Origin of the sequence: Microcoleus sp. PH2017_24_DOB_U_A, from assembly GCF_020738205.1 — a bacterium.
Classification (GTDB): domain Bacteria; phylum Cyanobacteriota; class Cyanobacteriia; order Cyanobacteriales; family Microcoleaceae; genus Microcoleus.
Genome location: NZ_JAEQCT010000015.1, coordinates 1 through 56,529 on the forward strand (window position 1 = coordinate 1; position 56,529 = coordinate 56,529).

59 protein-coding genes (1 of these 59 only partly in view) are annotated in these 56,529 nt (G+C 44.0%); 31 read left to right on the forward strand and 28 right to left on the reverse strand.

Annotated elements, in window-relative coordinates:
• The first annotated feature begins 134 nt into the window (after positions 1-134).
• Positions 135-1,568: a transposase gene (locus JGK07_RS00215; protein WP_293176098.1), complete on the forward strand. Its 1,434-nt coding sequence runs from the start codon at positions 135-137 to the stop codon at positions 1,566-1,568.
• Between the two features lie 13 nt (positions 1,569-1,581).
• Here JGK07_RS00215 and JGK07_RS00220 read toward each other — a convergent pair whose 3' ends face one another.
• Positions 1,582-3,501, reverse strand: coding sequence for a transglycosylase domain-containing protein (locus JGK07_RS00220; RefSeq protein ID WP_293176100.1), 1,920 nt, complete (start codon positions 3,499-3,501; stop codon positions 1,582-1,584).
• Between the two features lie 319 nt (positions 3,502-3,820).
• Here JGK07_RS00220 and tyrS point away from each other — a divergent pair, with 319 nt between their 5' ends.
• From tyrS to JGK07_RS00235, 3 genes are all read left to right on the forward strand, one after another.
• Positions 3,821-5,053 carry a tyrosine--tRNA ligase gene (gene tyrS / locus JGK07_RS00225; protein ID WP_293205664.1) on the forward strand — a complete coding sequence of 411 codons (1,233 nt, stop codon included), beginning with the start codon at positions 3,821-3,823 and terminating at the stop codon, positions 5,051-5,053.
• A gap of 243 nt (positions 5,054-5,296) precedes the next feature.
• Positions 5,297-6,004, forward strand: a complete 708-nt coding sequence (gene pyrF / locus JGK07_RS00230) for an orotidine-5'-phosphate decarboxylase (protein ID WP_293205666.1) — start codon at positions 5,297-5,299, stop codon at positions 6,002-6,004.
• Positions 6,005-6,013: 9 nt separating this feature from the next.
• Positions 6,014-6,595, forward strand: a complete 582-nt coding sequence (locus JGK07_RS00235) for a hypothetical protein (RefSeq protein ID WP_293205592.1) — start codon at positions 6,014-6,016, stop codon at positions 6,593-6,595.
• 23 nt (positions 6,596-6,618) lie between these two features.
• Here the strand turns inward: JGK07_RS00235 and JGK07_RS00240 are convergent, their stop codons facing one another.
• Positions 6,619-8,430: a bifunctional serine/threonine-protein kinase/formylglycine-generating enzyme family protein gene (locus JGK07_RS00240; protein WP_293191182.1), complete on the reverse strand. Its 1,812-nt coding sequence runs from the start codon at positions 8,428-8,430 to the stop codon at positions 6,619-6,621.
• A gap of 209 nt (positions 8,431-8,639) precedes the next feature.
• Entirely contained in the window at positions 8,640-9,326 is a 687-nt protein-coding gene (locus JGK07_RS00245; protein WP_293176108.1) for a uracil-DNA glycosylase, read from the reverse strand.
• 227 nt (positions 9,327-9,553) lie between these two features.
• On the opposite strand from JGK07_RS00245, the gene JGK07_RS00250 reads away from it, so the two are divergent.
• A complete protein-coding gene (locus JGK07_RS00250; protein ID WP_293191181.1) occupies positions 9,554-10,225 on the forward strand; it encodes a phosphoribosyltransferase in 672 nt (223 codons plus the stop codon).
• A gap of 42 nt (positions 10,226-10,267) precedes the next feature.
• Positions 10,268-10,558 (forward strand): hypothetical protein, encoded by a 291-nt coding sequence (locus JGK07_RS00255; protein ID WP_293176112.1) that lies wholly within the window; start codon positions 10,268-10,270, stop codon positions 10,556-10,558.
• Positions 10,559-10,728: 170 nt separating this feature from the next.
• Here JGK07_RS00255 and JGK07_RS00260 read toward each other — a convergent pair whose 3' ends face one another.
• From JGK07_RS00260 to JGK07_RS00275, 4 genes are all read right to left on the reverse strand, one after another.
• Entirely contained in the window at positions 10,729-11,100 is a 372-nt protein-coding gene (locus JGK07_RS00260; RefSeq protein WP_293197098.1) for a VOC family protein, read from the reverse strand.
• A gap of 62 nt (positions 11,101-11,162) precedes the next feature.
• Positions 11,163-11,996, reverse strand: a complete 834-nt coding sequence (locus JGK07_RS00265; RefSeq protein ID WP_293176116.1) for a DUF3037 domain-containing protein — start codon at positions 11,994-11,996, stop codon at positions 11,163-11,165.
• A gap of 27 nt (positions 11,997-12,023) precedes the next feature.
• Entirely contained in the window at positions 12,024-12,806 is a 783-nt protein-coding gene (locus tag JGK07_RS00270; RefSeq protein WP_293197097.1) for a HipA family kinase, read from the reverse strand.
• Positions 12,807-12,957: 151 nt separating this feature from the next.
• Complete coding sequence (locus JGK07_RS00275; RefSeq protein WP_293197096.1) at positions 12,958-13,578, reverse strand: histidine phosphatase family protein; 621 nt, start codon at positions 13,576-13,578, stop codon at positions 12,958-12,960.
• Between the two features lie 55 nt (positions 13,579-13,633).
• Between JGK07_RS00275 and JGK07_RS00280 the strand changes: the two genes are divergently transcribed.
• On the forward strand, positions 13,634-14,086 hold the full coding sequence (locus JGK07_RS00280) for a hypothetical protein (protein WP_293176122.1): 453 nt from the start codon (positions 13,634-13,636) through the stop codon (positions 14,084-14,086).
• A gap of 108 nt (positions 14,087-14,194) precedes the next feature.
• On the opposite strand, the gene JGK07_RS00285 is transcribed toward JGK07_RS00280, so the two are convergent.
• Positions 14,195-14,539: a hypothetical protein gene (locus JGK07_RS00285; RefSeq protein ID WP_293197095.1), complete on the reverse strand. Its 345-nt coding sequence runs from the start codon at positions 14,537-14,539 to the stop codon at positions 14,195-14,197.
• A gap of 81 nt (positions 14,540-14,620) precedes the next feature.
• Complete coding sequence (locus JGK07_RS00290; protein WP_293176126.1) at positions 14,621-14,767, reverse strand: hypothetical protein; 147 nt, start codon at positions 14,765-14,767, stop codon at positions 14,621-14,623.
• An 89-nt stretch (positions 14,768-14,856) separates the two neighbouring features.
• Between JGK07_RS00290 and JGK07_RS00295 the strand changes: the two genes are divergently transcribed.
• The 4 genes from JGK07_RS00295 to JGK07_RS00310 all read left to right on the forward strand — a co-directional run bounded on the left by JGK07_RS00295 (position 14,857) and on the right by JGK07_RS00310 (position 19,032).
• Positions 14,857-15,693 (forward strand): PHP domain-containing protein, encoded by an 837-nt coding sequence (locus JGK07_RS00295; protein ID WP_293176128.1) that lies wholly within the window; start codon positions 14,857-14,859, stop codon positions 15,691-15,693.
• Positions 15,694-15,971: 278 nt separating this feature from the next.
• Positions 15,972-16,181: a CsbD family protein gene (locus JGK07_RS00300; RefSeq protein ID WP_293197093.1), complete on the forward strand. Its 210-nt coding sequence runs from the start codon at positions 15,972-15,974 to the stop codon at positions 16,179-16,181.
• Between the two features lie 136 nt (positions 16,182-16,317).
• The gene (locus tag JGK07_RS00305; protein ID WP_293176132.1) at positions 16,318-17,910 is read left to right on the forward strand and encodes an AAA family ATPase; all 1,593 of its coding nucleotides are present in this window, start codon (positions 16,318-16,320) and stop codon (positions 17,908-17,910) included.
• Positions 17,911-19,032: a hypothetical protein gene (locus JGK07_RS00310; protein WP_293191179.1), complete on the forward strand. Its 1,122-nt coding sequence runs from the start codon at positions 17,911-17,913 to the stop codon at positions 19,030-19,032.
• Between the two features lie 51 nt (positions 19,033-19,083).
• Here JGK07_RS00310 and xseB read toward each other — a convergent pair whose 3' ends face one another.
• On the reverse strand, positions 19,084-19,311 hold the full coding sequence (xseB, locus tag JGK07_RS00315) for an exodeoxyribonuclease VII small subunit (protein ID WP_293176136.1): 228 nt from the start codon (positions 19,309-19,311) through the stop codon (positions 19,084-19,086).
• Between the two features lie 5 nt (positions 19,312-19,316).
• Positions 19,317-20,477 carry an exodeoxyribonuclease VII large subunit gene (gene xseA / locus JGK07_RS00320; protein ID WP_293223789.1) on the reverse strand — a complete coding sequence of 387 codons (1,161 nt, stop codon included), beginning with the start codon at positions 20,475-20,477 and terminating at the stop codon, positions 19,317-19,319.
• 127 nt (positions 20,478-20,604) lie between these two features.
• Here xseA and JGK07_RS00325 point away from each other — a divergent pair, with 127 nt between their 5' ends.
• Positions 20,605-21,363, forward strand: coding sequence for a hypothetical protein (locus tag JGK07_RS00325; RefSeq protein ID WP_293281219.1), 759 nt, complete (start codon positions 20,605-20,607; stop codon positions 21,361-21,363).
• Between the two features lie 150 nt (positions 21,364-21,513).
• Here JGK07_RS00325 and gmk read toward each other — a convergent pair whose 3' ends face one another.
• From gmk to JGK07_RS00345, 4 genes are all read right to left on the reverse strand, one after another.
• On the reverse strand, positions 21,514-22,077 hold the full coding sequence (gene gmk / locus JGK07_RS00330; protein WP_293191176.1) for a guanylate kinase: 564 nt from the start codon (positions 22,075-22,077) through the stop codon (positions 21,514-21,516).
• Between the two features lie 78 nt (positions 22,078-22,155).
• Positions 22,156-22,422 carry an extracellular matrix/biofilm regulator RemA gene (gene remA / locus JGK07_RS00335; RefSeq protein ID WP_172193250.1) on the reverse strand — a complete coding sequence of 89 codons (267 nt, stop codon included), beginning with the start codon at positions 22,420-22,422 and terminating at the stop codon, positions 22,156-22,158.
• Positions 22,423-23,330: 908 nt separating this feature from the next.
• Positions 23,331-25,433, reverse strand: a complete 2,103-nt coding sequence (locus JGK07_RS00340) for a M3 family metallopeptidase (RefSeq protein ID WP_293176147.1) — start codon at positions 25,431-25,433, stop codon at positions 23,331-23,333.
• A 535-nt stretch (positions 25,434-25,968) separates the two neighbouring features.
• Positions 25,969-26,790, reverse strand: coding sequence for a hypothetical protein (locus JGK07_RS00345; RefSeq protein WP_293191172.1), 822 nt, complete (start codon positions 26,788-26,790; stop codon positions 25,969-25,971).
• Between the two features lie 127 nt (positions 26,791-26,917).
• On the opposite strand from JGK07_RS00345, the gene JGK07_RS00350 reads away from it, so the two are divergent.
• Positions 26,918-27,136 carry a hypothetical protein gene (locus tag JGK07_RS00350; protein WP_293205606.1) on the forward strand — a complete coding sequence of 73 codons (219 nt, stop codon included), beginning with the start codon at positions 26,918-26,920 and terminating at the stop codon, positions 27,134-27,136.
• Between the two features lie 88 nt (positions 27,137-27,224).
• On the forward strand, positions 27,225-27,359 hold the full coding sequence (locus JGK07_RS00355; protein ID WP_293176153.1) for a hypothetical protein: 135 nt from the start codon (positions 27,225-27,227) through the stop codon (positions 27,357-27,359).
• A gap of 164 nt (positions 27,360-27,523) precedes the next feature.
• Here the strand turns inward: JGK07_RS00355 and JGK07_RS00360 are convergent, their stop codons facing one another.
• The 3 genes from JGK07_RS00360 to JGK07_RS00370 form a co-directional block, all read right to left on the reverse strand.
• A complete protein-coding gene (locus tag JGK07_RS00360) occupies positions 27,524-27,967 on the reverse strand; it encodes a hypothetical protein (RefSeq protein ID WP_293176155.1) in 444 nt (147 codons plus the stop codon).
• Entirely contained in the window at positions 27,948-28,424 is a 477-nt protein-coding gene (locus JGK07_RS00365) for a type II toxin-antitoxin system antitoxin SocA domain-containing protein (RefSeq protein WP_293176157.1), read from the reverse strand. Before JGK07_RS00365 ends, JGK07_RS00360 begins: the two co-directional genes overlap by 20 nt.
• 147 nt (positions 28,425-28,571) lie before the next feature.
• A complete protein-coding gene (locus JGK07_RS00370) occupies positions 28,572-29,918 on the reverse strand; it encodes an NB-ARC domain-containing protein (RefSeq protein WP_293241327.1) in 1,347 nt (448 codons plus the stop codon).
• A 208-nt stretch (positions 29,919-30,126) separates the two neighbouring features.
• On the opposite strand from JGK07_RS00370, the gene JGK07_RS00375 reads away from it, so the two are divergent.
• The 7 genes from JGK07_RS00375 to JGK07_RS00405 all read left to right on the forward strand — a co-directional run bounded on the left by JGK07_RS00375 (position 30,127) and on the right by JGK07_RS00405 (position 35,688).
• Positions 30,127-30,303 carry a hypothetical protein gene (locus JGK07_RS00375; RefSeq protein ID WP_293176161.1) on the forward strand — a complete coding sequence of 59 codons (177 nt, stop codon included), beginning with the start codon at positions 30,127-30,129 and terminating at the stop codon, positions 30,301-30,303.
• Positions 30,304-30,393: 90 nt separating this feature from the next.
• Positions 30,394-31,566, forward strand: coding sequence for a radical SAM protein (locus tag JGK07_RS00380; RefSeq protein WP_293176332.1), 1,173 nt, complete (start codon positions 30,394-30,396; stop codon positions 31,564-31,566).
• A gap of 12 nt (positions 31,567-31,578) precedes the next feature.
• Positions 31,579-32,829, forward strand: coding sequence for an HEXXH motif-containing putative peptide modification protein (locus JGK07_RS00385; protein WP_293176163.1), 1,251 nt, complete (start codon positions 31,579-31,581; stop codon positions 32,827-32,829).
• Entirely contained in the window at positions 32,823-33,788 is a 966-nt protein-coding gene (locus JGK07_RS00390; RefSeq protein ID WP_293176165.1) for a glycosyltransferase family 9 protein, read from the forward strand. The genes JGK07_RS00385 and JGK07_RS00390 overlap by 7 nt, the downstream gene beginning before the upstream one ends.
• 16 nt (positions 33,789-33,804) lie before the next feature.
• Positions 33,805-34,611 carry a hypothetical protein gene (locus JGK07_RS00395; RefSeq protein WP_293176167.1) on the forward strand — a complete coding sequence of 269 codons (807 nt, stop codon included), beginning with the start codon at positions 33,805-33,807 and terminating at the stop codon, positions 34,609-34,611.
• 48 nt (positions 34,612-34,659) lie between these two features.
• Positions 34,660-35,178, forward strand: coding sequence for a phosphoglycerate mutase family protein (locus JGK07_RS00400; RefSeq protein ID WP_293176169.1), 519 nt, complete (start codon positions 34,660-34,662; stop codon positions 35,176-35,178).
• Positions 35,179-35,277: 99 nt separating this feature from the next.
• Entirely contained in the window at positions 35,278-35,688 is a 411-nt protein-coding gene (locus tag JGK07_RS00405) for a hypothetical protein (RefSeq protein WP_293176171.1), read from the forward strand.
• Positions 35,689-35,864: 176 nt separating this feature from the next.
• Here the strand turns inward: JGK07_RS00405 and JGK07_RS00410 are convergent, their stop codons facing one another.
• The 5 genes from JGK07_RS00410 to JGK07_RS00430 all read right to left on the reverse strand — a co-directional run bounded on the left by JGK07_RS00410 (position 35,865) and on the right by JGK07_RS00430 (position 41,638).
• A complete protein-coding gene (locus JGK07_RS00410; protein ID WP_293149554.1) occupies positions 35,865-36,158 on the reverse strand; it encodes a TIGR03792 family protein in 294 nt (97 codons plus the stop codon).
• A 187-nt stretch (positions 36,159-36,345) separates the two neighbouring features.
• Entirely contained in the window at positions 36,346-38,538 is a 2,193-nt protein-coding gene (locus tag JGK07_RS00415) for a PAS domain S-box protein (protein WP_293197077.1), read from the reverse strand.
• 288 nt (positions 38,539-38,826) lie between these two features.
• Entirely contained in the window at positions 38,827-40,035 is a 1,209-nt protein-coding gene (locus JGK07_RS00420) for an AAA family ATPase (protein ID WP_293241325.1), read from the reverse strand.
• A 71-nt stretch (positions 40,036-40,106) separates the two neighbouring features.
• Positions 40,107-40,652 (reverse strand): RNA 2'-phosphotransferase, encoded by a 546-nt coding sequence (locus JGK07_RS00425; protein ID WP_293241323.1) that lies wholly within the window; start codon positions 40,650-40,652, stop codon positions 40,107-40,109.
• 302 nt (positions 40,653-40,954) lie between these two features.
• Complete coding sequence (locus JGK07_RS00430) at positions 40,955-41,638, reverse strand: trans-aconitate 2-methyltransferase (RefSeq protein WP_293223779.1); 684 nt, start codon at positions 41,636-41,638, stop codon at positions 40,955-40,957.
• A gap of 518 nt (positions 41,639-42,156) precedes the next feature.
• Here JGK07_RS00430 and JGK07_RS00435 point away from each other — a divergent pair.
• The 3 genes from JGK07_RS00435 to JGK07_RS00445 are packed head-to-tail and all read left to right on the forward strand — an operon-like array spanning position 42,157 to position 47,381.
• Complete coding sequence (locus JGK07_RS00435) at positions 42,157-44,988, forward strand: diguanylate cyclase (protein ID WP_293241321.1); 2,832 nt, start codon at positions 42,157-42,159, stop codon at positions 44,986-44,988.
• A 25-nt stretch (positions 44,989-45,013) separates the two neighbouring features.
• Positions 45,014-45,595: a Uma2 family endonuclease gene (locus tag JGK07_RS00440; protein ID WP_293241319.1), complete on the forward strand. Its 582-nt coding sequence runs from the start codon at positions 45,014-45,016 to the stop codon at positions 45,593-45,595.
• Positions 45,596-45,650: 55 nt separating this feature from the next.
• Positions 45,651-47,381, forward strand: a complete 1,731-nt coding sequence (locus JGK07_RS00445; RefSeq protein ID WP_293241317.1) for a leucine-rich repeat domain-containing protein — start codon at positions 45,651-45,653, stop codon at positions 47,379-47,381.
• A 92-nt stretch (positions 47,382-47,473) separates the two neighbouring features.
• On the opposite strand, the gene JGK07_RS00450 is transcribed toward JGK07_RS00445, so the two are convergent.
• A complete protein-coding gene (locus JGK07_RS00450) occupies positions 47,474-47,680 on the reverse strand; it encodes a hypothetical protein (protein WP_293176187.1) in 207 nt (68 codons plus the stop codon).
• 300 nt (positions 47,681-47,980) lie between these two features.
• Here JGK07_RS00450 and JGK07_RS00455 point away from each other — a divergent pair, with 300 nt between their 5' ends.
• The 4 genes from JGK07_RS00455 to purU all read left to right on the forward strand — a co-directional run bounded on the left by JGK07_RS00455 (position 47,981) and on the right by purU (position 50,838).
• The gene (locus tag JGK07_RS00455) at positions 47,981-48,274 is read left to right on the forward strand and encodes a hypothetical protein (protein WP_293176189.1); all 294 of its coding nucleotides are present in this window, start codon (positions 47,981-47,983) and stop codon (positions 48,272-48,274) included.
• Positions 48,261-49,085 (forward strand): DUF6745 domain-containing protein, encoded by an 825-nt coding sequence (locus JGK07_RS00460; protein ID WP_366034381.1) that lies wholly within the window; start codon positions 48,261-48,263, stop codon positions 49,083-49,085. The genes JGK07_RS00455 and JGK07_RS00460 overlap by 14 nt, the downstream gene beginning before the upstream one ends.
• On the forward strand, positions 49,033-49,398 hold the full coding sequence (locus JGK07_RS33085) for a DUF6745 domain-containing protein (protein WP_325315088.1): 366 nt from the start codon (positions 49,033-49,035) through the stop codon (positions 49,396-49,398). Before JGK07_RS00460 ends, JGK07_RS33085 begins: the two co-directional genes overlap by 53 nt.
• A gap of 585 nt (positions 49,399-49,983) precedes the next feature.
• Positions 49,984-50,838 carry a formyltetrahydrofolate deformylase gene (gene purU, locus JGK07_RS00465; RefSeq protein WP_293176191.1) on the forward strand — a complete coding sequence of 285 codons (855 nt, stop codon included), beginning with the start codon at positions 49,984-49,986 and terminating at the stop codon, positions 50,836-50,838.
• Between the two features lie 313 nt (positions 50,839-51,151).
• Here purU and JGK07_RS00470 read toward each other — a convergent pair whose 3' ends face one another.
• Positions 51,152-52,063: a hypothetical protein gene (locus tag JGK07_RS00470; protein WP_293176193.1), complete on the reverse strand. Its 912-nt coding sequence runs from the start codon at positions 52,061-52,063 to the stop codon at positions 51,152-51,154.
• 304 nt (positions 52,064-52,367) lie between these two features.
• On the opposite strand from JGK07_RS00470, the gene JGK07_RS00475 reads away from it, so the two are divergent.
• The 3 genes from JGK07_RS00475 to JGK07_RS00485 all read left to right on the forward strand — a co-directional run bounded on the left by JGK07_RS00475 (position 52,368) and on the right by JGK07_RS00485 (position 54,377).
• Positions 52,368-53,303 (forward strand): class I SAM-dependent methyltransferase, encoded by a 936-nt coding sequence (locus JGK07_RS00475; RefSeq protein ID WP_293241315.1) that lies wholly within the window; start codon positions 52,368-52,370, stop codon positions 53,301-53,303.
• 196 nt (positions 53,304-53,499) lie between these two features.
• Complete coding sequence (locus JGK07_RS00480) at positions 53,500-53,823, forward strand: hypothetical protein (protein ID WP_293176197.1); 324 nt, start codon at positions 53,500-53,502, stop codon at positions 53,821-53,823.
• 167 nt (positions 53,824-53,990) lie between these two features.
• On the forward strand, positions 53,991-54,377 hold the full coding sequence (locus JGK07_RS00485; protein WP_293176199.1) for a tautomerase family protein: 387 nt from the start codon (positions 53,991-53,993) through the stop codon (positions 54,375-54,377).
• A 95-nt stretch (positions 54,378-54,472) separates the two neighbouring features.
• Here JGK07_RS00485 and JGK07_RS00490 read toward each other — a convergent pair whose 3' ends face one another.
• The 3 genes from JGK07_RS00490 to JGK07_RS00500 form a co-directional block, all read right to left on the reverse strand.
• Positions 54,473-54,979, reverse strand: coding sequence for a MogA/MoaB family molybdenum cofactor biosynthesis protein (locus JGK07_RS00490; protein ID WP_293149586.1), 507 nt, complete (start codon positions 54,977-54,979; stop codon positions 54,473-54,475).
• An 83-nt stretch (positions 54,980-55,062) separates the two neighbouring features.
• Positions 55,063-55,398, reverse strand: a complete 336-nt coding sequence (gene psb28 / locus JGK07_RS00495; protein ID WP_293149588.1) for a photosystem II reaction center protein Psb28 — start codon at positions 55,396-55,398, stop codon at positions 55,063-55,065.
• A gap of 265 nt (positions 55,399-55,663) precedes the next feature.
• On the reverse strand, positions 55,664-56,529 hold the 3' portion of the coding sequence (locus JGK07_RS00500) for a DUF1565 domain-containing protein (protein ID WP_293241313.1). Its footprint extends 637 nt past the window's final position; the window shows 866 of its 1,503 coding nt (coding positions 638-1,503); its start codon lies beyond the right edge, outside the window; it ends in the stop codon at positions 55,664-55,666.

Consider the following 56,529-nt stretch of genomic DNA (forward strand, 5'->3'; position numbering starts at 1 on the left):
AATCCTGTCTCTGGTAAGGTTCGGGCTTTCTTCTCGAACCGCTCGAAACGAGCCGGACTTTCCAAAAGCCCCCGCTTTTAAGCGTGGGGTTCCTTACTCTATACTGTGGGAAGGTCGAAAAAAAGGAAGTTTTCATGCAACTGACGTACAAATACCGCCTCAAACCTACGAAAGCCCAACTAGCAACAATTTCGACTCATCTAGAGCTTTGTCGCCGGCAGTACAACTACCGATTGAGTGAAAGATTCAGATGGTGGGAGTCCACAAGAACGCCTGTCAATGCCTGCCCTTTAATTGCTTCCATAGTGCCTGTTGAGGAAATTTACCAAAATATTCCTCTGACTAGAGTGCAAACTAGAGATGGCAGAAAGAAAGATGAATCAGGCAATCCTTTGACCAGGAAAGGTGATGTTTTCTCGAATATTGAAGGCGGATACGTGCAGTGGCAAACCATCCAGTTAGCCGATCTAAAAAATACTAAAAAGCTATTTCCTGATTACAAAACTTTGAATTCTCAAGTTTTGCAGGATGTGATTAACCGAGTGGAAACTTCCTTTTCAAATTTCACCACACCCGACAAAAATGGCAATCGTAGAGGCAAGCCCCGATTTAAAGGATTTCACTACTACAAATCTTTTACTTATCCTCAATTAGATAATTTAGATATCGCCAAGGATGAGCAAAATAGGATTTGCATTAACCTTGCCAAAATAGGTCAAATACCGATGGCATTCCATCGTCCAATACCAACAGGATTAACGGTTAAGACGGGGACAGTTATTAGAGAAGCGGACGGGTGGTATATTTCCCTGACGCTAGAAGATAAGACGGTTCCCGTGCCGGTTGCAGAAATTCAACCGACTGATGAAAACACTCTTGGTATTGACTTGGGAATTACTAATTACGCTTACCTTTCTAATGGCGAAAGAATTGAAAATCCTAGATTCTTGAGGAAATCTGCCGAGAAATTAGCAAAACTTCAGGCGAAGCTAGCTAGTAGAGTCAAGGGTTCTAAACCTTGGCAAGTTATAAAAAGCAAGATTTCTAGACTGCATCAATTTGTAGCTAGAGCGAGACTTGATTTTCAATTCAAGACGGCACATGAATTGTTTCGTAAATGCGATGTTTTGGTGGCTGAAGATTTGAGTATCAAGAATTTGACAAGACGCGCTAAAACTAAAACCGAGATCGACAATGGTAATTTAGTTTATTTGCCAAACGGTCAATCTGCCAAAAGCGGCTTGAATAAATCAATGCTTGATGCTGCTCACGGTCAGTTTGCTAATGTTCTCAAGTATGTTGCCTGGAAATTGGGTAAAAATCTTTTGTTTGTCGAGCCGAAGGGAACTTCTCAGTATTGTTGGAATTGCCTCAATAAAGTACCAAAAGAGTTATCGGAAAGATGGCATTCTTGTCAGTGCGGTGAGTCTTTGGATCGAGATGAAAATTCAGCCAAACTTATCAAGAAAATTGGTCTGAGCGATCAAAGTGGCGGGGGAACTCCGTCACTCAAAAAAGCCTTTGCAAAAAAGGAAAAAGAAGCCTGCGGTCTAACTGTACTCAGTTGACCGTCAGGTTCGTTCACGGTCGTTCAAAAGATGAAGCAGGTTTGAAATCTTCTTCAGGAACGCCCTGCAAAGCTTGGCTCATAAAATCGCGCCAAACAGGGGCAACGATTGTACCGCCAGTAGCACCGTAGCTCATCGGTGTGTAATCGTCGTTGCCTATCCAAACAGCCACCGACAACTGCGGCACGTAACCCACAAACCAGATATCCCTTTCTGAGGAAGTTGTGCCAGTTTTCCCAGCAGCGGGCCTCCCAATTTGGGCAGCCTTGGCAGTACCGTTGTAAATTACTCCTTGCAGGGCGCTGTTGACGGATGCCGCAGCCCAGGCGTTGAGAACTAATTTTGGTTTGGGCGTGTTGTCAAGCAAGACGTTGCCGCTGCTGTCGGTGACTTGCACGATAAATGTGGTGTCGGAATGCCAGCCGTTGTTGGCGAAGGTAGCAAAAGCTCCGGCCATTTCTAAAGGAGTGAGGTCAACTGCACCCAAGGGTAAAGAAACTACGGGTTCCATGGGACTTCTGATGCCGAGCACCCGGCAAATTTCAATTACTTTATTCAATCCGACTTCTTGGCCGAGCTTGACAGCGGGAATGTTCAGTGATACTTCCAAAGCTCTGCGGATGCTGACGGCACCGGAGAAGCCGCCGCCGTAGTTTTGAGGGTAGTAGTATCCGTCGCCGTCGCGGTAGCCGACGGGGGAGTCGTAGACAACTGAATCGGGGCCGTATTTGCCTGTAGCAAAGGCAGCGTAGTAGATGAAGGGCTTAAAGGAAGATCCGGGCTGGCGGCGTGCTTGAATGGCGCGGTTGAATTCACTCTTTTGGTAATCGACGCCACCAACCATTGCTTTGACGAAGTGGGTGCGGGGATCGACGGCTGCTAGGGCAATTTGACCTTGGTCGCGATCGTAAAAAAGTCCTTGATAGTAAAGTCGATCGTGCCACGCTTTGACGGTTTCTTCGGCGATGCGCTGTAGTTTGAGGTCGATCGTAGTTTGAACGCGCATTCCACCCTTGAGGACGGCATCTCGCCCAAAACGCCGTGTCAACTCCTGGACTACGGCTTGTGTGACGTAAGGAACTTGAGAGCCACCAAAAGAAGTGATTTTGCCCAGCTTAATTTTTTGCGCTCGGGCGCTTGCTTCTTCAGCTATTGTAATCCATTTGAGTTCTCTCATCCGGGTTAAAACGATTTCCTGCCGTTCTTTTGCCAACTTGTAGTTGACAAAAGGACTGTATTCTTCGGGAGCGGAAATTAAGCCGGCCAGCATCGCTGATTCTGCAAGGCTCAAATTCTCGGCTGACTTGTTGAAATAGCTTCGAGAAGCTGTCTCTACGCCGTACAAGTTGTGACCTAAATAGATTTGATTTAGGTACAGTTGCATAATTTGGTCTTTGTTAAGAATTTGCTCCAAGCGGATAGACATTACCGCTTCAGCTATCTTGCGACTAAATTTTGATTGGGGAGATAGAAACAAGTTCTTGACTAGCTGCATCGTCATAGTCGAGCCGCCTTCAACGGTTCTACCTTTCTCTAGGTTGACTATGAGAGCTCGGGCTATCCCGCCGGGGTTGATACCTTTGTGGGTAAAGAAGTTGCTATCTTCGATCGCCAGAACAGCCCGTTTCAGGTTCGGGGAGATTTTTTCAAGGGGTACGACATCCCGGTTAGCTTCATCGTGGATGCTGGCTAGGGGGCGGCCGTTGATGTCATAAATGTGGGTAGTTTCGGTGGGAGAGTAGGTTTGCAAGATGCGAACATCTGGCAAATTGCGGAAGCTGATCGCTAGGCCAACCAGTCCGCCGGCGACTACGGAACTGGCAAGCATGGTCATGCTGAGTATGGTTCCGGCGGTCACTTTGCTGACTGACTGAACAAACTCGAATACAGGGGCTGGGTTTTCCGTATTTTTGCGGACTGCGTTGGTTGACACGTGGATTTCACTTCCTCACTCGATTTGGGGTTTAAGACTTTTAATTTTAGATGGCAAGGCTGGAGGCTGTCAGTTGATCGATTTTAGATTTTAGGTTTTAGATTTTAGATTTTAGATTTACTCCACTGATAAATTTAGGAGTTTGAACCTTAGTCTAAAATTGTGGGATGTCCGCGACTCTTGTCGGGGCTGGTATCCCTTTCTGGATGGGTTTGCTAATAAAAGCTGGTCAGCTTTGAGATTATAGTAGCTTGATAGTTGTGTGTTTATGTGTCAATCAGTGAGTGTAACTAATTCTGCTGCACTTTTGCAAAATATAATGATGGACGATCGCTCTTTTATGATTTCTCCTAACTTTTCTGGAATTTACCGCGGCATCAGCGAAATTTTTCCCGATCGACCTGATTCTAGCAACCCTGACGAAAATCTGGCCCAACTGCTGGAAAAAGTCGATCGACCGTTGCGAGTCAAACTGGGAATCGACGCCACAGGGGCGAACATTCACTTGGGACACAGTATTTGCTTCCGCAAGCTGCGAGCTTTTCAGGATGCAGGCCACACGGCGGTACTGGTCATCGGAGATTTTACCGCAAGAATTGGCGATCCGACTGGGAAGTCGGAGACGCGCGCTCAGTTGACAGCCGAACAAGTGGCGGAAAATGCCAAGACTTATTTAGACCAAGTGCGTCCGATTCTAGATTTTGACACGCCCGGACGTTTGGAAATTCGCTATAACTCCGAGTGGTTGTCAAAATTGGACATGGCGAAGATTTTGGAACTGCTAGGCACGATGACGGTGCAGCAGATGCTCGCTAAAGAGGGATTTGATAACAGGATGCAGCAGGAAAATGCGATTTATTTGCACGAGTTTCTATATCCAGTAATGCAGGGTTACGATTCAGTAGTGTTGGAAGCCGATGTGGAGTTGGGGGGAACTGACCAAAAGTTTAATATTGCGGTGGGAAGAGATTTGCAGCGGCATTTTGGGATGAAACCGCAGTTTGGTTTGCTGATGCCGATTTTGATCGGGACTGACGGCGTGCAAAAGATGTCGAAGTCTTTGAATAATTATGTCGGTTTGTCGGAAGATCCGCTGACGATGTATTCTAAGTTGGAGAAAATTGCCGATCGCTCGATCGCCCAGTATTTCGAGCTATTGACAGATTTGCCACTTGATGAATTGCCAGAAAATCCGCGCGAAAAACAGAAACTTTTGGCTGTGGATGTGGTAAGTCAGTATTTTGGGAAAGCAGCGGGCGATCGGGCACAACAAGATGCGATCGCGCTAATCAAAGGTGCGGCGGGACAAGCTGATGCTGTGGCGGAGTTTTCTTTAGCAAGCGTGGAGTTTCCGGCCAAGTTGTTTTATATTCTGAGTGCTAGCGGGCTTTGTAAGAGCAGCGGCGATGCACGGAAGTTGATGCAGGGCGGCGGAGTGAAGTTGGAGGGTGAGAAAGTTTCGGATGTTAATCTTACCTTTGAATCACCAGGTGATTTATGCGGTAAAGTTTTGCAAGTAGGCAAAAATAAGTTTGTCCGCTTAGTGGATTGAGTTGGGATTTGTTAACCGCCATTGGTGTCAACTTAAGTCTATAACCCTTGATAAATCTCGCTTTGCTCCGAGGCCAGATCCCCCTAAATCCCCCTTAAGAAGGGGGACTTTGAGAATACTCTTGTCCCCCCCTTCTTAAGGGGGGTTAGGGGGGATCTAGGCCCGAACCTCAAACAGCAGTCTGTGACTACGTTTGATGTTTTGACACCAATCTACTATGAAGTTCTTACTACGAACGGTACTATGATCGCAGATAAAATTATTGTTCCTTTGGATGTCCCCAGTCAAGAAAGTGCGATCGCCCTGATCGACAAACTGCCAGATGTATCATTTTGGAAAGTCGGTTTAGAGTTATTCGTTAGCTGCGGGCCGGCAATTATCGAGATTCTGAAAGAACGGGAAAAACGGATTTTTCTCGATTTGAAATTTCACGATATTCCGAATACTGTGGCGGGTGCTTGTCGTGCTGCTGCTAAATACAATGTAGATTTATTGACCATCCATTCTACTTGTGGTAAAGATGCTTTGAAAGCGGCACAGTCAGCTTTGGTAGAAGGGGCGGCGGCGGTTGAGAAACCGACTCCTAAATTGATTGCAATTACGCTGTTAACGAGTTTGAATTCGCGACAGTTGGCTTTCGAGTTAAAGATACCTTTAGAGTTGCCGGAATATGCTTTGCACATGGCATTGTTAGCTAAGGAAACAGGTTTAGCTGGTGCTGTTTGTTCTCCCCAAGAAGCGGAACAGTTAAGAATGAGTTGCGGGGATGATTTTTTGTTGGTTTGTCCGGGGGTTCGTCCAAAATGGGCTGATGGAGGCGATCAAAGGCGATCGATGACTCCGAAGGCTGCTTTAAAAGCTGGTGCTGATTATCTGGTGATTGGGCGGCCGATTACGGCTTCCGACGATCCGGTGGCGGCTTTTGCGCGGATTTGCGAAGAGATTGGATAAACAGAATCGATGAACACAGATCAACTTCCATCCGCGTTAATCTGTGTTTATCTGCTAATATCTGCGATCGCAAGTCCGACTTTGGCTGCTAATTTTGTCACAAATGCCGATCGCAGTATAAACGCAAGTCGGTACAGTTTGTTAGCGCGATCGCCCTGTCCGGCTGATTTGGAAGCTTTAGTCGATCGCCTGTTGCAGGATTTGCCGAGTTATGCTAACCGGGTAATTGTGCGATCGGGCTTTGCTCCTAACAATTCTAGGGCGATCGGTGACGTGCAGCGTCAAATAATTTTAGCAGGTCGCCCGGAGTTTGAACCGCTACCTTTAAATTTTGCAGAAGCACTTCCCGAAAATGCCAGTCAAGTTTTTATTACTACTTTGGAACTGCAATATCGCGGAGGAAAGCGAGTCGAGATTCAGCAATATCACTGGCTGTTTTTAGCTAAAACAGAGAAGGGCTGGGAATTAGTAAAAATTGTTTCTAGGTTTGGTACAGTGGCGGATGTTAGTCCGTTGTCGCCGGCAGAAAACGAAAAAAGCGCAATTGCTGAGGCGATTCGTTTGTGGTTGCGAGATTGTTATGCAAAATGAGAAAGTATCAAGGGTTGAGAAGTTCATACACCAACACATACAACTCGAAAACCACAGTCATGATAGTCAAATTCCGGCGTATTGAAAAAGCGAAAAGCAGAACGGCAATTCCTCGGATGGTAAAGCCACGACCCCCCGCGCAGCACCCTTGCTATTTTATTATTTTGAGATTTTACTAATAATTCAATAGAATTTTGATAGCGATTATCATTACATTTTTCATCCCAGGCGCTACCATCAGTTGGTGCTCCGTAATAGCTACCGTGCCAGGGGTCAACGCACCACTCCCAGACGTTCCCGTGCATATCATATAAACCAAAAGCATTGGGAGAAAAACTGCCTGCATCTGTAGTTTGTTCTCGATACTGACTTTTTGGTGAATTATTGTAAGAGTAATTACCGTTATAGTTAACAATATCTGTAGTAATTGTTTCACCAAAATAGAACGGTGCAGTCGTACCAGCACGACAAGCATATTCCCATTCTGCCTCAGTGGGCAAGCGATAATTGCGTCCAGTATGTTTAGATAACCTAGCACAAAATTCCACCGCCTCATACCAAGAGACATTTTCTACTGGTAGGTTATTGCCTTTGAATTTAGAGGGGTCTGGGTTGAGATGATATTGAATTTGTGGCAATTTAGCAACGGCTTTCCACTGTGCTTGTACGATCGCATATTTTCCGAAAAGGAAAGGTTGAATTGTGACAGGATGTTGAGGTTTTTCTTTATATTGGCTTTCTGCTTCAATGTCTGGCGCACCCATTGTGAAGGTTCCACTGGGAATTCCTATCATTTCTAACTGCACGCCATTTTCCAAGTCTTCAGTAAAGGATTTGAAGTAAGAGGCTTTTGGTTTAAATTTAGCTGATATTTTATTAGCTGCTGCTGAAGAATGAACGGGTTTTGCTGGCGGTAGTGGTGCTAATATTTGATTGGGTAATACTGAGATTGAATCAAGAGCTTGCAATACTTCTCCTGCTGATTGATAGCGCGCACCAACTGGAAATAGTATCATTTTATCTAAAATTTTTGCCAAGTCCTTGTTGAGATGAACTGTCTTGTTTTTCCAGTTCCATTGCATTTGCATCGGATCGAAAAGTTCATCAAACAAAATTCCATTTATCTCTTTCAGGAAACATCCGGTTAATAACCGAATGCAAGTTACACCAAGACTGTACAAGTCACTCGCTGGAAAAACATGACCTTGCATTTGTTCCGGTGCCGCATAACCAGGAGTGCCAGTTACAGTTCCCACTTTAGTCAAAACACTACCGCTCAATTCCTTGGCAACTCCAAAGTCAATCAATACTAAAGAACCGTGAGAATTTCTAATGATGTTTTCCGGCTTAATGTCTCGGTGAATTACCTTTTGGTTGTGAACAAAATCTAATATCGGTAGCAATTCATTCAGTAATTGTTTAATTTGTTTTTCGCTAAACTTTCCCTGCTGCTCTAATTCTTTTAATAAATCCTCACCGTCTATAAATTCTTGTACTAGATAGAAGCGTTTATTTTGTTCAAAAAATGCCAATAGATCGGGGATTTGAGGATGTTTGCCTAAATCTCGCAGTCTGACTGCTTCTTGTTTGAATAACTGCGTCGCTTTCTGGATGGCGGCATTCCCTTGTAGTTGCGGGAGAAATTGTTTGATTACACAAATTGTATCGAGTCGATGTTCGTCTACGGCTTTGAATGTACGGCCGAAAGCTCCTTCGGAAATGTATTTTACTGCACGGTATCTGTCTCCGAGTAGCAGTTTGTTTCCGCATTTTTGGCAGAATTGGGTGATGGGTGGGTTGGGATGGAGGCAGTCGGGATTAAGGCATTGACTCATAATTTTTTTTGGTTTAATATTTTTAGATTAACATAATTTACCTATTTTAATACCAGTTGCCAACAAGCTACTGTTTGACGATTAGACCCTCGATCCCCCCTAGCCCCCCTTAATAAGGGGGGGACAAGAGTGAACATCAAAGTCCCCCTTTTTAAGGGGGATTTAGGGGGATCGAGACTCTGGTAAAAGCGAGATTTATCATGCTCTCTTTAACTTACCGCTTTGAATTCATCCAATTTAGCTTTTACTGCCTGCATATCTTGCCACATAAACCATTTTGGTGTTTCCGGTTCGCGGGAGGGATTTCGCAACAAGTATGATGGGTGAAAAATTGGCATACACAAACGTCCTTCCCATTCAATCCATTGACCTCGAATTTTACTAATTGGTCGCTTGTCGCTTAACAAACCTTTTAGGGCTGTAGCACCAGTTAATAAAATGATTTTGGGGTCTAAGATGCGAATTTGTTCGAGCAAGTATGGTTTGCAAGCTTCGATTTCTTTTGCTGTGGGAGGGCGGTTGTTGGGAGGGCGACATTTGATGACGTTGGCTATGAATGCGTCGGTTTCTGTGCTCAATTCTACGGATTCTAAAATCTTATCTAACAGTTTGCCCGATCGCCCTACGAAGGGTAATCCGGTTTCATCTTCATTTTGTCCGGGCGCTTCTCCCACAATCAAAATCGAGGCTTGAGGATTGCCGCGCCCGATGACGGCGTGAGTGCGGGTATTTCCCAATTCGCAGCGGTGACAGCGGTTGCAGTGTTCGCCGATTTGTTCCATGTTTTGATAGGTGCCGGCGGGAATGGGAATTTTGGCATTTGCTGGTATTGAGTCGTTTTGGAAAGCAGCACTTTGATTGCTGTCAAAAAGGCTGAGTTGCAAGTCGCTGGACATATGTTTAAACAGTTGATAGTTGACAGTTGACAGTTGATAGTTGATAGTTGATAGTTGATAGTTGATAGTTGACAGTTGATAGTTGATAGTTGATAGTTGACAGCGAAAATCCGATCTAGGTTTTTGCTCTAATTGTGCACCGTCAATTGTCCGCTGTTAAAGATAGAGGGGATTTTGGGGAAGCTAGAGTTATAGTTTAGATCGGGTTTGCTCGTACAGGCAAAAATATGTTCTCTAACCCGTTTTTTGACGATCGCGCCGATGCAGGCGAAAAACTGGCCGAGGCAGTTGCAGGCGAGCTCGGCAAGTTGAATTTAACAACACAGGATACTATTAAACCGATTGTTTACGCCTTGCCGCGCGGGGGTTTGCCGGTTGCTGTACCGATTGCGCGCCGCTTGGGCTGTGCTTTGGATGTGGTTGTCGCCAAGAAAATTACTCGCCCAGATAATTTGGAATTGGCGATCGGGGCTGCAACTGCTGACGGCCAGGTTCTCTGGCAAAAGCAAAATCAGCAAAATTTACGCTTGCAAAAATCAGCACTCCAGCAGGCTGAAAATAGCGCTCAATCTCTGTTGGCAGATTTGGCTTCGGGACGGCCCAATGTCAGCGCAGCGGGGTCTTTGGCGATTTTAGTGGACGATGGGATTGCGACGGGGATGACGGTGGCTGTGGCGGCGCAGGCTTTGCAGTCGCAGCAACCGATGGCTTTGTGGATTTGCGCGCCCGTCGCCCCGCCAGAGTTGATGGGATTTTTGGCGCAAATCGCCGATAAGTTGATTATTTTGGAGACTCCTCATCCTTTTTACAGTGTCAGCCGTTTTTACGCCCAGTTTCCGCAGGTGGAGACGGCGGAGGCTTTGGTGTGTTTGCAGCGACAGATTGAATGGCGATCGTAGGTTAAGCTGGAAGGCTACATCCAAAAGCTCGATCGTTAAAACATGAGAAGTTGGGAATATTGGTTGAACACTGTGATTCTGTCTAGCCAGCAAAATCCGCCTCGGTTTGTTGAGTTGGTGATGTTGACTTTGGCGATGATTTTTCTCGGGCTGTGGAGTGTAACGTTGCAGTGGCAGTATTTAACGCTGTCTTTGAGTTATATCATTGGTTCCTCTTTCTCAATTTTGGTGCGGGAATATATCGGGCCGCGGCCTCAATTTCAGTGGACTCATTTCACTGCTTTGTTATTGTTAATTATCAGTTTTTATAGTTTTGCTGAATTGATTAGATAGTTGAGGGGTTGTGAAGGAACCACCGGCGGGCCAGACGCCTGTTCCACCACAGAATCACCACCACAGAATCACAGGCGAGACGCCTGTTCCACTACAGAATCACCACCACAGAATCACAGGCGAGACGCCTGTTCCACCACAGACTACAGGCGGGAGGATTATTTTAGATTCTAATGGGATTGATGCAAAATTAGGCGATTTCCGGCGGGATCGAAGGCATAGATTTCTAAACCGTGTGAGGCTTTGATAATTTCTCCGGCGGGGGGATATCCTAAGGCCCAGATTCGGGCGATCGCAGTTTCTATATCGCTGACTTCCAAACACAAACTCATGCCTGTTTTGGCTCGATTTGCAAATTCCGATTTGTGGGAATCTTTGGGTTTGAATATGCCGAGTCTCAGACCGGGGAGTTGAAATTCAGCATAATTATTGGGAATGTAAGGGTTTGGTTCTAGGTCGAGAAATTTGGTGTAAAATTTAACTAGAACTTCTTTGTCAAGGTCGGCTAAAGTTACTAGGGCGGCGCTGTATTGGAAACTCATATAAATGGGTAATGGGTAATTGGTAATTGGAGATTGGGGGAATTGGCAATGGGAAAATCGCTTTACCTATGCAATAGATTCCCCTTCTCAAGTCTTTCGATTACCCAACTTTCAACATCTTCTTCTTGAAGAACCTTTGCACCAAGTTCTGAGTACGTCGAGGTAGCTTGCTGATAATTTTGCTGAGATTCTTGATAGTTATCAGCGTCTTTTTTTGGCGGTAGTGCCATGATTGCAATAGGAAAATTAGGTTGACACTGTTTTACATCAGTAATCATCCAAAACAGAGATTTTTGCAGGTGTTCCGGTATCTTCACCTCAAATGATACACCGTGTGCTGCCAAGTAAGGTTGCCCATTAGCAACAACTGCATCAAACTTGTGAGAGTCTCGACTACCCTGCACGGAATAACTTGTTTTTAGGAGTTCTTTAGCATCATTTTTCACGTACTTTTGAAAAACATTTCTAAATTTAGAAGTGGTCAATCTTGCAGCATCTTGGCGGTCACGTCGATGCGGCTTTTGGGAATTCAAATCTACCAAAAAATTACTAGCAATATCTTCTAGTAAACTATCGACATCTGCTAAGGAGCCACGAGGTTCTGTCCACTGAATACTATTGAGCCAATCCTGGGCAATTTTATTTAAACGTTCCTGATAAGGAGCATTTGGGTTATCCCCAGGAAAAATCAATCCACAGTCAGCAGCTTGGGACATTCGCTGAGCAAACTCTTTCAAGAAAGTAACATCTTCCATGCCAAAATGCCGCACCCGCTCCCAGTTTGTGAGAAACTGAACGCGCACCTGTTCTTCGTTAAAAGCAACAACGCCAATATTAATCCGTTCGTTAGCAATTGGATTGGGAACGTATTGAACGATACTATACTTGCTTGCCATTGTTTCCGCCTTTTTGTCTGACAGTGGCTATAAGAGCGCCAGTAAATCCTGTCTTCTTTTAACAATATACTCTACCATGGTAACACGCTCGTCAATTGTAAATCCCCATTCCCTGGGCGGAGCAGCCACAGCTTGAATAATGCTTTCTTCGCTGACAGCATCGAGAAGCATAAGTCCCTGGCTAATCTCCTCTGGCTTTAGTTGACATTTAGAAACAAGGTGGGGGTTTATCTCAGCATTAGCAGCTTCGAGCAAGTCGCGCTGGTTCCACTTTGGGCCGCCTGGAAAGAAATGACCGTGGTCTACAGAGTAAACTAAATTGGGACGAAAATTTTGATAGATGAATTGACAGTCATTAGCATATACCCATCCGTACAGCAAAATCAGCAAAGCAAACCTTTCGCGGTTTTCGGGCTGGTTTGTGTGCTTGATTTCTTCTCTTTCGGCAGAACATTTAGGGATGTAAAGCGTAGCATGAGCCGTTCCAGGAGTAAGATAAGAAAATCTAGAATCTTCAGCAATTAGTTCCTCATAAATTTCAACAATACAAGGTTCTCCCACAGGTGCTCCGATTGCGATACCGAGTCTTGCTACCACCTGATCGTTGACGATTTGACGCCCTGCTTGTTGCCCCTTGATGACATATTCCCGCTTATCAATGCCCCGTGCTAAAACTGGACGTGCGGCAGAAGCCCACCCTGAATGAAAGGTAATGATAATTATCGGATCTTCAGCTCGATCGATTCCGGCTTCTAAACAATCTTTCCACCTTTTTCTTCTCTCTTGCTTAGTCTCTGCACTATCGCTCACAATAATTTTGCAGTCATAAATTTGCTGGAAAATTATACATTATCACTTTAGATAGCAAGACTCAACGATTTTTTTTCTCGTGCTGCGAAGGAGACAAAGGAAGAGGAAAGCAAGAGTTCGCGAAAAATTCGGCAAGGATTGCTACACATTCTTAAAATCCGCCAATTCGTCCGACTATTTGAATTTTCCCTTGTCCGTCGCTTTTAAGAATCACAGCTTCGCCGCTTGGGGGAAGAATATCTGTAATTGCTGTAATATTTACTTGATGAGTTACCAGAATAACCGCGCCTTTTGTGTTGCGGTTGTCAACAATTAATTTGCGGATTGTCGCTGTTTGTCGGGCTTCTTGGCTGCTGTCGCTAAAGAACGAGTTAAGTGTTCTTAATGGCTCGACTTTGCCTAAATTTATTAGTTTTGCTGTTTCCAGACACCGACACCACTGACTTGATAAAACTCTGGCAATTTTGATGTTGCGGTTGCGAAATTCGGCTCCAATTTGCTGGGCTTGGGTTCTTCCCTGGGCTGATAAGTTGCGCTGGGTGGAACAGTCGCCCAATTTAAAGTTAGCAGGATCTCCGGTTCCAGGGGCGATCGCGTGTCGCATTGCCACCACCAACCCTGTCTCGCCCCGCTGCAACAATTGCCATCCGGCTTGAGTCTCGGCGTTGGTTGCTGCGTCAGAAGTTGCAGTTGCATTGATTATGCCGATCGACAATACTAAAGCTAGCGAGCCCAAAAACCATTGACCGTTGAGGTGAATTCGCGCAGCCATTGTTCCAGAAGCTAGAAATTATCTTATCATATTGTAATACAACAAATATTTCTCTATGGAACTCACCAATTTTATTGCTCTGTCTGTGATTGTTGTGGCTGCCCTGGGGATTGGCATGGGAACAATGACTTGGGCTTACTCCGGTAAGGGCAGCATTTCGGTACTGTTTAAAGAACCTATTTTAAACTCGCCAGAATTTCCCGATACTGACAGCGGTAGGAAAGCTGCGGCTTATTTCCAAGCTGGAATTGAGGCTTATCAGTCGGGAAATTACCGCAAAGCTGAAGATAAATTTACTAGCGCCATACAAGAGGTTTCAACGGCAGAGGCTTACCACAATCGCGGTTTGATTTTTGCGAATTTGCGATCGGATGGTGAGGCTGTTGCAGATTTGATCCGTGCTAGCGAATTATACCAAGAGCAGGGTAATGGAAGTGCGATCGACAGCATCAAACAAAACCTGGAAGCGTTGAAGCAGCGCAAGTTAGAACGGGAGAAGCAAAAATAAATCAAAAAATAATAACGAAATTCCCGGCTTTTTTAAGAAGTCGGGAATCAGAGAGGGCAAGCTGAATTTACGTTTGCTGCCAATCAAATTTAAATATTAGTTATGATTTTAAAATAGTCTTGTATCTTCGATTCTGTCAATTTGAGCAATCAACATTTCTCGGCTACAAGCAACGTGTCGATAATTAGTAATTGGATCGTAAGCTTCCCATTCTTGAGTTACTTCGCGGTCTTGCCACATAAACCATTCGCGGTAAATTTCGCCTTCATCAATATCGGCGCATACAGCCAGCCAATCATCTCCTCCCAAACTGCTGTAATCTCCTCCCACTAAGTCGATCCAAGCAGCAGCGATACAATAGTCCATGTTACTGTGAGAATTCATCCCATGATTGTTGGAATTAATTTTTTGAGAGTGTACGGAAGTTTCGGGGAAGCAAAGAGTAGATTTCATATGTATTTCCTGAATGTCATGTTGTTACTTTAGAAAAAATCCCTGAGTCATGGTGTTCGCCAAATGCCACTATCCGTACCTTCACACTTTTTCGCTCGATCGCGGATGACGGGCGATCGCACTCAAACGTTTGTCCTGTATAACTTGAGAGTGTGTTTCTGCGTACAAGCAACAGACGCTAAATTCAGCCAATTCGCCAACTGGCACAAGGGCGAAGCTGGAACCCATAGTTAGGAATCACGGACTAAGGTTATACTTGCTGAGGGGGTTAGTTTCAGTACAGTTTGCAAAGTCGATCGATAATTAATCAGGTCAATATGCTAGAGCTTCACTGCCATACAACTTACTCCGACGGTACTCTCACCCCCAGCCAACTCGTAGCAGCCGCCGCTGCCTCAGGAGTTAGGGCTTTAGCCATCACGGATCACGATACGATGTCGGGTTGGGACGAAGCCTTCGCCGCCGCTAGCTTGTACAATCTAGAAATAGTACCAGGGCTAGAACTCAGTACGGTACATAACGGTCGATCGCTGCATATTTTAGGTTTTTATCCCGATGCAAATAAGCTGCGAGATCCTTTGAAAGCGCGCCTGGAAGGACGGTTTCGGCGATCGCAGGAAATGGTAGAAAAACTAGCAGCAATGGGATACGCGATCGAACTGCCAACAACATCCCCAGGAATGGCACCGGGAAGGCCTCACATTGCTAGCGCGCTGGTAAAAGCCGGTTACGCCAAATCATCCCGGGAAGCCTTCGATCGCTGGCTGGGAGATGACGGCCCGGCTTACGTGCATTACGAGAAATTCTCGATCGCAGAAGGCATCGATTTACTCAAGAGTTGCGGCGCAGTACCAGTCTGGGCTCACCCTTATTTGTTTCGCGGCGGCGCTGTTGAGGAAGTCTTGAAAGAATTAGTAGATGCTGGTTTAATGGGAGTTGAAGTATACCATCCCAGCCACAGTTCCAGCCAAATTCATAAGTTAAAACAATTGTGCCTCGATCGCGGTTTGCTGATGACAGGTGGCAGCGATTATCACGGCCCCGAAGTAGAAAGAAATGAAAGGAAAGGTGTTGAAACTACTCACTTGAATATGCTGCATATACCGTTAGAATTGCTCGAACCGATTAAAGTTGCAGCGGCGAGTTTAAAATAGTTTGTAACTTTTTGGGCGGGCTAGAAGCCCACCCCACAATAATTTGAGTATAACTGTAGGGTGCGTGCCTCAGTTTTTATCAGAGTAAATCTGAATAATCAAGTCATTCTGACGCACCCTACTACTGCGGTTTCTGTATCAATAAAATATTGGGCAAAAACTCTACTGAAAACCAATAAAAATCAAAATCAACATAAATTAATGTGAAGTTAGCGAGCAACTTCTGTTGAGCTAATGTTAGGGTGGTAGTAGCGTTCAACTACTCAATGGAGCTGATTATGAGTACAGAAGACAGAGCAAAGGCGATCGGCAAAAACGTAGAAGGCAAAGCTCAGGAAATTTTCGGTAACATCACGGGCAATAAGAAAGACCAGGCAGAAGGCAAAGCAAAACAAGCGGAATCCGCCGCCCGCCACGCAGCAGAAGATGTGAAAGATGCGGTAAAAAATCTGACGGATAAGGCCAAAAAGGCGATCGACAAATTGTAAGCTGTCGGGCATCTAGATTGTATTTTTGGGGCGGGCTTCCCGCCCGCCCCAAAAGATTTTAATCAAAATTAAATCTAAGATTTAGAGGCGTCTGGGCAGATAAAATATTAAAGCTATTCCTTATTAAGAGGTATGAATGGATTCTATTAGAGTGGAAAGATTACGCTGTCTGGCTGACACTGGCTATATTGAGTTAAAGCCTATAACTGTTCTTCTTGGGCAAAACAGTTCAGGTAAGAGTAGTTTTCTGCGTATTCTTCCTCTATTGAAACAAAGCCTAGAATCTAGAACAACTGGGCCAATACTTTGGTCAGGTCGCCTAGTTGACTTCGGTAATTTTGAGGATGCTCATCAAACAGGAGCAGAAGATAATATTGAATTTTCTTTTAACTTCAAGCTCGAATCAAGACAGTTTCCCTCTGCTAGAGATTTTTCTTACTTTCTTTTTTCGGGAGAAGCAAAGATTTTAAACACTTGTGATATAACGTTAACTCTCCAAGTCTCAGAAAATAAAAAGAAAGAAACAACAAGAACAAGTAGAATCTTTTTGCAGCTTGAAGATTCAAAAATCCAATTATCTTTTGGTGAGGATGATTCTCTAACGGACTTTTTCGTAAATTCATTTAACGTTTTAAATTTGGGTAATAAATATGTTACTAGAAAATTTGACAGGAGTCTGATTCTGCCAACTATTACTGAAAGTGAGCAAAAAAAAGAATATGAATTTGAAAAATCATCCTCACTATCTCCTGGTTTTGTGAGATATCGTTCTCGCTTCAGAGCTTTATTTCAAGCTTTGATAGACAAAACCAAAGAGACGGCTCATCATGCAACTAAGTTAGAGACTATTATTCAAATGGCACTCTCTTTTGGTCTCGGCAACTCAGAAAATATGTTAAAAGATATTCAAGAAAATAATATTGCTGGCAAATCTTGGAAGAATAAAACTAAGAATTGGACAGTTGAGACAAAAGATTTTAAAGATTTAAGGGATCTGATTATCGCAAATGCGATACCTTTTATTCTTGAAAAATGTGATGATACACTAGCGAACTTCTCAAAGAATATTAGCTATATTGGGCCAGTACGAGCTACAGCAGAGCGTTATTACCGAACTCAAGATTTAGCTGTTGATGAAGTGGATTACCAAGGTAATAATCTTGCAATGTTTTTACGCAATCTAACTGATTCAGAAATGAAAAACTTTTCTACCTGGACTTTAGATAATTTTGGATTTAAGCCATCAATTAAATCTAGCCTTGGTCACATTTCAGTAAAAATTCGTTCTAAAAATTCTGATAAATACCTGAATGTTGCTGATACTGGATTTGGTTTTTCTCAAATTCTTCCTGTTATTACTCAATTATGGTTACTAAGTTCATTTCGTCGAGTAAACCGAGGAACAATAACCTACGCTATTGAGCAACCTGAGTTACATCTTCATCCCCGTCTGCAAGGAACTTTAACAGATGCATTGGTTAAGTCAATCAAAGCAGCTAAGGAGAAGAAGATTCAGCTACGTTTAATGATTGAAACCCATAGTGAAGTATTGGTAAATCGCCTCGGACAATTAGTTTCCGAAGGTAAAATTTCTCCTGATGAAATCAACATTGTTTTATTTGAGCCATGCGATAAACCAGGAGAAGTAAGAATAAGAAACTCTCAATTCAATTCAGATGGGTATCTTTTAAACTGGCCGCTAGATTTTTTCGAGATGGAACTTGTATAAATGCTAATTTTGATTGATAGCTCTGTAGTAGATAAGGGAGATGAAAATACTTGGGACGATGAGACTGTTTTGGCTTTAGAAAATCTTGCATCTGCCCGTCGGGAAGGTAAGCATATAGTAATGGCTAAGAGAGAAACTTTTAAAAAAATTGCTCAATGCTCTCGTTTATCTCAATTTGCTAGAAAAATTTACCATAAGTTATACAACCAATCTACACAATTTCAATCCTATCTTTCGGCGGTAACAAGATATATTGAAATTGTTAATCCTTGTTATGAACCAGCAGTGATTTCTGATTCAGGTAAGCAAATTATTAAAGTTGGCCCACGTTTTTTTAATGATTCAGAGTCTGTACAGAAAACCATACTCTTGTGTGAAAATAGTGATGATGCTGTTTTATACGAAATTATAGCAAAAGTTTATCTTATATGGAAAAAGATGAATGTAAAAATAGTATGCGAACCTAGAGGTGGTGGTGGTAATACAATTTCTAGTGAGTATATTAATATTCAAAAATTTAAAAAACGCTTTTGCCTTTGTATTGTAGATAGCGATAAAATTGCTCCTGATGGAAATCTAGGCTCGACGGCATCTCGCCTCCAAGCTTTGAGCGATTCTACTTGTATAAATACGGAAAATTTTATTCTTGATTGCCGTGAAGTTGAAAACTTAATACCTAATTCAATTTTATCTGAACTGTGTTCCAAAAATCAGGAAAGACTCAAAGCATTAAAATTTTTTGAAGATATTAGTAGTAGTGCAGTCGATATTAGGTATTTTTTAGATATAAAAAAAGGAACTAGAATGAAGGAAGTTATTCAATCAAGTAACCCTAATATTAAGTCTTTTTGGGAAGTAAAGATTTCTATGAGTCCCCATATATTAAGTTGTATAGATAATTGGTGTCAAGTTAACTGGCAATGCAGTAGTAGTGGAGAATGTCAATGTAAAATCTCACTGGGATTTGGAGAAAGTACGCTCAGCAATACCGTTGAATATCTTAAACAAAAAAGTCCTCATGAGATTGCCAGAATAATTGATAAGTCCATGGTTTCTGATTGGGAAAAGATGGGACAGGTTGTGATGAACTGGTGCATTGCTGAAAGTCCTATTCGTGCTTGATACTTTGCTATTACTTGTTTATTTATAAAGGCGAAGCGCCTAAATCTGCGGTTAAAAATCCGGTTCCGCAGCTAAAAGTTCGATCGCCAAATCCATCTTATCCTTCCCCCGCGCCAGAAAACCTTCGCACTCCTGCAAACACTCCACAGCCACCGCAAACTGCTCAAAAACCTCCTCTAGAGGCAACTCTCCCGACTCCACTCGATCGATAATCGCTTCAATTCGATCGACCGTTTCCTCATAATTCCAGCCAGACTGACGCAACTGCGAGTTAACCATAATATTTATTCAGCATCCAAAACTTCCACAATCTTAACCTTCAGCACACCGCGACTCAACCTCACAGTCAACTCCTCGCCCAATTCCAAACCCTCGGTTTCGCGGACAATCGTACCGTCACCTTGGATTACCGCCGCATAACCCCTTTCCAAAACCGCCGCCGGATTTAGCGCCGCTAACTTTTCTTGCAATACCTCCAGTTTACCAGTTGCTTGCCGCAAAGTTCGCGATGTCGCAGGCAACCGTTTTAAGCGATTTTGTAGCTGTTGCAAATGCTGTTCTTCTTGCTGAAATCTTGCCCGCACAACACTTGCTAAATTAAGCATTCTCTGCCTGTGTTCCCAGTAAATATCTGCCAAAATTGGTACGGCTTGAGTAGCGGCCGCCGTCGGAGTATGCGCTCGTTTATCTGCTACTAAATCTGCCAGAGATTCGTCTCTTTCGTGTCCGATGCCTGTAATAATTGGAATTGTGCAATTCGCGATCGCCCTGACGACTCTTTCATCGTTAAAACAAGCCAAATCCTCCGCAGAACCGCCGCCCCGCCCTAAAATTATGACATCCGCCCTACCGTCCAATTCTACACGGGCGATCGCCCTAACAATCGCAGCAGCAGCCAAATCCCCCTGCACTCCTGTCGGCGACAGCAACACCTGCAAACCCTGATATCTCTGCGCTAACGTGCGCTGAATATCCCCCCAAGCAGCACCAGTATCCGATGTCACCACCGCCACAATCTGCGGGTGTGCGGGAATCGGGCGCTTTCTGGCGCGATCGAAGAAACCCTCAGCTTCCAAGCGCGATCGCAATTGCTGCAACCGCAAAGCCTCCAATCCTTCCCCACCCGGTAGCGATTTGGAAACAATCAACTTGTAATCCCCGCGAGGTTCGTAAACCTGAATGCTTCCGAAAACCAGCAATTGCTCGCCTTTTACGGGCATTCGTCGCAAGTTTTGCTGTTGATAAGTCCACACCACGCAGGTAATCGCAGCGCTTGTGTCGGGATCGCGTAGAGTGAAATAACAGCCGCTGGAATGCCGCGAAACGTTCGACACCTCGCCCGTTAGCCAAATCGATCGCAGGTTGCGATCGCCCTCCAGCAATTCTTTCAGGTATGATGTTAGTCCGCCCACCGATAACGTTGTGTCAGGGAAAATTGAATTCATTAAACAATTGTAGATTTGAGATTTGAGATTTGAGATTTAGGCTACTATATCTAAGGTATTTATTTGTAGGTCTATCCTCTGCGAGGGCTTCTCTACCGGCGAAGGTAAATTAACAGCAAACAAACTAATGATATCAGATGTCATGACTTCGATGAATGTGCTGCGCCAAGAGGCTGCGGCGATCGGCATTACTGATGCCGAAGCCAGAAAATATGGCGATCTCAGACATAAAAGAACTTGGTCTTTGGCGATCGAACATCACCTCTCGATGCAAGATTTTGCCGATCGCGAAGCCCTCGAAGAAGATCGCACAGCATCCGATTCTGACAGCGCACTCAGCCGCTCTCAGACTGAAGAGTCGAAAGACTACGGCATTCAGCTAACGGCGAACCTGGGTGAATCTGGAGTCAAAACAGATAACAAAACAGCATCTGGGGCTTCGTTGCAACAGCCAGGAATGGCGATCCTCTTCGAGGGCTTCGCTAACGGGCGATCGCCCAACAATTCCGATTACCGCACCAACCCAAACAGAGGTTTTAAACAAGTAGTTCAAAACCACATTAAAGCATTGACAATTTCCTCAGCATCCCGCACAATTCAGCTAAATTCACAACTCAACAATTGGGTTTGTCCCGAGTGCAGCCCCGAGGGCGAATCGGGTTGTCACCTGTGCGCCGGAGAAGGCAATGTCAGCGACATTGCAGCTATTGGCTGGACACTAGCTTATATGGAAATGTTGGGATGTTCTGCTCGCGAAATAGAACCGCTCAGGAAATTTTCGCCTGCGTCCGAAACTCTAGAATTGAATTTAAAATCTTGTGTTGCTATCAAGAAAAGTACCGAAGTTTTAGCGCGTACAGAAAAATGGGTAATTGGTAATTGGTAATTGGTAATTGGTAATTGGTAATTGGTAATTGGTAATTGGTAATTGGTAATTGGTAATTGGTAATTGGTAATTGGTATGCCCGGTTTGCCCTATGCCCAATCGTCCGCGAATCTTTCGCTCGAAAGGCTATAATATCAAATCATCATCATATCATTTCCGGTCGCTGACAAACAACACGGATTCTAGTTTTTTTAAAGCAACTTCTAAATCGTCGTTGACAACTTGGAAGTCGAATTCGCCCGCAGCTTCAATCTCCTCTTTAGCCCGCAGCAACCGACGGGCGATCGCAATTTCGGAATCTTGACCCCGACTCCGCAGCCTGCGCTCCAATTCTTCCCAAGAAGGAGGTAAAATAAAAATTCGCAAAGCTTCAGAAAACTTATTTCTAATTTGCCTTGCTCCTTCGAGTTCAATTTCCAGGATTACCCATTTTCCCTCGCCGATTCCCTGTTTGAGAGCAAAAAATGGAGTACCGTAAAAATTGCCAGCAAACTCAGCCCATTCAGCCAATTCGCCAGCCTCAACCATTTCCTCAAAACGGCTGCGGCTGACAAAATAGTAGTGTTGTCCCTCAATTTCTCCCTCGCGGGGCTTACGAGTTGTCACCGATACCGAAAGATATAATTCGGGATGGCGGTTGAGGAGCGATCGCACTAGGGTGCCTTTCCCCACACCGCTAGGCCCCGTCAGAACAATTAATTTACCGGATTTCATTTTTAGAAGAGAAACGTGTCACAATTTGAGTTTTCGCTTACTCTAGACTGTAAGTGCTCAAATTGCAACCAACAAACCTCAATCATCCCGACCTTGACCGTCTTTGCCGATCGCAAAACGATTAGCAACCGTTTCCGGCTGAATCGCCGAGAGGATAACGTGACTCGAATCAGTAATAATTACCGCCCTCGTGCGGCGGCCGTAAGTAGCATCAACCAGTTGTCCGCGCTCCCGCGCATCAGTAATTATACGCTTAATTGGCGCTGACTCGGGACTGACAATGGCAATCACTCGGTTAGCCGACACAATATTACCAAAGCCGATATTAATTAATTGAATATCCATGAATATCTCAATCTATAGGTGAACAAGTAACTATCAATCCTTACTTATTATCATATATAAATACATTTTTTCTGGCAAGTTAAAATTATTCATAACAAAAAGTTTTAAATTTTCACCTTCATTTTTTGCTCTTTTTTGAAGCAGAGTCTGCCAATCTTTATCAAAACTTTAAAAAACTACCGCTGGTGACCGCTGGATGTTAAAGATTCGGTAAAATTCTCAATTTTTCGTTGCGAATAAAAGCTTTAGCTGTATGGAGAAAACCGCCAGTAAATGTTGCGAAATATAAAGGAAGTTTCAGGTGGAGGGAAAGTTAAGTACCATCACTGATTAATGATAGAAAATATTCACGAAAGGCAGTTTATACTGACAGTATTGAGATTGATGCTGCTTTGATGGGCCTTCAAGCTAATCCAAAAGCTGCTGGCGATTACCTACGGGATAGCCACGTGGCGCATACATCATCCCCAATTTTTCACAAAAAGATTGGGGATGATGTGCCAAACTACAGATGTTTGTTGCATGATGTTCTACAAAAAAAATGTTTCGTAGTGAGGACTTTAGTCCTATTAATACCAATTTAAAAGTGTTACTATAACCCTTCGATATTGTTCTTATAAAATTAGGTACGTTGTTGGGCTTTAGCCCTCTTTAGAAGTATAGATAAAGGAGGCTCAAGCCCAACAACGTACCTTTATTTATTAATATGAAAGTTGCGTCTAATACGCCATCCGAACTTTAAGGGATTAGGGATTAGGGGGAATCTACCTTAAGTGAACTGTATTGGATTATATGTAAATAAAAATTATAGGACTAAAGTCCTCACTACAAACTTTTTAATCCCGCTTTTTAGCGGGATTAATGCAGATAAATTTACCTGCATTAATCCTCAATTATTGGACAGTTTGTTAAGCCGCAACTAAACCGCTGTGTCTCAACAAAGCTTTAGTGCTCGGTTCGCGTCCTCGGAATGTTTTAAACACTTCCATCGGGTGCAAACTGCCGCCCAATCCTAACACTGTATCTCGGAAGAGTTTACCTGTAGAGGCGATCGCACTTTCATCTTCCAAACCCGCCTCCTCAAACGCCGCAAAAGCATCAGCACTAAGGACTTCCGCCCATTTATAGCTGTAATAGCCCGCCGCATAGCCGCCCGCAAAAATGTGCCCGAAAGCGCACAAAAATGCGTCTTCTTCCAGAGGAGGCAACACAGTTGTCGTTTTAGCGATGCGGTTGCGAACATCCGCCACAGTTTCGCTGCCGCCCGATCGATAGCGGTGGTGCAATTCAATATCAACACTGCTAAAATGTACTTGCCTGAGCATGGCACTGCCGCTCATGTAGTGGCGCGCTGCTAACAGCTTTTGGTAATAGTGTTCCGGCAAAGTTTCCCCAGTTTGGTAATGTTTTGCCATCCCGAACAAAGTCGCCCTATCGTAACACCAATTTTCCATAAATTGACTGGGCAATTCCACCGCATCCCACTCAACATTATTGATGCCAGAAGCCCCCGGATAGTCTACCGTTGTTAGCATATGCTGCAAACCGTGGCCGAATTCGTGAAACAAAGTTTCTACTTCCACAAAAGTCATTAAACTCGGTTTCCCATCAACCGGAGGGCTTTGGTTGCACACCAAATACGCCACAGGTAAGCGCGTTGTTGTTTTTCCCGCTTCCACAAACTTAGCGCGCACCACGCACTCATCCATCCAAGCACCGCCGCGCTTTTCTTCTGGGCGGCTGTAGGGGTCTAGATAGAAATTGGCGATCGCATTTCCGGCTTCATCATCTATTCTAAAATAGCGCACGTCTTTGTGCCAGACAGGAGCTTGACCGTCCGTCGCCGTTACCGTCACGCCGAACAGCCGCTTTACTAATCCAAATAACCCCTCCAATACCTGCGGCAAAGCAAAATAAGGACGCAATTCTTCGGCACTAAAAGCAAACTTTTCTTCCCGCTGTCTTTCCGACCAAAAACCAATATCCCAGTGCTTCAAATCCGCAGATTCCAGCGCACCTTTAGAGCTAGCAAAAGCTTTCAATTCTTCTAAATCTTTGACAGCAGCATCGTAGCTAGCTAAGCGCAATTCTTCTAACAAAGCTTCCACTGCTGTAACGTTAGGAGCCATTTTGCTCGCCAAGCTCAATTCGGCATAACTGCTAAACCCGAGCAAAGCAGCTTTTTCGTGGCGCAGTGCTAAAATGCGATCGGTCAAAGGCCAGTTATTCAAATCTCCACTGCTAGCTCTGCCGATCAAAGCTTTGTACAACTTTTCGCGCAAATCGCGGCGAGTGCTGTGCTGCATGAAAGGCCCGTAACTCGGAAAGTCTAAAGTAATCCGCCAAGGGCCATTTTCGGCATCGGCATTTTCGGCGCCGGCACTGCGAGCTGCTTGAGCTGCTAAACTCAACAAACTCGGCGGTAAACCGTCAATTTCGTCTTTGTTTGTGAGGGTGATACTGAAAGCTTTGGTAGCGTCGAGGACATGATTGGAAAATTGAGTAGTAATTTCTGCCATTTCTAATTGAATGGCATTGAAACGCTCTTTTTGCTCGCCTTCTAAACCGACGCCGGAGAGTTGAGCATCTCGGAGTGAGGCTTCGACAATTCGTTGTTGAGCTGGCTCTAAACTGTCCCAATTTTCGCTGGCCCGCAGCGCTTTAAAACCTTCATAAAGCGGTTTGCTCTGACTGAGCTTGCTCGCAAATTTTACTACTTCTGGCTGCACTGTTTCGTGAGCCGATCGCAATTCCGGACTATTTTTCACCCCCATCAAATGTCCGACAATGCTCCAAGTCCAATTTAAACGCTCTCCGAGCCGCTGCAATGGTTCTACCAAGCCGCTCCAAGTCGGCTCAACAGAGGCTTCTAAGGCAGCTAACTCGGCTTCTAGTTCCGTCAGCAGTTGCGTAACGGCGGGGACTACGTGTTCTGGTGCGATCGCATCAAACGGTGGCAATCCTTTGCCAATTAATAACGGGTTATCAGTAACAGTTACGGTTGCGGTCATTTAATTTTCTTGTAACAGGTTGAAAACAGGTGAACTAGACAGATTACCTTTTCAATTTGTAACACAGTTGTCTAAAAAATTCGACTCCAGCCGGGAGAGGGAGAGAGGAGGAGAAGGGGAGAGGCGGAGAAGGGGAGAGGGGGGAGAAGGGGAGAGGCGGAGAGGGAGAGAGGGGGGAGAGGGGGAAAATCTTCCTTCTGAGTGATGACTAACGATCAATTACAACTGACTAAGGAACGAAAATTTAATAACTTATAGATATTTGTGGGATGGGCGTCCCGCCCGTCTTTTCGGGACGGGCGGGACGCCCATCCCACAATAATTAAAATTGTAAGTTATTTAATTCTCATTCCTAATGAACAATTACAACTGCGAACTGCCAACGGGTGTATCTCAGTTTTGCATTTGTAGTGCTGTCCCCGCTCGCGTATTGTACAATACGCGAGTGGGGACAGCACTGTAAAAAAAAATGCTTTTTGCCAAAACCAGATGCTCCCCTGCCAACTGCCAACTGTCAACTGTCAACTGTCAACTGTCAACTGTTTTGCAACTCCTTGACAACCGAGATTAAGCGCTTGAGATGAGGTTTGACAACTTCTTGCTGCTCGTGTTCCAAACGGTGAATTTGAGCTTGAACTACAGACAAATCCGGAGTCGATTGGTACGCAGGAGCTTGCACTTGGCTTTGCAGATTAGCCATAACTTTCTGGATTTCCAAAAATCGAGTATTTACTAATTCCCAGTCATCTCGGGTGAGAGCAGTTTCTGTCAAGCTCTTCATCGCACTTTGCAGTTGTTCTATCGCCTGTTCCACAGCTTCGATATTTGTCGGTTGGCCCACCGATAAATCTTGCATTTGTTCCCTCACCTGCTGGCGAACATCGAGCACAGCAGACGCCACAATTTCTTGCAAAGAAGCTACCGACTCTCCCAAACTCAGCAATTGCCGCTCAATGTCGATCGACTCCTCAAAAGCTGCATTCCTAGGCAATGCAGCCATTTGCTGGCGCAGCGCTGCAATATCTGCTGACAAATGCCTCCGCAATTTAACAATTACCGTTACCGCCGTTTTTTCGACCTTATTTACAGACTTTTGTACTTGGGCCAATTCCGAAGTTTGATGAACCCGCACTTGCTGCTCGAACCGATACCGATTAGCCACATTCAGCGACAAAGCCAAGGTTAGGGGAGCCACCCCGTAAAAAGCTTGACCAGACACTGCCACCGCCAAGGAACCCAAACCAGAGGCCGCCAGAGAGGCGTACTCTGCCACCTCCAGCCAGTGCCTTTGAGGAAAACTTGGCCTCAAGCGGTTTCTAACAGAGGGGTTTGGCTTCCGCACGGCTCTTTGGGTCATAGTATTTTCTCGTTGTTGGTAAGGTTGCGAGACTGGGTGGAGCATTCATTTATATCCTTTTTTCAGTTATATGTTTTTGATTATTGCCGCGCACTCTTCTATTTTTACCTAATTCAGTAAGTTAAGGATGATTGACACATTATTATGTATTTGCGAGCCGTCTTGCTGTCGCCCACAATTGGGGCTGTTAAAAGCTGAGCCCCAAGGCGCCCTCTATTTTACAGGACGGGGGCGCGATCGCCCGAGAGCGATCGACAATTGCTGCACAGGCCAGTCGATTTTAGATTTTCCATTTTTCGATTTGAGATTAAAACTGCCACCTACTGAGGGCGATCGAAGCTTTTAGGCGATCGGTAGTTGCGTTTTTGTTCGTGCATTGGTATAATTTACTTTTTCTCAATTTCTCAGATATAATTTACAGCAAGACTTGACAAATGAAATCAGAAAAACCCGAAAATGCCGATCGGCTTAAATCTATTTTCACTATCATAATCTTTATCATTCTCGTCCTAGCAGTCGGCTTTTTAAGCGTGAATTTTATTTCAGCTCTCTATGCTAAATTTGCTTAAAATTAGGACTTATCCCACGGGTGTCCAAAAACCGGGTTTTTTGCGAGAATATTTCGTGAGTTCCACAGAATCGGTAAAAAACCCGGTTTCTTTAGTCGAAGTGCACAATATCAAGGTCGGACACGGGAGTGTCGTGTCCTGACCGTGGGTAGTTTATTATAATTTCAACTGTAAAGATTGTGCTCTGGATCTAGCCAGACAATATAAAAAACATTTTCACTAAAAAATCCATGTACCCTGCCGTATTCATTAGCAGAGATTTGAAACTGGTAGGGCATATTTACTAGCGCAGATTCATTGGGAATTCCGAAGCCATTAGGTTCGGTAGTATTTTGCCAAGCTATGCCATGACAACGCAAACTTTTACTCTGATTATTGATAACTTCTTGAGCATTCAATTGCGACAAATCCCGCAGCCGTCTCAATAGAGATGCTAGATACTTAGCATCTCTACCGCCAATTGGGAACTTATTTTTCTCATCCTGATAATACCTGAAAGAAAAACTAATTCCTTCTGGAATTTGGATATTGACAACCTCTCTCCTTGCCGAAGATGGTTGACTGCGAATCTCTGTATCTTGTCTTTTTTTATGCTTCTTCGATGACACGGCTTTTGTAAAATTTTTTCATTGATTCCTTGGTAATAATAGCATGAGAAGGTTCATCTTTTGGCAACTCACCTCTAGCATTAATCCAAGGATCTTCGCGTCGCACCATCAATTCTAACTCATAGGCATCCCGAAAGAGGTAATCATCGGATAACTCGTCTAAAAACTCTTGTACTTCTTTGGGAAACTCTGGTTTTTCGACTTCTTTCAGAATTGGCTTAAAGTCAAATTGTTCTTTGTATTCATAAAATAAAGCCGGGATAGTCGGCCCGTGTACCCAAGCTTCAAAATCTTCATCAAACAGCGGTGTATCTTCAAAGGCTAAATACCATGCTTGGGCGTAGTACAAGAGTTTTTGTAGCTTGTGGTTGCTGAGGTAGGAGCCTACATCATTCGCGAACCAGATGTAGTAATCAGCGAGTTGGGAGGCTGTTGTGACTGTAGTTATTGTTGTCATATAACTCGACTCAATATGTTTTGTATTTTATGATAGCACAGTCACCCTCTTTTATGATTTGGCGGTTGAAACCGCTACTACACAAACAAAGTCTGCCTCCGCAGACTAAGAAATAAAAGGCTTATTGATATTAGTACAACATCTCGGTTACAATCCTTTGATATACTGCTTCAGTACAGGTGACAGAGTGTAAAGACTTGCTTCTTTTTCGATCAAGCAGCGCCGCGATAGAGATTGCAAGGCGTTGAGCAAATCTGATGATGATATTTGTCCATTTTGGAGCAATTTGGCGAAGTTGACTGGCTGGTTTTCTGTCGCCAGCAATGACAGAACTTGTTTTTCTAGTTCGGAAGTGCGATCGAACTGCTCATCTAAAACATCTTTCAAATCTTCCGGCAACAATATGGTATCATCTATTAATAACTCTGCCGCGCCGATTCCCAACTCTTGAATCAAAGTCGCCACGCTTTTTAACCATAACGGATTGCCTTGGTAGCGGTGAATGAGCGCTTCGCAGTTGTCGATGTCCGTTAATCCTTTATCTCTGAGTATTTCCCGTGCGGCTGCGGTGTCTAAACCAGTGAGTTGTAAGGTACGAATGGGAGTATTTTCGCTGGTGAGTTGAGGAACTTCTTTGGGTGGTTCCCAACCGATTAGTAGAAAGCAACTTTGATGGGATAATTTTTCTATCTGTTTGAATAAAGAGCGATATTCTTCGTGTTCTGGTTTATATTTTCCTGCGAATTCGTCGCTACAGAAAAGGTTGTGAACGTCATCTAAGACTACTAAACAGCGATGGTTTTGTAAATACTTAATTAGTGGTAAGCGCTTCTGGTTTGTTGGGGATGAATCTGGGTTTTCTGAATTGGAAAAAAGCTGTGTTAGGTTTGATTGAAATTTATCGATGATGGGGAATTCGTCTAGGGTGTACCAAACTGCGTATTCAAACTCGTCTTTGATTTGTTGTACGAGTTGTACTGCTAGGGATGTTTTGCCGATGCCGCTGATGCCGGTGAGGGTGATGAGGCGGCAGTTTTGTTGTAGAATCCAGGTTGTGAGGGTTTGGAGTTCGGAAGTGCGATCGAAGAAATTACCTAATTCCGGCATTTCGCTTAAATCTTGATGTGATGTTTTTTGATTTGATGGCTGTGAGTTTGGTATATTTGGCGGGTGTCTTCCTTCTCCGCAGATGTTAAAACTACCGCTAACGTTTTGTGCAAAGTTTAAAATATTAGAGTTCTGCAACCTCTCCATTGCCGATCGAACATTCGATTTACTAACAACTTCTCCCAACTCTTCTGAAAGTATCTGCCATAGTTCTGAACCTACTTTCCTCACACTACTTTCTGAACAGTCAAAGTTTTTGGCTATGTGCTTGTATGTCTCATGTTCTAGAGTGCCTTTGAGTACCGCTGCTTGTAAATCGTCAAGGTGTTGGCCTGTTCTCTCGAAGACAATTTTATCCGCGATTTTTAAAGCTTCTTTTAGGTTCATCGGATAAGGGATATGTGAAGTTTTTATGTATTATACACATTGATCCGCTTTTTAGAACAATTTTGTACAAAAATGTACAAAAATAAATTAAATAAAATGAAACAGAGAAAAATTGTAGGCAAAATTGAACTTTTTTGTGCTGGACAAATCTTTAGTTTCCACAAATAATAGAACAATGCTAAATCAATCAAATGTGTGAGGCAAATAAATGACAGTTTATCTTGGTTCTAAACCTCTTGCTGAAATCGCAGTTAATGGTTTGAAAGAGGAACAGTTACAGAAAATTAATCCAAAAGTTGTAGCTGCGATTCAAGCGATTCAAGCCGAACGTATGGGTAAAGAGCCAATTGCCTGGGCTGATTTCAGTAGTCACACTACTGATTAAATTCAGATTATTACAGAGACGGCGCTTGGCTGGGAAGTCTTTTAGCCAAGAATGATTTTGGTTCTACAGTATAGTTTTGAAGGAAAATTTATGTCACTTGAGTTGCTTCTACCCCAAAGAACTGAGTTCTACGAAGTCCGACCTATAACAACTGTTGTAGTTAAAATCGTGAGTCGTTGCAATCTCAAGTGTTCCTATTGCTATATGTATGAGCACCCAGATCAAACTTGGAGAGAGCAGCCAGTTTTGATGAGCGTTGAGACGATCCAGCTTCTGGCGGATCGTCTCAGTAGCTATGTTCGCGAGCGTAAGTTAAAGCAGCTTATTGTGGTCTTTCATGGGGGTGAGCCTCTGCTACTAGGAGCTTCTAAACTTAGAGAGTTTTTCACTATCTTGCGAAGTAGTTTTCAGGATGTTGAAGCTGATATCAAGTTCGGACTTCAAACGAATGGAACGCTGGTAGACGATGACATTGTACAGGTATTTCAAGACTTCAAAGTGCGTGCAGGTGTGAGTATTGACGGGCCGCAAGAATGGAACGATCTTATGCGAGTTGATGCCAAAGGGCGTGGCAGCTTTTCGCAGATTATCGCTGGTGTAGAAAAGCTGCGTAATCCCAAGTCTGGAGGGTCTGTGTTTGGAGGTTTTCTCACAGTTGCGAATCCTGAAATAGATCCTTATGAGCTATTGACATTCTTTGAGGAACTAAACACCACTGCTATAGATTTTCTTCTGCCAGACTTCAACTATGATACTTTTCCCTACGATAAGTATCCCCCAGGAACTTTTGGTCGATGGCTATCCGCTCTTTTCGATTATTGGTTAGCTTCAGAAACTAAGATGGAAGTTCGTATATTCAGAACTATCATGAAGCTTTTAATGGGTGGAAAGAGAGGCTATGATTCCTATGGGGCATTGAGTGATGGAGTCATTGTGGTTGAGACTGATGGCACTTATCACGGACTAGATGTTCTGAAAACTGCATATCATGGTGCTACCAAAACAGGTATGTCACTGAATTCTCATCCGATTGAAGCTTTAGAATCTTTGCCTCTGGTCACAGCACTATCTAACAAGCAGTCTTCTGCACCTCAAAAGTGCTTTGATTGTCGCTTATTTGATATCTGTGGTGGCGGATATCTTCCCCATCGTTACAGTTCCGAGCATGGTTTTAATCGGGAATCAATTTATTGTGAAGATCTAATAATTCTCATCGATCATATCAAAGATTACTTATCCACTGAACTATCAGCTATCTCATAAATACGTTGCGTTATGATCGTGTGTGCAGAGCAAGAGACTAAGATTGAAACTGTTGACTTGGAGTTGACCTGTAAGCTAGATGACACTCAACTATTCTACCAAAATGCGTTGATTAAATATGTCGAGGAGTCAGCTACTCGACACATAGCCATGCTGTATATTCTCAGCAATCAAGGTTATGAGCTAGCTGTGGCGCTTCTCCAACAAAGCGATGATGTGAATATGTTGAGCGGTTTGTTTTTGCAATATCGGGAACTTGAAGCAAAATCTCGATCGCTTTTCCAAGCTTACGTCAGTGGTGATATTGCTAGCATTAAGGCCTTCCTAATTAATTTTTATACTCTGTTTTCACCACTGAGTGGGGGTTTGAGTTTAGGTTTAGAACCTCTCAAAAACGTGAAAGTCACTCCTGGCTCTCTTCTTTGTTTTCCTACGCTAGCTAGAGCGGGGGCTGTGACGCAAGATAGCAATCTTGCAGAAATTACAGAACAAGCAATTGAGGTGTTAATTGATGATAAATCCGATCGCATAACCTGGTTGCCAGACAGCTTTACACGGTCAGGAATTCGTATTTCCACAGCAATCACTCAACCAGCAGCAGCGGGAAATGAGTTTAATTTCATTGAAAAAGGTGATCTGCACGATGTTTCGGCTGTAAGCACCAGGCATGATGAAATCCGCCTCTGCTTGGATATGCTTGGATTCCTAGATATTGGACTTGGTGTCAGCATGAGTCGCGTGATGAAGGTGTACACTGTCTTACCTCGTTACTCTCCAACTACACGGAAAGCTGGTTCTGTATCACAGTTGCCTGGTTGGGCTTGGCAAGATTTCGATCCAGAAGCCGATCGAATGGAAGAAAGATGCCACTTGTGCGTACAAATGGTGCATGAGTTTTTTCATACGAAAGTTAATCTAATAGAAAAAAATGTGCGTCTTTACACAACAGACGGAAATTCACCAGAGGTTTTCTCTCCTTGGAAAAACAGAAACCGTCCTCTTAGACAGGTGATTCATGCTTTGATGACCTTTTCGGCCGGGGCGGCTGTATGGGCTAAACTTGTATCTTCTCCTTGGTTTTCATCTGGAAAGTTGTACTCTGAAGCTGAAAGTTATTGGGTTGAAACACTTGGCTTTGCTGATATAGCTTATCAAGGTTTAATCAAGTCTGAAGCGTTAACTGATGCGGGCAAGCTTTTAGTTAGTGCTTCTGTTGATAATTTACATTCTGTAGTTAAGGCAGGTCGGAGTAATTTATGCTAGATGTTCAAAAATTTAGGCGACCAGTAGTTTTTTTGGCTAATGGGATTGGAGATCATATTGTTGCATTGCCTGCACTTCGTGCGCTTTCTAACATCTTTTACGGTCGATTATCACTGATTGTTGTAGATGAAGCGTACACACAGATTTTCTCAGATATTGTTTTTGAATCTGTATGGTATATAAAAACTTTTGGAGTTCTAGGTACTCATGTAATGCAGAAAATAGGAAGAGAATTAGCACCGTTTGATTATGAAGCATTAGCTGAAGAAGCTAGTGGCTGTGACTTGTTTATATCTCTTTGTTTATGGACTTCACCTGATTTAGAACGTTTAGTTAAAAAAATATCACCTTCTGTTTCTGTGGGGTTTCATTCTAGATTCACTTATAAATTTTCAGAAGCTGTTAATTGTTTTGATACTCTTTTTTCTGTAAATCATTTTTTCAATCCTAAGATTAAGATTGAAGATTTTAGTAATCCTCCTTCTATCGAACAAAAATATTTAAAGCTAGTCCATGACCTGAAAAAAAATATGACAAAAAATAAACTACTAATTTTACACACAGATACTAAGCAAAGAAAAATGTGGTCATCTGACAATTTCCTGAAGACAATAGATGAATTTTTGTCAGTTCAGACTGACTACATAGTTATTATTGTAGGAATGTGTCACAACTTACCTTTGGAATCGGCATATCATAGAAATAGAATTTTTGACGTATGCGGCATTCCTCTAAGATTGTCATTTGCTTTACTAAGTGTTGCTGACCTTTTTTTGGGTATTGATTCCTGTTTGCTTCATGTTGCCGACTTGTTTCGTGTACGAGGAGTAGGTATTTTTGGACCAACTAAGCCAAAAAAATGGGGCTTTCGGTTTGCCCAGCATAAACATATTACTTCTGATTCTATTGCGTCGATTGCATCAGAGGAAGTCATTGATGCTCTGATTTCATTGTGTTAATTTAAAGGAAAAAATCATGGATCAGCTTATTCAAGGGGTAAGAATACTTCTAAATTATAATGACATCACTTGGGAAAATCGCCTTTTTTTAAGTTCAGGAACAGAACAGGCTAGTGTTTCAACCGATCGAGCTTTGACTCCTTATTGTAGTGATGCAATTGTCCCTCGATTACCGTGGCGAACACTTACTTCACTGGAACAAAAAATCCTCTTCAGCAGTAAGCTTGAGAATCTGCCAAGTCTGTATGTAAGCATTCTGAATATTCCTCAAAATATTTTAGGTTATCTGAATGATTTAGGTAGTGTAGAAGACCATAGGTTGTTGAAGTATGTTTTGCAAAAAGAGAGGGTAAAAAAAGGTATCAGCCTAATTCAGGAGTATATTGAGACGTTCCGTATCCAAAGTGCAGAATTAAGTGAGTATAGAATTGGGTGGAATGCTCCTAACCAGATGACTGTAACTGTTGGAAGCGATAGCTGTCGCGTTGGTCTCCACATTGATAATCAGCGTGGCTCATCGCTGCATCGTATCTCGATCAATCTTGGATCTGAACCGCGCTATTTCTTGTTCATTAATTTATCAATTGAGCAGTTGTATAGATTGCTTTCCGAGACTGATGATAATGTAGTTAGTAAAACTTCGGGTAGTTCAAGAATTGGCAGGGCATTCATGCAGCTTTTTCCCAATTATCCGGTTGTTAAATTGAGAGTTAACCCAGGAGAGGCTTATATAGCTCCCACAGAACATATTACTCACGATGGGTGTACAGAGGTAACAGAAAGTCTTGATGTATTTTTTACCCTGCGATCCCTATTTGGTTAATCCTGATACTTTGAGAAACTGTAAATTACTAGGAAAGGAGTTTAAGAAATGAAATTAATTTTAATAAGACATGGTGAATCTATATCTAATAAAAATAAAATACAGTTAAGTAATAATGATAATATACTTACTTCCGAAGGAGAGGAACAAGCCAATCTTTGTGGGAAAGCATTGAAATTGTGGCTTGGAACAAGAGACTTTAGGTTGTATGCTTCTACATCTGTTAGAGCAAGATTAACAGCAGAAATTATTAAGAATGAAATAGACCCATCAATTCAGGTTAAGTATGATATTCGCTTGATAGAGAAGCGTTTGCAAGAATCCTATGAAGAATGTTTTAAGAGATTTCAAAATTTTATTAACGATCCGATTCTTAATAAAAATGTAACCGCGGAAATTCTTGTAATGATTACTCATGGAAACTTAATTCAATCGGTAATTGGAAACGCTTTAAATTTACATGACTGTTCTATAATTGAAACTACAAATTGTGCAGTTTCAATGCTTAGTGATGGAAGGGTCATCGGTTACAATATGGTTCTTCATTTACAACATTTTTTTAGATAGGATCATTATCTAAAGTTGGAGAGAGTTCCTTTTAAAAGTTGTAATACGCCAACTAATGTTGGTATAATTATCCAAGAAACAATACAGTAAATATCAATCATGGAAGAGAATTTTATGCTATTGAATGAGTTAGCAAAAAGACTATCCTATAAGCCAGGTTATAGCTTTTTAATTCGTAGAATCGACAACGAAAAAGCTTTGATTTCTCTTAGATGTCCATCGTTACCTCATTCTCAAGAAGAAGGTGAGGAGGTTGGGTTAACAATCAATAACACAGTAAAGCTGTCAGCGATCGTAACACCATCAGATGCCTTACACGCTTTCGCAAACGTCGTGGCAAGTCTGGAGCTTCATGAATCGGCAGAATGGTTCAAAATAGACGATCGGCAAGTATTCCTGCCACATGGTTGGGGAGATGAATTTGGCGGCTTTAAGTGGGAGGATTTTATGAATCTTAATGGTAAGTTTCTTAGTGCTCTAAAGAACTTTATCGAGCTGCCTAGTATGTGAAGTAGAGATGCTTGCATGAATAGCGATCGCCCTTCACACCAAATACCAAACACTGCGATCATTGTACGGAGTGCGATCACCCTTTCTGGTTTCTGACGACCGATCGCCTAAAATGAAAGAGCGATCGCCCTTTATACCAAATACCAAACACTGCGATGATTGTACGAGTTGCGATACTAATGCAAAAACTTGCGAACTTGATATTCGCGACTTTCGACGATCGGCATTTGCAAATCGCCCATTTTAGCATCCAACTCATCGATTGTGCTTTGCGGCACCGAGTTCCACTGTTCCCTAGTTTCCCAGCGAATCAACATCAGCACCTCATTTTCCACCGCATCCACCCAAACTTCTTTGCCCAAATAACCGGGAAAACTTTTGAGTCCGGCCGTCCAAACTTCTTCATCTCGCAGAATAAACTGTTCCCATTTTTCGCGAGGTACTTTAAATCTCAGCCATTCAATTACCATATTATTTTAGATTTTAGATTGTAGATTGTAGATTTTGTAGGGTGCCTCAGGCAAAAAATGATTGGTATCTCGTATAAGATTCATTCCTGACGCACCTACAAAACTTAGTGAAAAAACATTAGTCCTTAGTCGCCACATTCTGATAGGAAAAGCACCCTCAAATAATTCCAGGTTTGGATCGAATCGATTAATCGTTACCGATCGCAATTTTAACGATTAACTCAGTTCCCTCTCCCGGACGAGAAATACACAGCAAGTCACCACCATGCTTTTCTACTACCAAATGCTGGGATATTGCCAATCCCAAACCTGTGCTCGTGGCCTGACATTTAGTGGTAAATAAAGGGTCAAAGATACGGCAGAGAACTTCTTCAGTCATTCCAGGGCCGTTGTCGCTAATGGCGATCGCCACTTCGCTCTCCCCTATCACTTCTGTCCGAATCCGAATTTCGGGATTGAATATTTCAGTTCCCGAGCTACCGGCAGACAACAAAGACTGATTTTGGATTGTACCATACTTTTCCGGATTTCTTCCCTCTGCTTCCAAAGCGTCGATCGCATTTGTCAACAAGTGCATGAACACTTGATTTAACTGTCCCGGATAGCAGCGGACTCGCGGCAAATTCCCGTATTCCTTAACTAGAGAAATACCCGGCCGTCCCCCTTTAGCTTGGAGGCGATTTTGCAAGATCAGCACAGTGCTGTCCAAACCTTCATGGATATCCGCAGGCTTCATTTCAGGTTCGTCAGTACGCGAGAACAAGCGGAGCGATCGCACAACATCCCGAATTCTCTCCGAACCGACTTTCATTGAATTTAGCAGTTTTGGTATGTCTTTTTTGATGAAGTCTAAGTCTAATTCTTCCATCAAATCTTGAATTTCCGGAGCTGGATCGGGATAATTTTTTTGGTAAAGGTCGATCGAACGCAGCAGTTCTTGAATGTAGCCAGTGGCGTGGCTGACGTTGCCAGAAATGAAACTAACTGGATTGTTGATTTCATGCGCTATTCCTGCTACCAACTGCCCTAGAGATGACATCTTTTCTGTTTGAATCAGTTGAGTTTGAGTTTGCTGCAAAACTAACAGCGTCCGCTCTAATTTTGCCGCTTGCTGGCGCAGGCGTTCTTCCGATTCTTGCAAAGCCAACAAAGACTGTTTGCTTTCTGTAATGTCCAATCCCACAAATACTGCTGCCGTATTTTTTTGATATTTTTGAGCCACAATTAAATAAGTTTTATTTTCTCCTCTGATGCTCGCTGTTACTTCTTGAGAGGTCTTATGGTTCGAGCCGACAAAAAAATCGTATACTAAGTCGTTAAATTTGGGACTTGTATCTAAAAAACCTACTTTTTTACCTGTAAATAGTTCCGCAGGCATTTGGTAAGCGGAAGCTAAATGTCGGTTTACTCCCAAGTAGCGCAAATCGGAACTTACCCAAGAAACTAATCCGGGCACCGCATCCAAGACGGCTTGAAGTTGCTCTTTTGCCTCTAAAAGCGCAGATTTTGCTGCGAGGCGAGCCCAAATGTCGCGGGCGATCGTGCAGCAGTATTCGCAGCCGTCGTATTCTAAATAATTGACTTGAACTTCGACGGGAAAACTGGTGCCGTTTTTAGTTCTATAACTGGTTTCAAAAGTAAGGTTGTTTTGCTGCTTGAGTTCAACCCAGCGATCTGGCCAATCCGATGCTGACAATTGCGAATCGATGTCGCTCAATCTCAGGTTTAGCAGTTCCGATTCCGAGTAACCTCCTCGATCGCAAGCCGCTTTATTCGCATAGCAAATTTGACCGTCGGAGGTGGTAAAAAAAACTGTATCAGCAGCATTGTCGAGGGCATTTTGAGTTAGTTGTAGTTTTGTTTCTAACTGCTGGCTTTTGCCACCGGGCCTCCATATATTGTAGAAATTTCTTTCTGTTATCTTTTCGGCAAACAGGATCAAACCGCCGATCGCACCCTCGTTATTTTTCCACGGCAAAAATACCCATTTTTCCGAAGCGCTGACCCCAACTTCGATTTTTCCTGCTACAGATACGGGCGATTGCCCTACGACAAACTCGCTATATTCCAAAACTCCCGCCAAACAAGCGCGAGCATTTTGGTGCCAATATTCCGGGAGATTTGGGAACAGTTCCCAATGAGACCGACCAAGGGCCTCACCGCAACCAAACCCGCAATCTGTTTCCCAGCGACGAGAAACTGACAGATAGCGCATTTCACAATCTACCATTGCCACGGCGTCGGCGGATCGCTCCACAAACCGCCGAAATCCCTCTTTATTTTCGGACATGGCTGCATCAGGGGGTTGGTGGGCGATCGGGATTTTCCCCCCGGCATACCTTCCCAGTCGAATTTCTTGCTTAACTGGCTTAGTTTGCACGATTTGGGATTTCCTCCATAGCTGTCAAGTTTGAAAAATCTATTTCAGACCTAAAACACTCTTCCCCTGATTGGCTGTTTTGGGTGATACCCTTGGAGGGTCTCACCCATCAGTAATATCATTTTTTAGGGGATGTGTCCATAGGTACTTAATAAATTGTTCCCGAAACTTTGACATTCAGGAAATTTCCTCATAATTATTCAACATTTGAGGTGGCGCAGCAGTACGCGCGGCAATGCTATCCCTCTTCGTGAATCGCCCAAAGTGTGTGAGACTTTACGTGCCTCGTCAAACAAATTTGTGCGTAAATTCACTGGTAAAATCCACTCTTCCTTTCCGCAGCATCGCAGGATCTAATCTTTCAATCGTGTTGCAAGTGAGTAACACTACGAGTTTCTGCTGAAATTGAATCCCGTGCTCGTCCATCACGCTTTGATACAGAGTTCCATCCAGCAAACTCAAAATATGTTCAGTTTTGTTACTGCGTTGGGCCGCTGCGGTCGATCGATCTTGAGCCAAATTATCAGCCTCGTTGATAATAATGCAAATCCGCTGCAAATAACTCGGGGGCACAAAATTTTCCACCGCATCATGATCTAAGATAAAGATCACATAACCCAGCGGCACTAAAATCTCCTTTGCTACCGCTTGAGTCCAAGCAGTTTTGCCAGTCCCCGGTTCGCCACTAACCAACACAGCCAACTGATTTTGATCGAGAATTGCCTGCTGAACAGTATCAGTAAAACTTTGAACTTCCGCAGAAAAACTCCGAATAGGGAAGTAACTGTGAACCTGTCCGACACGGCTTTTGTACCCGCTGAGAATCACCGCTAAATTGTAAGTAGCCTTGCTAACCAGCGGCGCAATATCTTTGCAAATCAGAGTGTAGCAACGTCTTCCCCTGTCGTAGCTGTCAATTTGCAGCCAGCAGCCTGCTTGTCCCCAATAAGCATAAACAGTACCCAAAACTTCCAAGCGTTCCCAGCTAACAAATCGCTCCCGCGGATAAGAAAAATGCCGTTCCATAAAAAACTGGGTAATCACATCCGGTTTCCCCAGCAAATCCAGAACTTTGAAAACAGCAATCTCTTGGAGTTTGTTGAGAACGTAGTCGATGGGAATGCTAGCGCGGCTGACCAATTGAACAACAGGCGTTTCGGTGACTAAAACATCTTTGTAACGGTAATCCGGGTAAACTGGCTGCGGAGTAATGTAATCCCAAAACTCGTCTATTTCGTAGCGAGTATTTTCCGAAAATACATTTAAGATATTCGCCCACCAAGTATACTGGTGTCGTCCCATGGCATCGGCGATATCGCTGGCTGCATCTAAAGTTTTTTGAGCGAGTTCTACAGGGTCGCTAGATGCTAAGTGCAGCAGGTGTTCCCAATCAAATTGACGGTAGAGAGGTCGCCAGCCCGATCCTAGCAGCCCTCGATTTTGAGGGTTGTTTTGATTAAAATTGTTGTCGCGATCGCCCATATCTTCCGCACTCATCTTGTAAAACTCCTAGTTACTCTTATTTTAAAATATTTGCCGCACACTTGCTAGAACCAAACAGGATTTTCTCAATATACTTTTAGATAATTGGGCGGCACCATATCTACCAACCAAACTTTGTTATCCGAACAGTAAAATGTATGGCCGTCGCATTGCATTGCTGCGGTATCTACAATCAAGACTGCCGGGATGCCGTGTCTGGCACCTACTTTACGGGCTGTTTGAATGTCCGCCGACAAATGAACGTGATGCCGCGACATTTTCCGAATTCCTTCACTGAGAATAGAATTGACGGCAGTCTTACCTGTTCCGTGATATAAAATATCTGGGGGAACAGCAGGTTCTAACTGCAAGTCAACGTCTATACTGTGTCCTTGGTTGGCCCGAATTAGAGTGCCTGTCGAGTCGAAGGAAAAGCGCTGTTTGTCGTTTTGGGAGACTACTTCCTTGAGTTCGGAAAGCTGAACAGAAAAGTTATTTTTTTGGCAAGCATCGAGGAGTTCGCTAACAGCAATCCAGCCCCCCGGCGCGAGTTGAATGCCGATGCGCGAGGGCGCGTGGCGCAGGTGTTTGCTGAGATATCGGCTAATTTTTATTAATCGGGAATCGTTCATCCTTTTACTTAATTTATTGAGTTATTTTGTGGGTATATCGGGTTTATTTAATCTGTTTTTACTGGGAGAGGGATTGAGTGAAATTATGCGGTCAACTCAAGTATGATTTTTTTTGTATCTCTCGTTTATAGCTGAATCTCACTCCCCCTAAATCCCCCTTAAGAAGCAGCGTGGTTTTATTGTTGGGAAAGAGATAGGTACGTTGTTGGGCTTGGGCCCTCTTTATATATATGTCGAAAGAGGGCTAAAGCCCAACAACGTACCTTTATTAAGGGGTATTTTTTTTAGAAAAACTTTGCCTTCTACCTTGGGACAATTCCGCCAAAAATAGCAAAATTGAGATGGCGCCAGTGGCAAGCTGCGTCTGCAAAACCCGCTGCTGCTAGCCACTTTGTTTGCTCTTCCACAGAGGAAGGAATATCTTCTTTTAGATAGCTGTTAAAACACGCTGCATCGTCTTCTCCATTAGCTTTTATGTACTGCCGCCACAAATGTTCGTATTGCTCGGTTAGCTTTGGGGTAGCACCTGTGACAATATCTCGGATTAGCAAGATTCCCCCGGCATTCATTGAGTGAAAAAGTTTGTGAAATAGCTGTTTTTTTTGTTCGCCGTCGAGGTGGTGGATTGCCAACCCTGAAACTACTAAATCGTAGCCGCTGCCGAAATCATCTTCGGCGAAGTTTCCCTGCTGCAATGTCAGGCGTTCTTGGAAAGCGGATAAGTTAGTTTGACAAACTTTTAGCATATTTTCCGCCATGTCGAAGGCTGTGACTTTTGCTTGAGGAAATGCTTGCAAAATCATTGCAGACAGTATGCCAGTTCCCGCACCTAAATCTAGAACTTTTATGTTGGCATGGGTTTCAAAATCAATTAATTGCAATATTATTTCGTGTTGCTCGCGATACTGCGGAATGAGGCGGGGAATTAAACCGTCATAATCAAATGCTCTTTGTTCAAATTGCTCGCGTACTAAGTCTAAATTCATAGATAAATTCACAGAAACTTTTCCTCAAACTTTTAATGGTTGAGTGCGTTAATGCAGTTGGGCTGCTCTTTGGTTAAATGTCGTATTACATTTTATAATACAAAACATTTACAGACCTGTCAAGAGGTAGGAGAAAATAATTTAACTGAAGTTGCTGACGATCGCAAAACACAGACTTTGTTAGCCATTTCCCAGCCAATTATTTGGGAACTGTCAAGCCCTGCAAATATATCTGGGATGTGGAGTTGAGGCAGAATGCGGGAGAGTCGAAAGCCTGGGGCAGAGATTTTGTGCCAGATGCGGCATGGTAATTTTCAGAAAAAAGTTGGGTTTTTGCAGCCAGCGGCCCAGCGGGCAGATCTGAGAAAATCTGTCTTCAGATTGACCAATTTTAGTCTAAACTTCAAATAAAATTTCAGGTGACTCCAGTTTTCCAAAATAGTGCCACTGTAGGCAGCTATCCCCAACCCCGATAGTTCTTGTTCATTCCTCATCTAAAATCTCGAATCTCAAATGGTATGACTCCTGAGTGGATGTGCTGTTTGCCGAGCATTCATGAAAATAAAAATATACAAAATATTACACCTGCCGGTGCGGAAAAAACAGTGATAATTAATCAGGATGCGAGTAGATTAGGTGTCAGTCATCAGGGGACAATAGAAGCAATGGAAATTCAAGAGCGGAGCCAGGAGCGGCGCGATCGCCTCAGTCAAATTTCTACGATAAAAGAACTAGATTCGTCGCTGCAAGAAGGTTTAGATTTTAAAGTAGCGATCGACCAATCGGCACTGGCGGTGAGAACCGACGCCCGAGGAATTATCAATTATGTCAGCGATCGACTGTGCAGCATCTCTAACTATTCGCGTATTGAACTAATAGGCAGCCATTTTTGCATCCTCCATTCGGAATATAAGTCTTCGGAATTAATCAAAAATCTGCTGTCAACAGTTGCCAAAAATGAAGTTTGGCAAGGAGAAATGAAGAACCAAGCCAAGAATGGCAGCGATTATTGGGTGTATGCAGCAGTAGTTCCGCTTTTGGACTTTAACGGGAAACCCTGTCAGTATTTGGCGATCGGATTTGACATCACCGATCGCAAAGCCGTAGAAGCAGCCCAAGCCGCAGTCAACCGCGCCAAAGACGATTTTTTGGGCATTGCGGGACACGAACTGCGATCGCCCCTGAGCGCGATTTTGGGATGGGTGCAGCTAGCTCGATCGCGCAAGTTAAACGAAGCTACCACCAACCGCGCTTTGGAAATCATCGAGCGCAACGCCAAATTGCAAAACCGCCAAATAGACAATCTCCTCGATTTGAGTCGGCTGCTGCGGGGGAAAGTCCGCCTGAACCTGGCTCGGGTTCACCTCCCATCTGTCATAGAATCGGCTATTGAGACCGTCCGCCCCGCCGCCGAGGCCAAAAACCTCCGCGTAGAAACACAGTTCTACCCGGGCGTCAGCTACGTTGTGGCCGATGTAGAGCGCTTGCAGCAAATAGTCTGGAACCTCCTGGCCAACGCCATCAAATTCACCCCAGAATCGACACCAGACCCAGTTGAAGTGCGGATCGAGCCTACAGAGTCGGGTACCTTGATTCGGGTCAGCGACAGCGGTTGCGGGATTGAACCCAAATTTGTGCCGCACATCTTTGACTACTTCCGCCCCGGAGATAGCTTCCAGTCGAAGGAACAAAATCGGCTCGGGTTGGGGCTCTCAATTGTGCGGCATTTGGTGGAATTGCACGGGGGAACTGTTTGGGCTTCCAGTCCCGGCCTGGGTATGGGGACGACGTTTGGGGTGCTGCTACCCGTAGCGCACAGCAACAATTCGCGCGACGATCGCAAAAGCGCGATCGGCCGCACCGAAAACCACGCGGAATCGGTTCCCAAACCCCTAGCCGGAAAGCAAGTGCTGGTGGTGGAAACCAGCGCCGAGATTCGGGAATTTCTCAAAAGTGCCCTCGAAGCATTTGGAGCCAAGGTAACAGCGGTGAGTAGCGCTTGCGAAGCGATGGCGCAGTTGCAACAGTCGCGGCCCGACGTGTTGGTAAGCGATATGGCGGTGTCGGAAACAGACGGCTCCGATTTGATCCGCCGCATCAGAGCCATGGAAATGTCCGAGCAAAGGGAACTGCTGCCGGCGGTGGCCCTGACGGGAGGCGTCCGTGAGGAGGATTCGGCATCGGCCCTCTCTGCGGGGTTTCAGAGGCATTTGTCGAAGCCGGTGGAGGCGAATCTGTTGGTAAGCGCGATCGTCCAATTGGCAGGGATGAGTGAATTTGGCTGCTCAGACGAGGGAAATGTTGGGGCGATCGCCCCGCTGCCGGACTCTAACAGTTGTGACGACAAAAATAATGGGGGACAATTAACGCCTGACAGCCGAGAGTTACCGCTGTTGCTGGTAGTAGAAGACAACTATTCTCTGCTGGCTTACCTCCAAACTTTATTGAGTCCGTACTATCGAGTTGCGGTGGCGATGGACGGGGTTGAAGGTTTGGAAAAAGCCAAAAGTTTGCAGCCGAATTTGATTTTGAGCGACCAAATCATGCCCCGACAAAACGGACTGGATTTGCTCAAAGAGATTCGGAATACGCCGGAGTTGAGTTCGACTCCAGTAATCTTTTTGACAGCGCGATCGGGCATGGAAGCTCGGATCGAAAGTTTGGATGCTGGTGCTGACGATTATATTTCCAAACCTTTTGACGAGAGGGAACTGTTGGCGAGGGTTAGAAACTTGCTGAGAACCCACGCAGCCGAACAGCAGTTGACGGTGCTCAACCGCCAGTTGCAGCAGCAGAAACGGCAGTTAGAAACAGTGAATCGAGCCTTGCAGTATTTGGCAACTTACGACAGTTTGACTGAGGTAAGAAACCGCCGCTTTTTTAATGATTATATGGATGCGGAATGGCGGCGTTTGGCGAGGGAAGAAGCGCCGCTGTCTTTGATTATGTGCGATATCGATTACTTCAAACTTTACAACGACACTTACGGCCACCAACCGGGGGATGAGTGTTTGCGGCAAGTGGCGCAGGTTCTCCAGTGTTCGGTAAAGCGATCGGCTGATTTAGTTGCGCGTTACGGTGGAGAAGAATTTGCGGTAGTTTTGCCGAATACGGATATTGAAGGTGCGGCTTGCGTTGCTGAAAGGATCGCTCAACAGGTGCGGGGTTTGCAGATACCTCACGCGCAGTCTGGTGTCAGCGAATATGTCACGCTGAGTTTGGGTGTGGCTTGCTGCATTCCGGCGCCGATGTCGCAGCCTGCGACGTTAATTGCGATCGCCGATGAGTCGCTGTATCGCGCGAAAGCTGCTGGGCGCGATCGGGTTTCAGTTGCCGCATTTCTAGGATAATATAATAGTTAAAGGAGGTCGCGCCATGACACTAATATTAGATAAGCCCAAAGACCAACGGTTAACTCACTCCGGGATTGATTGGCAACAATTCAAACTAATCGAACAGGGATTCTCCGACTCCCCCGGTATCAGACTGTTTTATTTCAAAGGCGAGGTAGAAATTTTGGCAGTTTCCCAAGAACACGAATCATTCAGCAGGACGATCGCAGGTCTGCTGATGGACTACTTTGTGGAAAAAGACATCGAGTTTAACCCTTTGGGTAGCTTTACTCAAGAGAAAGGACAGGAAGTCTCAGTACAAGCTGATGAATCTTTTTTAATTGGAAAATCAACAGGTAAAACCCCCGATCTTGCCATCGAAGTAGTATTTACCAGTGGGGGAGAGAGCAAATTGAATCGCTACCAAGCCTTGGGAGTCCCCGAAGTTTGGTTTTGGGAGGATGGATTATTTGGTCTGTATCATTTGCGATCGCACGGTTATGAAAAAATTGCCCAAAGCGAAGTTCTGCCAGACTTAGATATTAACTTGTTATCTCGGTGCTTGCTGATGGCTTCTAGGATTGAAGCGGTTAAGGAGTTTCGGCGCGGGATTTCTGGGCTTTAGAGGAAAAGTTGACAAAAAATTCTTATTTTCGTAAAAAATTTAAAATCTTATTGCCATGTCAGAACCACAGCCCAATCCCGCAGAATTCAGCAGCTTTGCCGATTGGTGCTTGCACAAAAAAAGCCTTTCTCCCGAAGCCAGACATACTGTTGAAATGTTGTTAAATTATGCTGGGACTTCTGATATTAATGAAGCGAACCGCATACTGTCAAGTAGGAAAAAGAAGAAGCTATCGCTGGGCAACAATCAAATATCAGACCTTACGCCACTGCAATCTCTGACTAATGTGACTAAGCTGAATCTGGACAACAATCAAATATCAGACCTTACGCCACTGCAATTTCTGACTAATTTGACTAAGCTGTCTATGTGCAACAATCAAATATCAGACCTTACGCCACTGCAATCTCTGACTAATTTGACTAGGCTGTATTTGTACCGCAATCAAATATCAGACATCACACCACTGCAATCTCTGACTCATTTGACTGAGTTGAATCTGGACAACAATCAAATATCAGACATCACACCACTGCAATCTCTGACTCATTTGACTGAGTTGAATCTGAGCTACAATCAAATATCAGACATCACACTCCTGCAATCTCTGACTCATTTGGCTCATCTCGATCTGATGGGCAATCAAATATCAGACATCACATCGCTACAATCTCTGAAAAATTTGACTTATCTGAATCTGGACTCCAATCGAATATCAGACATCATACTGCTGCAATCTCTGACTAATTTGACTTCTTTGTATGTAAACTTTACACCTGAACAGAAGGCTCTCATAGAAGCCTATGAGAATTCGTGGGGAACTCTTGCCCACTCTACGGAACCCATCTCTTACCGCAAAGCCGCAGCCGCCCTTAAAGCTGGCTACGAACTCCTCGGTGTAGAAGCCCCTGAAATCACTTTTTGCAGTGGCCCTCACTCTGCATTAGTACAATTACCCATGTTGAAAAAATCTAATAATAATGATTTGATCGATCGACTTAAAAAACAAGTAAAAGATCCACTATTACCTTTGACATTCACAACAGAATTCCAGCAGCTATCTTCTTCATATTTTCTTAGATGGGAGGAACAGCTTAAACAACAATTAAGAGCAGATTTTTCTAACTATAAGAACCACTTAATGTCGATAGTTAATCCGAGATATGCCGTTGATGCTGTCACTGTTGCTGAATTTTGTGTTTCTGCCTTGGGCATTGTTTTGAAGCCAGAGGCACAAAAAGCTTTGGAATGCCTCAAACAGATTTTAGTAGAATGTGGCTGGATTTTGACGTTTGAGAATGTCTGCTATGTGTGCGATCGCCCAACCAAACTCTCCCTCGACAGCGAGTACCGCCTCCACGCAGAAGGGGAAAGCGCGATCGCATTTAGCGACGGTTACAAACTCTACTCCTACCACGGCGTAACTTTGCCCGAAAAATACGGACAAATTCACCCCAATCAATGGGAAGCTACCTGGATTTTAGAAGAAGAAAATGCCGAACTCAGGCGAGTGTTAATTCAAGGAATTGGTTACGATCGAATTTGCCAAGAATTGCAAGCAACAGATTTAGATACTTGGCAAGAATACACGCTGCTAAGAATCGATGCTGATATTGATGGCTTCGATACCGATGAAAAAGAGCCAATTTATTTGTTAAAAATGACTTGTCCGAGCACCGGATTCATTCATGCTTTGCGAGTTCCGCCCGATATACAATCTGCAAGGGAAGCAATTCGTTGGGTGAATTGGGATGTCGATTATGAGGAGTTTTCGGTGCAAACTTGAAGTTTTGGGGAAGTTAGAAACCTCGTTGATAAGAGTCGGCGGTTGAAACCGCATCTATACAAACAATGTCCGAGCGAGCGAGGGACTGAAGACTAATCTTTATATTCTTTCATTTGCTGGCGAATGGCTGCCTCAATCTTAGTATCGAAATCCGGATCTCCCACTTTCGTGATGATTGAATTCGATCGCTCTTTCCGCCTGTCTAAGTAAGCTTGCAGTGCTGCTTTATCCCCGCGATTTTTCAGGAAATAACGCTTCAATTCTCGATCGCCCATTGCAGTATAATCTACTTGGCTCATTGTAAATTAACCGTAATTCATGTAGGGGCGGGTTTCACCAACAATCTTTCATTCACACCGACAATATCTATAAACCCGCCCCCACCCAGGCGACTTTCTCGAAACTGGCATCAATTATAGCATTTCTATTGTCGATCGCACTTTCACCCTCGAACCTAACCCCTGTCAGTACAGCAAACAGTTATGGAATATGGTCGATCGATCGCCATTGACGTTCCTGTATTACCAATGTAGTATATAATTACGGTAGAAAAGCCCGATCGACTTACCAAAACCAGCAAACAAAATTAATAAAAACCTATGCAACCAATCCGACAAGGCGACGTAATTCTCACCCCCGTACCGCAAATCCAAGGTGACAAAAAACCTCATCTCACCCTCGCCGAAGGTGAAGTCACCGGACATTCTCACCAGATTATTGAGGGGCAAGCTGAACTGTACGAAAAAGACGGCACCCTGTACTTGCGAGTGCTTTCGCCGACAGCTTTATTGAGTCACGAAGAGCACAAAGCGATCGCAATTCCTGAAGGTAATTGGATGGTGCGGATTCAGCGCGAATACGAACCCCAAGGCTGGAGGTATGTCGCAGACTAAGGTTAAAAAACTCACGCCAGCACAAGAGGCTCTGATTCGAGTTTATCGCGACAAGTGGAAGGCGATCGCACTTTCGACTGGCCCGATCGATCGCTCTCAAGCTGCGGAAACTATTACATTAGCTTACAGGGCGATCGGCAAACCAGCACCGGAAATCATTTTTTGCGATCGTCCCTACCAAGCCGCTAACATCATCGCCAGCCACGCAGACAAGCCCAGGAGTCACCTGCGGAGCCAATTAGAGAGCAAACTTCGCAGCGAACTTGAAAAACAACTGCTGACTTGTCTGCGCGGACAACTAGAAAACCAGCTAAAACGTCAACTGCAAAATCAACTCGAAAATGAACTTTACACCCAACTGCAAAGCCAACTGTGGAGTCCCCTGCGCGATCATTTAGCGATGGAAATAGCGAGCAAATTGCCGATCGATTTAAGGGGACAGCGGGCCCGGTATTTGCACTACACCCATCTCAACAAACAACTAGATAATTGCATTCAACCGGAATTGTGGGCTAGTGGCGGGAGTTTGTTAGATTTTTGCATTTCTGTGTTGAATTGCGCGCACTCCTACGGCAATATCTGGACAATTTTTCAATCGCTTGTCAAGACTTGCGGCTGGATTTTTCCCTATGACAAAGTTTGTGTAGTGTGCGAAAAGCCGATCGCACTTTCGGCAGATAGCAACCACCGCTTGCACGCCGGAAGCAGCACCCGCCGTACAATTTGCCGACGGTTTGGCGATTTACGCCTATCACGGCGTGATTTTACCCGAATGGTACGGCCGCCTGCAACCCCGCGAGTGGCAGTCTAAATGGCTGTTGAAGGAGCACAACGCAGAGGTTCGGCGAGCCTTAATTCAGGGCATCGGGTGCGATCGTATTTGTCAAGAACTAGCAGCCACAGAGTTAGACACTTGGCAGGAATATACCCTGTTAAAAATGGATTTTGAGGACGATTTCGACGCCGATGGGATGCCATTACCAGTTTTTTTGTTAAAAATGACCTGTCCGAGTACGGGGTTTGTTCATGCGCTGCGAGTTCCTCCAAATGTGACCTCTGCACAAGAAGCAATTCGTTGGGTAAACTGGGGAATTGAACCGGAGGAGTTTTCGGTGCAAACTTGAATATTTCTATTTACCTAAAAGTCAGTTAGTTCGTCCTTATGAAAGCCCGCCAGGGGTTTAAACCCACGGGGCTTTTAGCTAAAGTCCGTTTTAACGGACTGGTAGTATTAAAACACCTCACAAATTAACAGCCACTATTTTATGAAATTGCGCTCTTACTCTCCTTAATTTATGTTTAAAATCAGTCCGTTGAAACCGACTTTCGCTATGTATGAAGCAGGGGTTTAAACCCCTGCCGGATAGTGCCGCAGTCGCGTAGAAAGTTGATACTAACGAATGAAAATTAAATAACTTACAGTTTTTATTGTTCTTGTGAGATGGGCGTCCCGCCCGTCCTTTCTAGACGGGCGGGACGCCCATCCCACAAATATGTGTAAATTATTTAATTCGCGATGCTTACCTGGAGCTCACTGGCAATTAAATATCAGACATCAAACCGGAAACATCTCATTTTAACAAAAATCATTTTTTACAGTGCAAGCTGTCACCAGCTCGCGACAGCACTACAAAAGTAAAACTGAGATGCTCCATAGGACGACCGACCTGATATAATCAATTAAAAATTAATACCCTTGCCATTAGATCATGACTAGCCCTACTGCAACTCTTTTGATTTCCTGTCCCGATCGCAAAGGGCTTGTCGCCTTACTTGCTAATTTTATCGCTTCCCATAATGGCAATATTATCCACGCGGATCACCATACTGATTTTACCGCAGGATTATTTTTAAGTCGTCTCGAATGGCAATTAGACGGTTTTGACTTAAGCATTGAAGACATGACAGATGCTTTTAGTGAACTTGCCAAGGATTTACAAGCAAATTGGCAATTACATTTCTCTGAGGAAGTTCGACGGATTGCGCTTTGGGTAAGCCGCCAAGATCATTGCTTGTTAGATTTGATTTGGCGAGAACGCTCTAAAGAAATGCCTGGGAAAATCCCCCTGATTATCAGTAACCATGAAAAGTTAAAGCCCATTGCCGAACAATATGGTATCGATTTTGAGTATATTCCCATTAATAAAGAGAACAAGGCTATTCAAGAAGCACAACAGTTAGATACTCTCAAAAAATATAACATTGATTTAGTAGTCTTAGCAAAATATATGCAGATTTTGAGTCAAGATTTTATGAGCAAATTCCCCAATGTGATTAATATTCACCATTCATTTTTACCCGCGTTTGTGGGGGCAAATCCCTACGAAAGGGCTTATGAAAGAGGAGTGAAAATTATTGGTGCCACTGCCCATTATGTGACGCCCGATTTAGATGCTGGCCCGATTATTGAGCAAGATGTTGTGCGGGTGAGTCACCGCGATGAAGTGTCGGACTTGGTTCGGAAAGGTAAAGATTTAGAACGGATTGTTTTGGCAAGGGCGGTTCGATATCATTTACAAAATCGTGTTTTGGTTTATGGCAATCGCACTGTTGTTTTTGCTTGAATTTTTAATTTGATTGGCTAGTGCGTTGCTCTAATTTTGGGGACGGGCAAGATGCCCATCCCACAACAAAAATGTGAGATAGGCATCTTGCCTGTCCAGCTATTTTTATAAGACGGATAATAAGCAATCCTGGAAAGATGCGAGGTGCCTGAAATAGCTCCTCGCATTTGATTAATCTCACGAGATTACCAGAAATAATTGATTGAAAGCGTCTCCGTTTTAGGGAGAAATTAAAATCAGACGATTCATTGCTCCAATCCTCGGACTTCCAGGTAGAGGTTGCTGTCAACTGTCAACTGTCAACTGTCAACTGTCAACTGAATGAAATCCGGGCGGATAATGTTTCGGCGTAAGCGCGATCGATCAATTGGCGAGCAACCGTCTGAATTCCGGTATGCTCGTAATAATTGGTAGTCATGTCCAAAAACGCGGCGACATAATCCAATTTGTCATCGGTAACATCGACGTATTGCTTGAGATTGCCTAAAACTGTGGCGGGAGTTAAGCCGCGAGATACCACTAAATTGTTCATCCAACCTTGGGCTGAGGCGAAGGTTGCTGTCACGAATCCGAATTTTTGGGCATTGTTGGCGCCGGGAATTAGGTTGCTGATGTTTTGAAAGGTTGAGTTTTGCTGCAAGGTTCCAGGATTTAAGCTGCTTAGGGTATTTTGCGCTACTTTGATAAAGTCCGGGCCGAGGGGAATTAAGCCATCAGCGCATACTAATGCAGCCATCCGCATTAGAGATTCGCTTTTGTATTCTGATAAGTAATTGGCAAAGCTTCCCACGTTGTCAAGGGAAATTTTGTTGAGTTTGCAGAAGACGATGAGTTCGATCGCCACTTTGACGCATAAGTCGATCGTTTGAGTGGTGTCAGCCTTGGGAGTCAGGCGGCTCATAAACGACAGAAAGCCGATTTTTTCGCCGATTTTATTCGCCATAGCAGTCGCTCCTAAGGCACTGTCAGCGCTGTCTGCAAGCTGGTAAAGCTTGACTGCGCCTTGATAGGGTTCGTTGGAGTTGGCGTAAAGCTCGATCGCCCGGGCGCGAATTTTTTCCACTAAAGCGCGATCGGTTTCCCCTGTGAGCGATCGAATAGTATTATCAAAACCAGATAAATTATTCCATTCTCCCGGAACCACAAAATCCAGGGATTTGAGCATCATCACAGTAATCCCAGAATCCGGCAAATTATCAACCAATTCCACAATTGACTTGCTCACAACAAACTCCTAAATAACCATATTTGATAGTGTTCTTCCAAATACTCCAACTTCGACAAATCCGATTCCAGATTTCCCGGCCATCTCATCTGAGATCTAATGCTAATAGTCAGATTGGTTCGTAGTCAGGACTTTAGTCCGCATCCAAGAAAGGACAGATTGGCTTGTAGTGAGGAATGCGAGTCCGCATCCAAGAAAGGACTAAAGTCCTCACTACGAACCTTGTAAAGTTTCCTTATATCAAATAAGTAAAAATGACCCAAGTGTGTTAAAATCGATAGCGCTAAATCGAAAACAATAAAATATGACTGTTGCAGTTAACAAAACTCCGGGATTAGCATCGCGTTTAGTAAATGGCGTACTCTCCATCAAGCCTTTGGCCGCTCTAGCCAAGCACCAAGCGCGGGAAATGATGATAAACAGAGCCGAAAAAATCGGAGTGCATTGGCGAGAAGAAGCGCAAACACTTTTGTCCCGAAATTGGGATGCAGAATTGCTCAGCGTAGAAAATCCCGATTTGGTTTACCCGAAATATTATCTAACTTCATTCCACGCTTACGAAAAAGGTAATATGAGTTGGGAAGCTGCCACAGAAGTTGAAGTTGCAGCCCGTGCAGTTCATGCGGGAATTTGGCCAGAAGCGGGTGCAGAAGGCGATGCTAAACTCCGCGCTAGCTATCACGAAATCGTCAAAGCTCAAATTTCCCAAACACCGCAAGATATTGTCGATTTGGGATGCAGTGTGGGAATGAGTACGTTTGCGCTTGGGGATGTTTACCCGGAAGCAAAGATGACTGGGGTGGATTTGTCGCCTTATTTTTTGTCGGTTGCTCAATACCGTTCACAACAGCGAGAAGCGGAATTTTCTAATCAAAAATCTCCAATTTGGGTGCACGCTGCTGCTGAATCTACTGGTTTACCTGCGGCTTCTTTTGATTTAGTTTCTATTTGTTTAGTTTGTCACGAACTGCCACAAAAAGCAAGTAAGGAAGTATTTCGGGAAGCGAGGCGTTTGCTGCGCTCTGGCGGACATTTGACAATTATGGATATGAATCCTCAGTCGGTAGTTTATGCCAAAATGCCTCCTTATATTTTGACTTTGCTCAAGAGTACGGAGCCTTATTTGGATCAGTATTTTGGGTTGGATATTGAGCAGGCTTTGGTTGATTCGGGTTTTGCGGTGCCGACAATCACTTGCAATACTCTCAGACATCGGACTATTGTTGCTCAAGCAATATAGCGGTTTTTAGTTGACTGTATTTGAGATGCTTGGGTAGGACACGGCAGTGCTGTGTCCCTACTGTATTTTAATGTCAAAAATGTTGCGGTCAATGAGGCTCTAAAACTGGATGCGATCGCAAATGTGGTAGAATTAATACTTAGACAGCAGTCTTAGTTAGATCGTGTTGAGAGAAACCTAAAAAAAGGATATCATCATGAACCCGACAGCCCCCCCTCAAAAGGTCATTGATTGTTTGCAGGTTATTTTGGATGCCACAGCCTCAAAAAATTACGAGCTGTTTACCACGGTGGGCGATGCAGACTACAAAACGGGAATTGCACAAGAAATGTTCGATAATGTTAGCGATGAACTCGGTTCCCGCCTGCAAAACGGATATTCAATTAGTTATTTTGGTGAGTTGACACAAGATGGTTTTCAGATTTATTTGTGGAAGCTGAGTTTTGCAGATGGTGGAGATGAATTTGTGGCACGCATGACTATGAATGGAGACAAGGTTGCTGGGATTTTCATAGCATGATGTCAGATCCAGGTTGGTAGTGAGGACTTCAGTCCTCAGAAAACATAAAACTATGAGGACTGAAGTCCTCACTACCAACTTATTGGCACCCTTAAATTTATGTGATCTTGACAAATTCAAGCGCGGCAATTAGGTTTTAATAGAGAGTTGTTGTCATACATAGAATTATGGTACAGGTCAAAATATCCGGCTTGAGAGAGCATCTCCATCCCATTAAGCCCCAACTCTCTGATGTCATTAATTCCTGTGTCGTAGATGCACTCCAATATCCACCGGATAAACGTTCACATCGATTCTTTCTGTTCGACTCCTCTGATTTCTTTTATCCTACAGCGCGCACAGAACGTTACACTATCATTGAGGTGAGCATGATTGAAGGACGCAGTGTCGAAATGAAAAAGCAGTTGATGCGTTTATTGTTTGAGCGATTACAGCCGTTTGGAATTTCCACACAGGATTTAGAAATCACGATTTTTGAGAATCCGAAACACAATTGGGGTTTTCGAGGCTTACCGGGTGACGAACATCAACTCAATTATAAAATCGAAGTGTAGCCGATCGCTCTTAACTTACAACAAAGCGGTCGATCGACTGTAAAGCTCGATCGACCGCCAATCTCTCCCCTCAGTGAAAAAAGCAACTTCCGCCCTCATCCACCCCTCAACTGCTTGACCAAGTGAACTAACTCTGGTAAAATTAGCTTTTCCACAGCTAGTTTCACGCCATTACTAGATCCAGGAAGAGAAAAGACTAACTTGCCTTGATACACGCCTGCAACAGCGCGAGATGCGATCGCCCTAGAACCAATTTCTTGATAGCTCAAAAACCGAAATATCTCGCCAAATCCAGGTAAAATCCTGTCGAGCAAACTCTCCATCACATCGTAGGTAGTATCTCGTGGAGAAATACCCGTCCCGCCACTCAAAACTATCGCATCCACATCTTCGCGCTGGGCAAGCGCCTGCATTTGCAATACAATTTTTGCAGCATCATCTTTAACAACAGTGTAAGCTACCACAGAGTGACCTGCATCTTTTAGCAATTTTTTCGTTAACAAACCGCTATTGTCTGTGTCAGCAGAGCGCGTATCGCTAACAGTCATGATAGCGCAATTTACGGTTATTTTAGATAAATCGGGGTGAGGAATTTGCGTCATTGTTTCTTGTCGTAAGTAATCGGCAACCAGCAATCGGCTATCGGCCAATTACCAATTACCAACTACCAATTATTAACTATCTATTATGCCTTGCTAAATCCTAAGCCGTTTGCTTCCGAGTAGCGTTCCATGAAACGCATAAAGCGTTCCCAGTCAGCGGCACTTTTCATCAGATAAAGAGCTTCTAAACCCGCAGGTTGACCATTGATGAACTTAGCCTTAACTTCGCGAGTCAGAAGTTCGCCTTCTTCGTCGATCATGTACATTCCAGTAATGTCTTGGGTACTATCGTTGCTGAGAGATTTCGGATTTTCAAAGATAAATGTGGCAGTGCCTTGAGCTCCGCTTTTAGAACGAGTTAGGCGGACTTCGGGTACAGTATCTTCGTCTATACCCCGGGAGAATTGAATTTTAGCCATAATCTGAGAGTGGAACCTTAAAGATTGCTGAATTTCTTAATATTTTTATCATAAAACGATTTGGACGCTCGGAAAGCAAGACTTGCGGAGATTGTCCGATGGGGATCGGAGGAGAGGGGCTATTTTTTAGGTACGTAGTTGCCTGAGCCCTGGCTCTCTCCTTCACTATTCGCTGTTTTGCTATCTTCGTTTTTTCCGATATCCCCAAAGAGCGCTGAAGCGCAACTACGTACCAAAGAGAGCGCCCAAGCGCAACTACGTACCTTTAGACGATGTAGGGAGAGTTAATGGGCTCTGCGCGGTTTGTGGCTACCAGAGTTTGGTAGACGAGGGCGGATATCTCGGCGCGCGTGATGTCGCGGGCGGGGGAAAGCTTGTCGCGGGCGGGATAGTTGACTACGATTTTGCGCTCTGTGGCGGTGGCGATGGAGTCGGTGGAAAAACTGGGAATTAAAGCCCGATCGGCATAAACGCTCAAAGAATTAGGATTGCCGCCCGCCAACTGCAAGCCGTTTACCAATGATACGATCGCCTGAGCTCTAGTCAAATTCTGTTCCGGGCGAAACGTGCTGTCGGGATATCCAACCAAAAACCCGCCTCGATTCGCTTTGACGATCGCACTTTGGGCCCAAAAATCTGCCGCCACATCCTTAAAAACCGTCGCCTCACGGCGCGGCGCCAACTGAAACGCCCTCGCCAACAACGCCGCATACTGAGCTCTAGTTAAACTCTCATCAGGTTTAAAAGTGCCGTCGGGAAACCCGTTAATAATATTCATCTTAGCGAGGCGATCGATAAAATCCTTAGCCCAGTGAGTGCTGATATCGCTAAACTTTACACCTCCAGGTGTCGGAGTTGGTGTCGGAGTCGGAGTTGGAGTCGGAGTTGGAGTTGGAGTTGGCGTCACATTTCCCAACTCAAATAAACCTTTTACTCGCGAAGGATTGAGCTGATTTCCCAGGGCAAAAATCTTAGTCGCAGTAGCATTTTGCAAATCAAATTCGCCATTGTTGGCAAAAATATTTCCCCCTAAATCTTGAGCCGTACCAAGATCTGGCAGAGATTTTTCCACCGCAGTCAAACCATCTTCGGTATTTTTTTCAATGCGATTCTTCCGCACAATCGGCTTAG

Bases quoted from the DNA above. Each gene is read 5' to 3' on its own strand.
- purU (WP_293176191.1), top strand. From the start codon at position 49,984: ATGACTAGCCCTACTGCAACTCTTTTGATTTCCTGTCCCGATCGCAAA.
- JGK07_RS00455 (WP_293176189.1), top strand. From the start codon at position 47,981: ATGCAACCAATCCGACAAGGCGACGTAATTCTCACCCCCGTACCGCAA.
- JGK07_RS00435 (WP_293241321.1), top strand. From the start codon at position 42,157: ATGACTCCTGAGTGGATGTGCTGTTTGCCGAGCATTCATGAAAATAAA.
- gmk (WP_293191176.1), bottom strand. From the start codon at position 22,077: ATGAAATCCGGTAAATTAATTGTTCTGACGGGGCCTAGCGGTGTGGGG.
- JGK07_RS00290 (WP_293176126.1), bottom strand. From the start codon at position 14,767: ATGGGTTCCAGCTTCGCCCTTGTGCCAGTTGGCGAATTGGCTGAATTT.
- JGK07_RS00260 (WP_293197098.1), bottom strand. From the start codon at position 11,100: ATGAGTTTCCAATACAGCGCCGCCCTAGTAACTTTAGCCGACCTTGAC.
- JGK07_RS00420 (WP_293241325.1), bottom strand. From the start codon at position 40,035: ATGAGTGCGGAAGATATGGGCGATCGCGACAACAATTTTAATCAAAAC.
- JGK07_RS00445 (WP_293241317.1), top strand. From the start codon at position 45,651: ATGTCAGAACCACAGCCCAATCCCGCAGAATTCAGCAGCTTTGCCGAT.
- JGK07_RS00410 (WP_293149554.1), bottom strand. From the start codon at position 36,158: ATGGTAATTGAATGGCTGAGATTTAAAGTACCTCGCGAAAAATGGGAA.
- xseB (WP_293176136.1), bottom strand. From the start codon at position 19,311: ATGGTTAACTCGCAGTTGCGTCAGTCTGGCTGGAATTATGAGGAAACG.
- JGK07_RS00480 (WP_293176197.1), top strand. From the start codon at position 53,500: ATGAACCCGACAGCCCCCCCTCAAAAGGTCATTGATTGTTTGCAGGTT.
- xseA (WP_293223789.1), bottom strand. From the start codon at position 20,477: ATGAATTCAATTTTCCCTGACACAACGTTATCGGTGGGCGGACTAACA.
- JGK07_RS00405 (WP_293176171.1), top strand. From the start codon at position 35,278: ATGGAAGAGAATTTTATGCTATTGAATGAGTTAGCAAAAAGACTATCC.
- JGK07_RS00380 (WP_293176332.1), top strand. From the start codon at position 30,394: ATGTCACTTGAGTTGCTTCTACCCCAAAGAACTGAGTTCTACGAAGTC.
- JGK07_RS00240 (WP_293191182.1), bottom strand. From the start codon at position 8,430: ATGAGTCAATGCCTTAATCCCGACTGCCTCCATCCCAACCCACCCATC.
- JGK07_RS00355 (WP_293176153.1), top strand. From the start codon at position 27,225: ATGAAATCAGAAAAACCCGAAAATGCCGATCGGCTTAAATCTATTTTC.
- JGK07_RS00275 (WP_293197096.1), bottom strand. From the start codon at position 13,578: ATGGCTGCGCGAATTCACCTCAACGGTCAATGGTTTTTGGGCTCGCTA.
- JGK07_RS00325 (WP_293281219.1), top strand. From the start codon at position 20,605: ATGATATCAGATGTCATGACTTCGATGAATGTGCTGCGCCAAGAGGCT.
- JGK07_RS00350 (WP_293205606.1), top strand. From the start codon at position 26,918: ATGATTGACACATTATTATGTATTTGCGAGCCGTCTTGCTGTCGCCCA.
- JGK07_RS00310 (WP_293191179.1), top strand. From the start codon at position 17,911: ATGCTAATTTTGATTGATAGCTCTGTAGTAGATAAGGGAGATGAAAAT.
- JGK07_RS00215 (WP_293176098.1), top strand. From the start codon at position 135: ATGCAACTGACGTACAAATACCGCCTCAAACCTACGAAAGCCCAACTA.
- JGK07_RS00345 (WP_293191172.1), bottom strand. From the start codon at position 26,790: ATGACCCAAAGAGCCGTGCGGAAGCCAAACCCCTCTGTTAGAAACCGC.
- JGK07_RS00440 (WP_293241319.1), top strand. From the start codon at position 45,014: ATGACACTAATATTAGATAAGCCCAAAGACCAACGGTTAACTCACTCC.
- tyrS (WP_293205664.1), top strand. From the start codon at position 3,821: ATGATGGACGATCGCTCTTTTATGATTTCTCCTAACTTTTCTGGAATT.
- JGK07_RS00235 (WP_293205592.1), top strand. From the start codon at position 6,014: ATGAACACAGATCAACTTCCATCCGCGTTAATCTGTGTTTATCTGCTA.
- JGK07_RS00425 (WP_293241323.1), bottom strand. From the start codon at position 40,652: ATGAACGATTCCCGATTAATAAAAATTAGCCGATATCTCAGCAAACAC.
- JGK07_RS00340 (WP_293176147.1), bottom strand. From the start codon at position 25,433: ATGACCGCAACCGTAACTGTTACTGATAACCCGTTATTAATTGGCAAA.
- JGK07_RS00395 (WP_293176167.1), top strand. From the start codon at position 33,805: ATGGATCAGCTTATTCAAGGGGTAAGAATACTTCTAAATTATAATGAC.
- JGK07_RS00245 (WP_293176108.1), bottom strand. From the start codon at position 9,326: ATGTCCAGCGACTTGCAACTCAGCCTTTTTGACAGCAATCAAAGTGCT.
- JGK07_RS00250 (WP_293191181.1), top strand. From the start codon at position 9,554: ATGTTCTCTAACCCGTTTTTTGACGATCGCGCCGATGCAGGCGAAAAA.
- remA (WP_172193250.1), bottom strand. From the start codon at position 22,422: ATGGATATTCAATTAATTAATATCGGCTTTGGTAATATTGTGTCGGCT.
- JGK07_RS00305 (WP_293176132.1), top strand. From the start codon at position 16,318: ATGGATTCTATTAGAGTGGAAAGATTACGCTGTCTGGCTGACACTGGC.
- JGK07_RS00460 (WP_366034381.1), top strand. From the start codon at position 48,261: ATGTCGCAGACTAAGGTTAAAAAACTCACGCCAGCACAAGAGGCTCTG.
- JGK07_RS00255 (WP_293176112.1), top strand. From the start codon at position 10,268: ATGAGAAGTTGGGAATATTGGTTGAACACTGTGATTCTGTCTAGCCAG.
- JGK07_RS00300 (WP_293197093.1), top strand. From the start codon at position 15,972: ATGAGTACAGAAGACAGAGCAAAGGCGATCGGCAAAAACGTAGAAGGC.
- psb28 (WP_293149588.1), bottom strand. From the start codon at position 55,398: ATGGCTAAAATTCAATTCTCCCGGGGTATAGACGAAGATACTGTACCC.
- JGK07_RS00430 (WP_293223779.1), bottom strand. From the start codon at position 41,638: ATGAATTTAGACTTAGTACGCGAGCAATTTGAACAAAGAGCATTTGAT.
- JGK07_RS00370 (WP_293241327.1), bottom strand. From the start codon at position 29,918: ATGAACCTAAAAGAAGCTTTAAAAATCGCGGATAAAATTGTCTTCGAG.
- JGK07_RS00265 (WP_293176116.1), bottom strand. From the start codon at position 11,996: ATGGCAAGCAAGTATAGTATCGTTCAATACGTTCCCAATCCAATTGCT.
- JGK07_RS00365 (WP_293176157.1), bottom strand. From the start codon at position 28,424: ATGACAACAATAACTACAGTCACAACAGCCTCCCAACTCGCTGATTAC.
- JGK07_RS00285 (WP_293197095.1), bottom strand. From the start codon at position 14,539: ATGAAATCTACTCTTTGCTTCCCCGAAACTTCCGTACACTCTCAAAAA.
- pyrF (WP_293205666.1), top strand. From the start codon at position 5,297: ATGATCGCAGATAAAATTATTGTTCCTTTGGATGTCCCCAGTCAAGAA.
- JGK07_RS00390 (WP_293176165.1), top strand. From the start codon at position 32,823: ATGCTAGATGTTCAAAAATTTAGGCGACCAGTAGTTTTTTTGGCTAAT.
- JGK07_RS00490 (WP_293149586.1), bottom strand. From the start codon at position 54,979: ATGACGCAAATTCCTCACCCCGATTTATCTAAAATAACCGTAAATTGC.
- JGK07_RS00400 (WP_293176169.1), top strand. From the start codon at position 34,660: ATGAAATTAATTTTAATAAGACATGGTGAATCTATATCTAATAAAAAT.
- JGK07_RS00295 (WP_293176128.1), top strand. From the start codon at position 14,857: ATGCTAGAGCTTCACTGCCATACAACTTACTCCGACGGTACTCTCACC.
- JGK07_RS00485 (WP_293176199.1), top strand. From the start codon at position 53,991: ATGGTACAGGTCAAAATATCCGGCTTGAGAGAGCATCTCCATCCCATT.
- JGK07_RS00385 (WP_293176163.1), top strand. From the start codon at position 31,579: ATGATCGTGTGTGCAGAGCAAGAGACTAAGATTGAAACTGTTGACTTG.
- JGK07_RS00475 (WP_293241315.1), top strand. From the start codon at position 52,368: ATGACTGTTGCAGTTAACAAAACTCCGGGATTAGCATCGCGTTTAGTA.
- JGK07_RS00280 (WP_293176122.1), top strand. From the start codon at position 13,634: ATGGAACTCACCAATTTTATTGCTCTGTCTGTGATTGTTGTGGCTGCC.
- JGK07_RS00375 (WP_293176161.1), top strand. From the start codon at position 30,127: ATGACAGTTTATCTTGGTTCTAAACCTCTTGCTGAAATCGCAGTTAAT.
- JGK07_RS00450 (WP_293176187.1), bottom strand. From the start codon at position 47,680: ATGAGCCAAGTAGATTATACTGCAATGGGCGATCGAGAATTGAAGCGT.